This window comes from Lentimicrobium saccharophilum, from assembly GCF_001192835.1.
Lineage (GTDB): Bacteria > Bacteroidota > Bacteroidia > Bacteroidales > Lentimicrobiaceae > Lentimicrobium > Lentimicrobium saccharophilum.
Window position 1 is genome coordinate 2,322,784 of record NZ_DF968182.1, and the last position, 57,671, is coordinate 2,380,454.

32 protein-coding genes and 1 tRNA gene (2 of these 33 only partly in view) are annotated in these 57,671 nt (G+C 49.4%); 17 read left to right on the plus strand and 16 right to left on the minus strand.

What is annotated here, in order from left to right; all coding sequences use genetic code 11:
• From TBC1_RS09035 to TBC1_RS09065, 6 genes are all read left to right on the plus strand, one after another.
• Positions 1-186, plus strand: the 3' end of a protein-coding gene (locus TBC1_RS09035; protein ID WP_082189605.1) for an Mrp/NBP35 family ATP-binding protein. Its footprint begins 600 nt before the window's first position; 186 of the gene's 786 nt are visible here — the last part of the coding sequence; its start codon lies beyond the left edge, outside the window; the stop codon is at positions 184-186.
• A gap of 248 nt (positions 187-434) precedes the next feature.
• Entirely contained in the window at positions 435-1,070 is a 636-nt protein-coding gene (locus TBC1_RS09045) for a hypothetical protein (RefSeq protein WP_062041117.1), read from the plus strand.
• 37 nt (positions 1,071-1,107) lie between these two features.
• On the plus strand, positions 1,108-3,069 hold the full coding sequence (locus TBC1_RS09050; RefSeq protein ID WP_172668864.1) for a hypothetical protein: 1,962 nt from the start codon (positions 1,108-1,110) through the stop codon (positions 3,067-3,069).
• Between the two features lie 54 nt (positions 3,070-3,123).
• Positions 3,124-4,260, plus strand: a complete 1,137-nt coding sequence (locus tag TBC1_RS09055) for a hypothetical protein (RefSeq protein WP_062041123.1) — start codon at positions 3,124-3,126, stop codon at positions 4,258-4,260.
• 175 nt (positions 4,261-4,435) lie between these two features.
• Complete coding sequence (locus TBC1_RS09060; protein ID WP_236695648.1) at positions 4,436-5,101, plus strand: HAD family hydrolase; 666 nt, start codon at positions 4,436-4,438, stop codon at positions 5,099-5,101.
• An 11-nt stretch (positions 5,102-5,112) separates the two neighbouring features.
• Positions 5,113-5,646, plus strand: coding sequence for a DUF1697 domain-containing protein (locus TBC1_RS09065; RefSeq protein WP_062041126.1), 534 nt, complete (start codon positions 5,113-5,115; stop codon positions 5,644-5,646).
• 87 nt (positions 5,647-5,733) lie between these two features.
• On the opposite strand, the gene TBC1_RS09070 is transcribed toward TBC1_RS09065, so the two are convergent.
• From TBC1_RS09070 to TBC1_RS09095, 6 genes are all read right to left on the minus strand, one after another.
• Positions 5,734-6,411 carry a zinc metallopeptidase gene (locus tag TBC1_RS09070; protein ID WP_062042928.1) on the minus strand — a complete coding sequence of 226 codons (678 nt, stop codon included), beginning with the start codon at positions 6,409-6,411 and terminating at the stop codon, positions 5,734-5,736.
• Positions 6,412-6,664: 253 nt separating this feature from the next.
• A complete protein-coding gene (locus TBC1_RS09075; protein WP_062041129.1) occupies positions 6,665-7,198 on the minus strand; it encodes a gamma carbonic anhydrase family protein in 534 nt (177 codons plus the stop codon).
• Between the two features lie 126 nt (positions 7,199-7,324).
• The gene (gene nadB, locus TBC1_RS09080) at positions 7,325-8,896 is read right to left on the minus strand and encodes an L-aspartate oxidase (protein ID WP_062041132.1); all 1,572 of its coding nucleotides are present in this window, start codon (positions 8,894-8,896) and stop codon (positions 7,325-7,327) included.
• A 154-nt stretch (positions 8,897-9,050) separates the two neighbouring features.
• Positions 9,051-10,328, minus strand: a complete 1,278-nt coding sequence (gene odhB, locus TBC1_RS09085) for a 2-oxoglutarate dehydrogenase complex dihydrolipoyllysine-residue succinyltransferase (RefSeq protein WP_062041135.1) — start codon at positions 10,326-10,328, stop codon at positions 9,051-9,053.
• 11 nt (positions 10,329-10,339) lie between these two features.
• Positions 10,340-13,135, minus strand: coding sequence for a 2-oxoglutarate dehydrogenase E1 component (locus tag TBC1_RS09090; RefSeq protein WP_062041138.1), 2,796 nt, complete (start codon positions 13,133-13,135; stop codon positions 10,340-10,342).
• A gap of 157 nt (positions 13,136-13,292) precedes the next feature.
• Positions 13,293-13,460 carry a DUF362 domain-containing protein gene (locus TBC1_RS09095; RefSeq protein ID WP_062041141.1) on the minus strand — a complete coding sequence of 56 codons (168 nt, stop codon included), beginning with the start codon at positions 13,458-13,460 and terminating at the stop codon, positions 13,293-13,295.
• A 277-nt stretch (positions 13,461-13,737) separates the two neighbouring features.
• On the opposite strand from TBC1_RS09095, the gene TBC1_RS09100 reads away from it, so the two are divergent.
• Both TBC1_RS09100 and TBC1_RS09105 read left to right on the plus strand, forming a co-directional pair.
• On the plus strand, positions 13,738-15,588 hold the full coding sequence (locus TBC1_RS09100; protein WP_062041144.1) for a 2-oxoacid:acceptor oxidoreductase subunit alpha: 1,851 nt from the start codon (positions 13,738-13,740) through the stop codon (positions 15,586-15,588).
• Between the two features lie 2 nt (positions 15,589-15,590).
• Positions 15,591-16,634, plus strand: a complete 1,044-nt coding sequence (locus TBC1_RS09105; protein WP_062041147.1) for a 2-oxoacid:ferredoxin oxidoreductase subunit beta — start codon at positions 15,591-15,593, stop codon at positions 16,632-16,634.
• Between the two features lie 100 nt (positions 16,635-16,734).
• Here the strand turns inward: TBC1_RS09105 and TBC1_RS09110 are convergent, their stop codons facing one another.
• Positions 16,735-17,022, minus strand: coding sequence for a GNAT family N-acetyltransferase (locus TBC1_RS09110; protein WP_062041149.1), 288 nt, complete (start codon positions 17,020-17,022; stop codon positions 16,735-16,737).
• Positions 17,023-17,249: 227 nt separating this feature from the next.
• On the opposite strand from TBC1_RS09110, the gene TBC1_RS09115 reads away from it, so the two are divergent.
• Positions 17,250-17,762 (plus strand): hypothetical protein, encoded by a 513-nt coding sequence (locus TBC1_RS09115; protein ID WP_062041152.1) that lies wholly within the window; start codon positions 17,250-17,252, stop codon positions 17,760-17,762.
• Between the two features lie 92 nt (positions 17,763-17,854).
• Here TBC1_RS09115 and TBC1_RS09120 read toward each other — a convergent pair whose 3' ends face one another.
• The 3 genes from TBC1_RS09120 to TBC1_RS09130 form a co-directional block, all read right to left on the minus strand.
• Positions 17,855-18,628, minus strand: coding sequence for a TlpA family protein disulfide reductase (locus TBC1_RS09120; RefSeq protein WP_062041155.1), 774 nt, complete (start codon positions 18,626-18,628; stop codon positions 17,855-17,857).
• Between the two features lie 96 nt (positions 18,629-18,724).
• Positions 18,725-19,564, minus strand: coding sequence for a deoxyribose-phosphate aldolase (deoC, locus tag TBC1_RS09125; RefSeq protein ID WP_062041158.1), 840 nt, complete (start codon positions 19,562-19,564; stop codon positions 18,725-18,727).
• An 82-nt stretch (positions 19,565-19,646) separates the two neighbouring features.
• Positions 19,647-20,483 (minus strand): aldo/keto reductase, encoded by an 837-nt coding sequence (locus TBC1_RS09130; RefSeq protein ID WP_062041160.1) that lies wholly within the window; start codon positions 20,481-20,483, stop codon positions 19,647-19,649.
• A 394-nt stretch (positions 20,484-20,877) separates the two neighbouring features.
• On the opposite strand from TBC1_RS09130, the gene TBC1_RS09135 reads away from it, so the two are divergent.
• Complete coding sequence (locus TBC1_RS09135) at positions 20,878-44,061, plus strand: PKD domain-containing protein (protein ID WP_062041163.1); 23,184 nt, start codon at positions 20,878-20,880, stop codon at positions 44,059-44,061.
• Between the two features lie 40 nt (positions 44,062-44,101).
• Positions 44,102-45,214 (plus strand): PorP/SprF family type IX secretion system membrane protein, encoded by a 1,113-nt coding sequence (locus tag TBC1_RS09140; protein WP_062041165.1) that lies wholly within the window; start codon positions 44,102-44,104, stop codon positions 45,212-45,214.
• A 527-nt stretch (positions 45,215-45,741) separates the two neighbouring features.
• Here the strand turns inward: TBC1_RS09140 and TBC1_RS09145 are convergent.
• The gene (locus TBC1_RS09145; protein ID WP_062041168.1) at positions 45,742-47,046 is read right to left on the minus strand and encodes a sodium:proton antiporter; all 1,305 of its coding nucleotides are present in this window, start codon (positions 47,044-47,046) and stop codon (positions 45,742-45,744) included.
• Positions 47,047-47,222: 176 nt separating this feature from the next.
• Positions 47,223-48,101, minus strand: a complete 879-nt coding sequence (gene era / locus TBC1_RS09150) for a GTPase Era (protein WP_062041171.1) — start codon at positions 48,099-48,101, stop codon at positions 47,223-47,225.
• 82 nt (positions 48,102-48,183) lie between these two features.
• Between era and TBC1_RS09155 the strand changes: the two genes are divergently transcribed.
• From TBC1_RS09155 to TBC1_RS09165, 3 genes are all read left to right on the plus strand, one after another.
• Positions 48,184-48,258, plus strand: a tRNA-Met gene (locus tag TBC1_RS09155).
• 101 nt (positions 48,259-48,359) lie between these two features.
• Positions 48,360-49,664, plus strand: coding sequence for a ribosome biogenesis GTPase Der (gene der, locus TBC1_RS09160; protein WP_062041173.1), 1,305 nt, complete (start codon positions 48,360-48,362; stop codon positions 49,662-49,664).
• A 6-nt stretch (positions 49,665-49,670) separates the two neighbouring features.
• Positions 49,671-50,057 carry an RNA-binding S4 domain-containing protein gene (locus TBC1_RS09165; protein ID WP_062041175.1) on the plus strand — a complete coding sequence of 129 codons (387 nt, stop codon included), beginning with the start codon at positions 49,671-49,673 and terminating at the stop codon, positions 50,055-50,057.
• Positions 50,058-50,078: 21 nt separating this feature from the next.
• Here TBC1_RS09165 and TBC1_RS09170 read toward each other — a convergent pair whose 3' ends face one another.
• Complete coding sequence (locus TBC1_RS09170; RefSeq protein WP_062041178.1) at positions 50,079-51,266, minus strand: class I SAM-dependent rRNA methyltransferase; 1,188 nt, start codon at positions 51,264-51,266, stop codon at positions 50,079-50,081.
• Between the two features lie 98 nt (positions 51,267-51,364).
• Here TBC1_RS09170 and TBC1_RS09175 point away from each other — a divergent pair, with 98 nt between their 5' ends.
• The 3 genes from TBC1_RS09175 (at position 51,365) to TBC1_RS09185 (ending at position 55,778) form a co-directional block, all read left to right on the plus strand.
• Entirely contained in the window at positions 51,365-52,258 is an 894-nt protein-coding gene (locus TBC1_RS09175; RefSeq protein WP_062041181.1) for a carbohydrate kinase family protein, read from the plus strand.
• Positions 52,259-52,355: 97 nt separating this feature from the next.
• A complete protein-coding gene (locus tag TBC1_RS09180) occupies positions 52,356-54,782 on the plus strand; it encodes a glycoside hydrolase family 31 protein (protein ID WP_062041184.1) in 2,427 nt (808 codons plus the stop codon).
• 138 nt (positions 54,783-54,920) lie between these two features.
• Entirely contained in the window at positions 54,921-55,778 is an 858-nt protein-coding gene (locus TBC1_RS09185) for a Cbp1 family collagen-binding glycoprotein adhesin (RefSeq protein ID WP_062041187.1), read from the plus strand.
• A gap of 25 nt (positions 55,779-55,803) precedes the next feature.
• Here TBC1_RS09185 and TBC1_RS09190 read toward each other — a convergent pair whose 3' ends face one another.
• The 3 genes from TBC1_RS09190 to TBC1_RS09205 form a co-directional block, all read right to left on the minus strand.
• Complete coding sequence (locus tag TBC1_RS09190) at positions 55,804-56,688, minus strand: hypothetical protein (protein WP_062041190.1); 885 nt, start codon at positions 56,686-56,688, stop codon at positions 55,804-55,806.
• A gap of 54 nt (positions 56,689-56,742) precedes the next feature.
• A complete protein-coding gene (locus tag TBC1_RS09195) occupies positions 56,743-57,219 on the minus strand; it encodes a flavodoxin domain-containing protein (protein WP_062041193.1) in 477 nt (158 codons plus the stop codon).
• A 434-nt stretch (positions 57,220-57,653) separates the two neighbouring features.
• Positions 57,654-57,671 carry the 3' end of a hypothetical protein gene (locus tag TBC1_RS09205; RefSeq protein ID WP_062041199.1) on the minus strand. It continues 690 nt past the right edge of the window, so the window shows 18 of its 708 coding nt (coding positions 691-708); the start codon falls outside the window, past its right edge — the gene reads right to left on this strand; its stop codon occupies positions 57,654-57,656.

Consider the following 57,671-nt stretch of genomic DNA (forward strand, 5'->3'; position numbering starts at 1 on the left):
AAATACTTCATCTTCGGACAGGGAGGAGCCGCTTTACTGGCTTCAGAGCTTAAAACAACCCTGCTCGGGCAGATCCCCCTGGTGGCAGAAGTCGGGGAAGCGGCCGAGAAGGGACTCCCGGTCTACAACCTTCACGACCAAAGCGTTTCCAATGCCTTTGAAAAAGTCGTTGAAATGCTGATCTGATCATCTGAAACTGCATTTTAAAATACCATAAAATCCTGCCTTAATCAAGGCAGGATTTTTCTTTACCGTCCCATCCCCCCTAAGTATCACTATCCTCAGGGAACCTGGGGACATTAACGAATCCTTAACAATAAACTGAATAACCATCTGCAAATCTGCTTGTTTATCAATTATCCAAGTTGCATAAATCGTCCGGATACTACCGGTACAGGACATAAAATCTTCAACCGAACCCAATCAATCCTGATATGCAAGCATTCATTTCTTCCGGAAATCTCAGGTCAGGCTTTTTAGCGGCCATCATGCTGACAGCAGCCTTATTCGCTGCAACTTCCTGCAGCAAGGACAAAGACACAAATCAGGACGATACCCTCGGCACCACATCCTGGCCTTCCGAATGGGTACTGGTAACAGACCGGGATGCTGACAACTACCATTACATTTATTCGAACAATGCCATCATTCTCTACAAGGGCAGTGTTCCGAAATCATACAGTATCAAATCGCTGGCTGAAGAAAAAGACTGCTACTTTCAGTTCAGTCCGGTGGCCGGTGCAAGTAACAATGTATTCACCATCAGGTCCTATCAGAATCAGGATCACTGGTGGGGCATCTACAAAACCAATTCGCCTTTCGGTGCCGAGGAGTGGTATCTGGGTATTGACGAGGATGACGACTTTCCGGTAAATGACGAAAACCGCTTTATCCTTCATTTTATGCCCAAACAGGAGGACAAACTTACCATTGTGATTGAAAGTTATTCCAAAAGAGGGTTTTACCTTGAGTTTCTGGGACACACGTTCAGCGGAAACGGTCTTTCGTTCGTTCAATACGACAAGCCTGAAAAAGCAACGCATTTCAAAATGTTGAAGCCATTTGCATAAAACCATCAAGTACTTCACAAACTAAAAACAATCAGATATGCCAGGTCCAGCTATGCACCACATAATTGCCAATGCCCTCAAACAAAAGATACAGGCAGGCAACGGATTGGGAGGTAACGCCGATTATGCCAAATTGCAGGCGCTTCTATCCGACAGCAAAAATTTTCCTTACTTATTCCTGGGTTGTCAGGGCCCCGATTTCTTGTTCTTTAATACAAAGGACTGGAGTTCGCTGCCCATTGGAGAAGCGGTAAAAACGTACTACGAGATTTACGATTTCCTCGACAATTTCAAAGAGCAGCTTAAATCGCTGGTGCCACAACCTGTGATTGATGCCATTGAGGCGCTGGGCGCCGCGGCAGATGCAGTGGTTGAGAACTCGTCGACCCTGAGCGAACTTGAACAACTGTTTTCCGATATGCAGGCAGTGGTGGATGCACTTCTGGCCACCCTGATGGAAATGGTCAAAAAGTTTATAACCGATTTTAATGTGTATGATGTGCTGGGCCACCCCTACCGCGATGGGCAGACAAAGGGCGAATGGTGGTGGTTTGATGCCATGCATTACCGTAAAACCGGGCGCTTTGCCAAGGCTCTCCTGGAGAAAACCAGTCCTGATTCGCCATTGCACCTGTATGCCATCGGCTACCTGACCCATGTAAGCGGAGATACCGTTGGTCATCCCTATGTAAATATCAATGATGGCGGCGCTTACCGCACCCAATCTCAGCGCCATAAAACAGGAGAGAACTACCAGGATGTATTTAATCAATTCATACATAACGGCACCGACTGGAACCGTTCGCAATTACATGCTTTCTACAACTTCAATTTTAACGGAACCATAGCACCGATAGACGCAGAAGACCCTGTTCCGGATACCAATACTGTTTTACCCGGCGATCTTGCCGACCTGATTTCCAAAACCCTGAACGAAGTCTTTGGATCAGGTTCCGCCAACGACAACGAATACGGCAGGAAAATTTCGGCGGCCGATGTGGATGCCGCCTACAGATTGTGGTACAGGTGGCTGAAAAGTGCCACCGAAACGGGAACACTGCCCGAACCAGTACCCTATTCATTAACGGCAGAACTTGAAGAGGTTTGGGAAACCGCCATGGATAACTTAGGCGATATCGGCGATTTCCTGGAAGATGCGGCAGATATTGCAGGCGGTTTTAACATCCTGGCTATATTTATTATGCTTGCCGCTTTGATTATTGCTGCTGTAGCTGCCGCCGCCGCGCTGATTGATGCAGTACTGGGCGCACTGACAACGCTTACCACCGCCGGAATCCGCTATGCCGCCAGCCTGATTTATGAGCATTTATACAATGCCTTCCAAAACTTCAGGCTGGGTGTGTCGCTCAATGGACTTGCCTTCCCCATGCAAGAACACCTCGATGAGCCCAGGTTTGCCCAGTTTAAAAACACGGCCTTCAATGATCCTTTTGGCTTTAATGCCCTCGACCTGAAGAACACGCTTCCCAAACTGAAAGTGCTGCTTGATGGCGGAGGCCCGCTCGACCAATTGTTCCACCGCGAAAAACATCTGGCATATCCACCTTCAGGCCCAGCCGCCTCGGAACCCAACCATGCCATCGGAGCACCGGATTCTTATTTTGCACAAACCTCGCTGCACTATGCTTTTGGCCCCATACCGCTCGATCCAGACTTTATTGAGTTTCTGCGAACCCTGCAGGGCGACGAAACCAAACTCCGGAACTTTATAGTTGTGACCACACGCAAAAAGAAAAGACTGCCTCAATTAGGCAACAGCCTTACCCTTGCTGAAGAATTGTATAACGGGGTGCTGAAACATGCTGAGATTCCTGATTTCAATCTGGATGCCGACAGGGGCTATGGCTATACCTGCTGGACACAAAAAGATGCAAACGGCCAGAATTCACTGGAAGAACCCAAAGAACTTCTGCAGCATAACCAGCAAAAAAACGGGTTGCCCATTACGCCGGTGCAGCTTGACTTTATCGGGCAGTAACCGTAAGAAGCACCCACATGAATCAACATTAACATCCAACAAAATTGCAGCCATATGTCAAAAAATATTGAAGCGGCCAGAGAACTTCTCAATCGCTTAAAAAAAGAAAGGGACGGATACCCCAGGAAAGTCATTGGACGCATAACAAAATTATATACGGGCAATAATGACAACAAAAGGCCAAAGCCGGACACGTTTAAGGAAAGTTCCTTTATGTATATCCGCTCGTATAATAACGACACCGGCGTTCGCCCGTTTTCAGGTATTTCTTTCTGGAATTCGCCTGATATCAATATCAGCCCCATCAACAACCTGGGGGTTTATACCACAACATTGGAAGGGGGCATCTCATACAATATTGCCTGCAGGTTACACAACCGCGGCGACCTGATGATACCCTATCCAAAAGTGGAATTTTTCCTTGCTTCACCAACACTGGGGTTCAATACAACAGTGGCCCAATATCTTGGTGTAACGCAGTTGCCCGCATTGCTGCTCCCCGCAAGCAACATGGAAGCTAATTTCGTGTACAATGTTCCACCCGCCGAATCGGGTCATAAATGCTTGTTTGCCCGCGCATGGTCCTTTAGCCCGCTCGACAAACCTTTCGACCTGTTTGCGCTCGATCCTCGCACCGACAGGCATATAGCCCAAAAGAACCTCAATTTTGTTCCGCAGGCTACTCCATATATGTTTAATGTAGTGCATCAGCCAAATGCACTGGAAACCATTGTCTTCCGGCCACTTTCAAAAGATGCCGCACTTAACCTGCAGCATCCTGCTTTCAGGGATTGGAAGATCATGAATATTACCAGGCCCGAAATATTAAACAGAATAAAAGTGGAAATCGTGGGCAAACCTGCTACAAAGGTAACCCTTGAAAACGCGAATGGCACGCTGCAAATGAGATCATCAGGAAAGGGATTAAACCTTGACAGACAGGCCGCCATATTTAAAGAAACGGAAGCCATCATTCACAGCGTTAACGCAGGACGAAGCAGTTTTTCAGACCATAAAAAGGCGCTTGGCATATACAAGGACATGAACCGCAATGTGGCCATAACCTCCATGCAGATCGTCATACCCAAATTTGGACTAAAACCGGGATATGCAGCGGCATTTGATATTGTCAACATAAACCAGCTCAACGGACAAATAAAAGGAGGTATTACCATTGTTGCAATGGGGTGAAAACCATCAAAAGGCTCAGAACAGCAGCTACCCGGAATTGGCGGTTAAAGGAAAATCAGGCTTTTGTACTTTCAGATTTCGTGACCGGAAGATATAAAAGCTCCTAAAACAGCCCCTTTCGGGTAGCTGATTTCTTACCCGGAATGCAACATATCAACATTTAAGGCGTTCTCCAATGGGTTACCGGAAAACAATCATTCCTGAAACCTTATTGCTTGAAAATATCTATCCTATGCCTGCAAAAACAATTATTTTCGACTTCGGCGGCGTACTTGTCGACTGGAACCCCCGCTACCTTTACAAAAAAATCTTCTCCTCCGAAACCGAAATGGAATGGTTCCTTTCAAATGTCTGCACCCCTGAATGGAATCAGGCCATGGATGCCGGAAAACCCTTTGCCGTAGGTATTGCAGAACTGTGTGAGCAGTTTCCCGGAGGGGAAGCGCAGATCCATGCTTATTATGATCGCTGGCCCGAAATGCTGGGCGGTGAAATAACCTCCAGCGTCGGAATATTGTCTGAACTAAAAGCCAGCGGTTTCCGCATCTATGGCCTTACCAACTGGTCGGCCGAAACGATCCCATTAGCTTACAGCCGCTTCGGTTTTTTTCAGCAACTGGATGGCATCGTGGTCTCGGGCGAAGAAAAAGTGATCAAGCCCGATCCGGAAATATTCAGGATACTGTTAAAGCGCTATCACCTGAAACCGGAGGATTGTATCTTTATTGATGATAATCCTGAAAACATTACTGTTGCCAGTGAATTAAGTATAGATTCCATACACTTCACTGATCCTGAAATGCTTTTAAATGAATTAAGAAAAAGAGGCGTTTTATCCTGAAAGGATTGTGCATGAAGAGATACATTGCGCTGCTCCGCGGCATCAACGTCGGCGGAAAAAACCCGATACGCATGGCTGACCTGACAGCAGTGTTTGCCGAAGCCGGTTTCAGGGATGTAAAAACGTACATTCAAAGCGGTAACATTGTTTTTGAATCGCAACCTGAAAGTGAACCTGTGTTGTCTGAGATTATCAGCAATCGTATCAGCAGCCGGTTCGGGCTGACTGTTCCGGTGCTGGTATTTTCCAGGGGGCGGCTTCAGCAGATTTATAATCAGAATCCGTTTCTGACTGCCGACGGGTTTGATCACAAGCACCTCTGCATTACCCTGCTTTCCGGCATTCCGGAACTTTCCACAATTGCTCCGCTAAACGGAGAGGATTTTTATCCCGAGCGCTTCCACGTTATCGGGGACGCCGTTTATCTGTATTGCCCGCACGGATATGGAAAAACCAGGCTCACCAATACTTTCTGGGAAAAGAAAACGGGATTGACGGCCACATCCAGAAATCTGCAAACCATTCAAAAGCTCTGCACCTTATAAATAAATGGCTGAATAAAGCAAAGCCGGCACTGATTTTTATGCCGGCTATGCCAATGAATTCCTTTTCAGGGTATTGAACCCGGGGAATTAATCCCTGCGTCCCATGTAGATCATAATATAGTAGAGCAGGGTAGCCAGTGAGGCCAGTGCGGCTACAACGTAGGTATAGGCAGCAAGGCGCAATGCCTCCTGTGCCTTGGGAAGTGTAGCGGGTGAAGCAATCCCGCTGCCGTCGAGCCAGGCAATGGCACGGCGGCTGGCGTCAAGCTCCACCGGAAGGGTGATAAAGCTGAAGAGCGTGGTAAGCGCAAACAGCACGATACCGGCCAGAAGCAGCCCGGGAAAAGTATTTACCAGCAGGATGCCGGCCAACAGCACCCACTGCACCCAGTTGGAGGCAAAACTTACCACCGGCACCAGTTTTGAACGCATCATCAGCCAGGCGTAGGCGGTAGCATGCTGCACGGCATGGCCGCACTCGTGTGCCGCTACGGCTGCGGCTGAAATGCTGCGGCCATGGTACACATCCGGACTCAGATTGACCGTTTTGGTCATGGGATTGTAATGATCGGAGAGTTCGCCCTGTACAGAAACTACCTGCACATCGTCCACCCCGCTTTCGCGCAGCATTTTCTCCGCGATCTCCCGGCCGCTCAATCCGTAATTAACAGGGATTTTACTGTACTCCCTGAACCTGGATTTCAACCTGGCGCCAACAGCCCAACTGATAAGCATAAAGACGCCGAATATTAACAGGTAACCCATTTTTCTTTCTTTATTGGTTTGTTTTATCTGATCAAAAAGTCTGCCACATCCCCTGGTTGTCAGAATGGCAGGTTTTCTAACTCCTGAGTACAAGAACTCATATTATTCCGGGGATATCTGAACTAAAGCATGGAATTGATAATCCGCAGGCTGGCAGATCTGAAAGCGCCAGCCAGCCTCTCCGCACAGTTTTATGGCAAACCGCCTTTCCCGCACTCTTCTACCATCCTTTTTCAATGGTTTGGAATCACGCCTAACCAATGGGCTCTATTGAAGGATCGTGCCAGCTGGCATACATGGTATAGCTTTTGGATATCCGGTTCACCTGACCTTCGAGGAGTTTGGTGTCGATGGATTTGATTTTTTTCGCGGGGATACCTGCATATACACTGCCCGATTCCACAACGGTGCCCTGCGATACCACCGCACCGGCAGCGATAATGGAATTGCTTTCCACCACCACATCATCCATAACGATGGCGCCCATGCCTATCAACACATTGTCGTTGATGGTACAGCCATGAACAATGGCATTGTGGGCGATGGAAACATTGTTACCGATATTCACCGGCGACTTCTGGTAGGTGCAATGGATCACCGCGCCATCCTGAATATTGACATTATTTCCGATTTTGATGTAATGCACATCCCCGCGCACCACCGCGTTGAACCACACGCTGCAGTTGTCGCCCATTTCCACTTCGCCGACCACGGTAGCGTTTTCAGCAAAAAAGCAGTTTTTTCCGATTTTGGGGTGAATTCCTTTCACCGCTCTTATTAAAGCCATTTCAGTAATCTTTATGTTCAATAATTTCCCGGTTGATGATGTTCCGGCATTTGCCGGTAAACCACAGGTACAGGGCCAACCCTCGCGGATCGTTCAACTCAATTAACCCCCGGCCGGTCATTTTGTTTATGATCCGTATTGCCTCGGGTAATCGATGGAATGGTGCAACCCCCGGCTTTCCTTGCGGTCAATGGCCATTTGAATGATCAGCCCCGCTACCGTTATCATATTCCGCAGTTCGCAGATCTTTTCGGTGAGCACGGATTTTTCATAGAGGTCCTCCGTCTCTTCCTGAAGTATCTGTAAACGGTCAAGCGCGCGTTTCAGCCTGAGGTTGGAACGGACAATGCCCACGTAATTGGTCATGATTCCCTGCAACTCCTTCAGTGATTGGGTAATCAGGATCATCTCCTCGTTAAAGACAGTTCCCTTGGCATCCCAATCGGGGATCTCATTCAAAAATTTACTTGTTTTTGCAAGCCCGGCGGCATGCTGCGCTGCCCGGTGCGAGAATACCAGAGATTCCAGCAGTGAGTTGGACGCCAGGCGGTTGGCTCCGTGCAAGCCTGTAGAAGCGCATTCGCCCGATGCATAGAGGTGATGGATGTTGCTTCTTCCAAACTCATCCACCTTAATGCCTCCGCAGGTATAATGGGCCGCCGGCACCACCGGGATCATATCCCTGGTCATGTCAATACCGATGCTCAGGCACTTGGCATAAATCGCCGGGAAATGCCCCAGAATCTGCTGCATATCCAGGTGCCGGGCATCCAGGCAGACATAATCATCTCCACTGATTTTCAGTTCATTGTCAATAGCCCTGGCCACGATATCACGGGGAGCCAGCGACAATCTGGCATCGTATTTCTGCATAAACTCCTTCCCCTGCCGGGTTTTCAATACCGCACCGGAGCCCCGCAATGCTTCCGTGATCAGAAAAGAAGGCTTTTCGGCAGGATTAAAGAGGGAAGTGGGATGAAACTGAATAAACTCCATTTTATCCACTTCTCCTTTTGCCCTTCGAACCATGGCGATGCCATCGCCGGTTGCTACCGGCGGGTTGGTGGTGGTTGCATACACATTACCGGCCCCTCCGGTGGCAAGCATGGTTGTTTTTGCCAGAATGGTAATGATCTGATGGTTGGCCTTATTCAATGCGTAGGCTCCGTAGCAATCAATTTCCCTGGCATTTTTCTCCACCTCTTCGCCAAGGTGGTGCTGGGTAAGCAGGTCAATGGCAAAATGATTTTCCAGAATTTCGATGTTCCTGTTTTCCCTTACCCGCTGCAACAAAATATTTTCTATCTCCGCCCCGGTCTGATCCTTGTGGTGCAGCACCCTGAATTCCGAATGTCCGCCCTCTTTGGCCAGATCGTACTTGCCGGCAGGATTTTTATCAAAAGCGACCCCCCAGTCGATCAGCTCCTTTACCCTTTCGGTAGATTCGGTGATGGTAATCCGCACGATTTCAGGATCGCTCAGTTCGTCCCCGGCAATCATGGTATCACGGATGTGCTTTTCGTATGTATCCGGCGTGTACATTACGGCCGCAATACCGCCCTGGGCATAGCGTGTCGCACTTTCCACGGCTTCTCCTTTTGTCACTATGCAAACCTTGCCGAAAGGAGCTACCTTCAGGGCGTAACTGAGACCTGCAATGCCGGTTCCTATCACCAGAAAATCTACTTTTTTTCGCATGACGCCAAATTTTCAGGCATCAAAATTACTATTTAAACCAGTGAGAATGGGGAATATCTTCTTAAATTCATCACATACGCCGGGGCAATCCGGTACTGCTATCCACCTTGGGGGGGTAGAAGTAATTCAGAGCGTGACCATAAGCATAAAAAAATCAAATCTGCAACAGAGCCTGTACCGGTTCAGTGCCGTCGAAAAGCATTCTTTCGGGATTTTCAAGCATCTCTTTAATTTTCACAAGGAAACCAACCGACTCGCGTCCGTCGATTACCCGGTGGTCGTACGAAAGGGCCACATACATCATGGGGGCGATCACAACCTGTCCTTCCACGGCTATGGGACGCTCAACGATATTATGCATTCCAAGGATGGCACTCTGCGGAGGATTGAGAATGGGGGTTGACATCATGGAGCCGAAAACACCTCCGTTGGTGATGGTAAAGGTGCCGCCGCTCATCTCTTCCAGGGTGATTTTGTTGTCGCGGGCTTTAACGGCAAGCTCCTTGATCTTCTTCTCGATCTCCGCCAGGCTTAGACTTTCGGCATTGCGTATCACCGGCACCACCAGGCCTTTGGGCGCGCTCACAGCGATGCCGATATCGGCATAATCATGAAAGATCATCTCATCCCCGTCAATCATGGCATTTACCTGGGGATAATGCTTCAGTGCAATGGTGACAGCTTTGGTAAACAACGACATAAATCCCAGGGAAACGTCATGTTTCTTTTTAAAAGTTTCGTTGTATTTCTTCCTGAGATCCATGATACGGCTCATATTCACCTCGTTGAAAGTGGTAAGCATGGCGGTTTCGTTTTTCACGGAAACCAGCCGCTGGGCAAGCTTTTGCCTGAGGGTGCTCATTTTCTTCCGCTCGGTGCTGCGCGTGCCGCCCCAGGTGGTTTCCGCTGAAGAAGCAACAGCTTGCGGAGGTCCGGCGGAAGCCACCTCCTCCACATCGGCTTTACCGATCCGGATGCGGCCGATATAATCCAGAATATCTTTTTCCGAAACATTCCTCTCTTTCATAACTTTACGTGCCAGCGGAGAAATATGCAGGTGATGCTCTCCGGCGGAAGCGGGGGCATCTTCAGTCTTTACCTCAGGTTTTTCATCAGCCTTGTTGTCTGATCCCGGTTTGCCAGCGGGTTCCGGTTCTGATTTTGATGAGGGTACCGGAGCTGCAGCAGGTCTTGCAACGGAAGTGTCAATCTGTGCTACAACTGAACCTACTTTAATGGTTTCACCTGCCTGCACCAGAATTTTAATAATGCCCTCTTCTGATGCATTAATGGTCAGGGTAGCCTTATCCGAGTCAATTTCAGCTATTTCGGCGTCTCTTTCCACAAAATCGCCATCATTCACCAACCACGATGCCAGTTGAACTTCAGAGATAGATTCACCCGGGCTGGGCACTTTTACTTCAATCATCATTTCAGTATCTTTTATTCTGTTTTTGCTGTTTCAGAAACAAATGACCACTCATGCGGGGCGCAAACCATTTTACAGATCAGGTTTGCGTTGGGGCAGGTACATTCCCCGAACGATTTCTCAACAATTTTGCGTTGCCTGAGGGCATGCAGTCTGGGCGAACCCGTGGCAGGACTTCCGCTTTCGGGGCGCGCAACAAGCAGTATATCCGTTTCCTTGAAATTTCGCAGTATAAACGACCAGGCCCCCATATTGGCAGGCTCTTCCTGCGCCCATACATGCCTCTCGGCCCCGGGATACCGGGCAAGTACCTCTTTTACCTGTTCATTGGGGAAGGGATATAACTGTTCAATCCTTATAATCGCTTCATGAGTGCCACGTTTCGCGCGCTCATCAATCAGGTCGTAATACAGTTTTCCGCTGGTAAAAATCACCCTTTTTACCTTCGCGGGGTCTGCCGTTTCATCATCAATCACTTCGCGGAAGCCTCCCCTGCTCAGTTCTTTAAGGTCCGAAACACAGGCCGGATGCCGCAGCAGGCTTTTCGGGGTAAAAACTATCAGGGGTTTGCGGAATGGCCGCCTGATCTGCCGCCTCAGCAAATGGAAAAAGTTTGCCGGAGTAGTACAGTTTACAACCTGCATGTTGTTATCGGCGCAGAGTGAAAGGAACCGCTCTATTCTGCCGCTCGAGTGCTCAGGCCCCTGCCCTTCGTAACCATGCGGAAGGAAAAGCACCAGATCGCTCATCACCCGCCATTTATCTTCCGCGCTGCTCAGATACTGATCAATAATAATCTGCGCTCCGTTGAAAAAATCGCCGAACTGGGCTTCCCAGATGGTGAGGGTATAAGGGGAAGAGAGTGAATAACCGTACTCGAATCCCAGTACCCCGTATTCCGACAGGGGTGAGTTGTAAACTTCAAAAGAGGCCTGTGCCGGATCGATGTGGCTGAGCGGGGTATAGCGCTCTTCGCTGTCTTCGAGGGTCAGCACGGCATGGCGGTGTGAGAAGGTTCCGCGCTGAGAATCCTGACCGCTTAACCGCACCGGCACCCCTTCATTCAGTAATGAAGCATAACCCAGGAGCTCGCCCATTGCCCAGTCGAGTTTACCGCCCGGAGCCAGCATGGCTTTGCGGTCGTTCATCAGCTTTACCAGCTTGCGGTTGAAAGCCTTGCCTTCAGGCAGGGAGGTGATTCTCTCTCCAAGCTTCTGAAGCACTTCCATGTCGATCCCGGTAACCGGCGACCGGTTAAAATCTTCGCTGACTGCCACCCTGATATTGCCCCAGGTAGGCCCGAGGAAAGGGGTAACTTTAGACTTTTCGGCTTTGTTTGACTCGGCAAGGTGAGCTTCAAAAATATCGTTGACTTCTTTTTCAATGGCCAGGGCATCATCGGCCGTAATCAGCCCTTCGGCAATCAGTTTTTCGACGTAAAGCTGCCGTACGTCGGGATGTTTCTCGATGGCTTTATACAGCACCGGCTGGGTAAAACGGGGCTCATCCCCCTCGTTGTGTCCGTAGCGGCGGTACCCGAGCAGATCGATAAACACATCCTTGTCGAATTTTTCACGGAACTCCATGGCCAGTTCAATGGCATACACCACGGCTTCGGCATCATCGGCGTTCACATGGAAGATCGGCGACTGCACTATCTTGGCTACGTCAGTACAATAGATACTGCTGCGCCCTTCAAGGTAATTAGTGGTAAAGCCCACCTGATTGTTCACTACCAGGTGTACCGTCCCTCCGGTGCGGTATCCGGGAAGCTCCGACATCTGAATCATCTCATACACCACTCCCTGTCCTGCAATGGATGCGTCTCCATGGATGATAATTGGCACCACCTTATCCGTATCCCCTTTATAGACCTGATCGATCCTTGCCCTGGCAATGCCGGAAACCACCGGGCCGACGGTTTCGAGGTGCGAAGGGTTGGGAGCCAGTGTCAGATCTACGGTTTTTCCCGCGTGGGTAGGCCGCTGAAGCGTTGCCCCCAGATGATATTTGACATCTCCGAGCACGAACTCATCATCAAATTCCTTATTCGAAAATTCGTTGAAAATATCTTTGTAAGGCTTGCCCATGATATTGGCCAGCACATTCAGTCTGCCGCGGTGGGGCATGCCGATCAGAAACTCGTTGGCCCCCAGTGCGGCGCCCTTTTCGATGATGGCATCCAGCGCGGGGATCAGCGATTCGCCTCCTTCGAGGGAAAAACGCTTCTGCCCGGGAAAGCGTTTGTGCAGGAACTTTTCGAAAAATACGGCCTCGCTGAGTTTACGCAGAATGGTCATTTTCACCGCCTTGCCAAACCGGGGTTCATTCCGATGCGACTCCATCCGCTGCAACAGCCACCGGTAAACTTCCTCGTTGCGGATATAGGCAAACTCCACACCAACCGACTGACAATAGGTCTTTTCGAGGTGTGCGATGATCTTTGAAAGCGGTGCAGGGCCGATTCCTATTTCATTCCCGGCCTGGTATGTTTTGTTCAGATCCTCTTTTGAAAGTCCGAAATTTTCAGGAGCCAGGGCGGGACTATATTTCCGGCGCGTACGGACAGGATTGGTGAGGGTGAACAGGTGCCCGCGCTGCCGGTAACCGTTAATAAGATTGATTACTTTAAATTCGCCGGGGACAGTTAACTGATCCGAACCCATTTGGTAATTTTTCCTTGCAAACTCAAATCCTTCGAAAAACCGCTGCCAACCCTGATCCACCGAAGCAGGATCACTCAGATATTGATGGTATTGCTGTTCTATAAAATCGCCTTCCGCATTCGACAGGTAGGAAAATTTATCCATGATGACAAATCGTTGGTGCACACAGTGCAAAGTTATTGTTTCAGGCCTTTTTGTAAGCCCGGAGTTAAACAAATATACTTAAATAAAGTTTTCCGTCAAATAGCAATAAAAAAGCCTGCCACGAATGACAGGCCCATACAATTTTGCTGATTACTGCTTATGCAGGATGAATAGCTTCCACCGGACATACATCGGCGCATGATCCACAATCGGTGCAAACATCCGGGTCAATCTTATAGATATCGCCTTCCGAGATAGCATCAACGGGACATTCATCAATGCAGGTGCCGCAAGCGGTGCAGTCATCTGAAATTACGTAAGCCATGGCTGTATTTTTTAGTTAATGATTTTGGTGTGATCTTCCGGCTGCAAATATATACCTAAATCCGTCAAAATTAATTAACATCCCCTATTTTTAAAGCTTCTAAATAGGAATGAATTGGATGCGTATATTATAATATTGTATTTCAGCTTTTTACAACTTTTTTGTATTGAATCAAATCGCATAAGCCTAGATTAATAATTTTTCCTGCATGCTTTCTGTGCAAAGACCATAAATAATATAACTTTGCCGCCTGAAGCAAATCAACCTCCTTATAATCATGGTAAAAACTAAAAGTAATGTTATCCAGAGGGATGCTGTGGTCGTGAAGTTTGTTGGCGACTCAGGAGACGGAATGCAGCTTTCCGGGACTTTGTTTTCTGACACTGCAGCCCTTGAGGGACTTGACCTGGCCACATTTCCTGACTATCCTGCCGAAATCCGTGCGCCTCATAACACAATTGCCGGTGTATCGGGATTCCAGGTGCATGTGGGTACCAAAAAAATTGAAACGACGGGTGACCTGTGCGACGTGCTTGTCGCGATGAATCCCGCATCGCTTAAAGCCAACCTGAAATGGGCCAAGCCGGGCGCAACCATTATTGTGGATGAAAATGCCTTCGATGAGGCTGCACTTAAGAAATCAGGATATACTGAAAATCCGCTGGAAAACGGCAGCCTGTCAGGCTATAATCTTGTAAAAGCACCCATCACCCTGCTTACGCGTGAAGCGGTGAAGCACCTTTCGATAGATAATAAAAGTGCGGAGCGCAGTAAAAATATGTTTGCGCTGGGCATGATGTACCACCTGTTCGGATGGAGTTCAAAACACACTTATGATTTCTTTGATAAAAAATTTAAAAATAAACCGGATGTCATTGCAGCCAACAAGGCGGTGCTTGAAGCAGGTTTCAACTATGCTGAAACCATAGAGGCCCTGGCTTCCGTATTTCAGGTTTCCAAAGCAAAAATGGAACCCGGCCGCTACCGCAATATTACCGGCAATGTGGCAACGGCATGGGGTTTTCTGGCTGCTTCGGAACGTTCGGGCCGCCCGTTGTTCCTTGGCTCCTATCCCATTACCCCTGCAACCGAAATTCTGATTGAACTGGCCAAATACAAATCACTGGGCGCAAAGGTCTTTCAGGCTGAAGACGAAATCGCCGGCATCTGTTCAGCCATCGGCGCCAGTTACACCGGATCCCTTGCACTTACTACCACCTCCGGACCCGGACTTTCGCTGAAGAGCGAAGCCATCGGCCTTGCCGTTATGACGGAACTACCGCTTGTTATTGTAAACGTACAGCGTGGCGGACCCAGTACCGGATTGCCCACCAAATCGGAGCAGAGCGATCTCTACCAGGCACTTTTCGGACGCAACGGAGAATGCCCCGCCGTGGTCATAGCAGCATCCTCTTCGGCTAATTGCTTCTACTACGCTTACATGGCATCGAAAATCGCCATGGAACACATGACCCCTGTCATCCTGCTTACCGATGGTTATCTTGGCAACGGCTCACAACTCTTCCGTATCCCGAAGGTGGCTGAGTTGCCCGAAATCAAACCGCCTATTGCCAAACCCAACGACCCGGACTTCAAGCCTTACCGCCGCAATCCGGAAACCCTGGCCCGCCAATGGGCACTGCCCGGAACCGAAGGACTGCGCCACAGGGTAGGCGGACTTGAAAAAGAAGACATCTATGGCAATGTATCCACCGATCCGCTCAATCACCAGAAAATGGTTGACCTGCGCGAAGCCAAGGTGCAAAAAGTTGCTGAATTCATCCCTGAGCAGGGAATCACCGGAACAAAAGAGGGTGATGTGCTGGTGGTAAGCTGGGGCGGAACCTACGGACCGGTGTCGGAAGCCGTGGAAGTTCTGCAGAAGGAAGGCAAAAGCATCAGCCATGCCCACTTTAACTACATCATGCCACTGCCGAAGAATACTGCCAATGTATTGAACGGATTTAAGAAAGTGATCGTATGTGAACTCAATAGCGGTCAGTTCGTAAACTACCTTAAAATGACCCACCCGGGACACAACTATCTGAAATACAATAAAGTTCAGGGGTTGCCATTTACAGTTACCGAATTGGTCAATGTTTTTAACGCAACGATGGAGGAGAAATAATCATGAACAATCAACCTAACTTAACCGTAGAACGTTCTTCCGTAGAACTGACCAAAGAGGACTTTGTAAGCGACCAGATGGTTAAATGGTGCCCGGGCTGCGGTGCTCATGCCATCCTCTCTTCCGTTGCCAATGTTTTTCCTAAAATCGGATACCGTAAGGAAAACTTTATGTTCGTTTCAGGCATCGGATGTTCCTCACGGTTTCCCTATTATGTTAACACTTACGGCATCCATGGTATTCACGGCCGGGCGGCAGCCATCGCTTCAGGCGTGAAAATCTCAAATCCCCATCTCAGTGTCTGGGTAGCTACCGGCGACGGTGACTCCATGGCCATCGGAGGAAACCATTTTATTCACATTATCCGCAGAAACATTGATGTGAATATTATGCTTTTCAACAACCAGATTTACGGGCTGACCAAAGGTCAGTATTCGCCCACCACGCCTATGGGAAGCATCACCAAAACATCTCCCCAGGGAACCATTGAACATCCGTTTAACCCCGGCGAACTTGTGCTGGGCGCACAGGGAACTTTCTTTGCCAGGGTAATTGATGCCGTGCCCAGATTGATGACCGAGGTAATGTTTGAGGCCGCCAAACACGACGGAACTTCGGTTGTGGAAATCCTGCAGAATTGCATAATTTTTGCCGACAAAACCCATGATTCTGTCACAAATAAGGAACACCGCGACGACCGAACCATTGTCCTCCGCAACGGCGAACCCATGATCTTCGGAAAAAACAAAGACAAGGGCATCCGCCTGAACGGAACACGACTTGAAGTTGTAAACCTTGGCGAAAACGGCGTAACCGAGGAAGATCTGCTTGTGCATGACGCCTATCAGCAGGATCCCGGCATTCACCTGATGCTGGCCAAAATGTCATATCCCCACTTCCCCGTTGCACTCGGCGTGATCCGTTCGGCCATGTACCCCACCTACGATGATATGGTGGAAGAACAGATCGCCTATGCGAAAGCCAACCAGAAAATCAAAACTGTTGACGATCTGCTGAACAGCGGCGAAACCTGGGAAATCAAATAAACCGGCTTAACCCGGTTTTGAGAGGCCTGTTTCTTTCCCGAAGCAGGCCTTTTTCTGTTTTCCGTCAGGACATCTGCCCGTCTCAGCCGGGCTGACCGCTTTATTCATGCAGGATGACCCCGGCGTATTCAGGATGCTTCCTGAACATGGCCACCACAAAAGGGCAAACCGGCCTGATCTTCAGGTTGCGCTGTGATGCCATTGTTACAATAGCATCCAGCAATTTTTTACCCGTACCGGTGCCGCGCAACGATTCATCCACCCTCGTATGATCAATGATGATATGATCTTTCCCGCCCGAAATCCAGGTCATTTCGGCCAGCGACCCGTTATCCCCCTGGATAAAGGCACGCCCGCTGCCTTGTGAATCAAAAAGTTGTATTTCCATAACTTCATTTCAATTAGCTATATAACACCTGAAAACCACAAAAGGTTAAACAGAGCCAAAACGACCAAAGTTTATTTCCAAGCAGCGGGATTCTGCAAAACCGGGAATACCATTTAAGTAAAGGATTTTATGCCAATGGCTGACAATCCGGCCATATACAGAATCAAATATCCATTATTCAAACAAAATAACCTATATTTGTTTTTAATCTTTAACGATATATAGTTATGTTCGAGAATCTATCAATTGGACTGGACATTGCCACGGCATTGTCAGTAATTGCGGCAGCGGCTGCCTTTATCTGGAATTCGGCCCTGGCCAGAAGAAAATCAAAACTTGACCGGCGGAAGGAAATTATCAAATCCCATGTTTACCGCACCGTTGAAAAGATCATCAGGGACTCAAGCGACATTTTCAGGGAAACAAAGAAAATCGAATACCGGCTCAGGGACGGGGAAACCACCCAGAACCTGAATCAATGGAAGGACCTGATTCTTGAACTTACCGGTTCATTCAGGTGGCTGATCCCCCTCGATCAGGTGTATGGAGATGGAAGATTTGAGCTGATTTACAAAGAATACAGCGAGGAGCTGGATGAATTTATCCGCCGCTTTGCAAAGCTTGTGAGCCCTGAGAGCAATGAATCATGGGATTTCTATGATACCATGGATCAGCCCAACCGGATTACCCTGAAATATATCACCCGGCTTTATCAGGAAACGGAAAATTACCTGCAGTAAGGTTCAGCGGCTGATGAAAGCCTGACCGGCAGATGTTCAGGCGCCTGCGGATGCCCGGAAAGGTTGCCGGTGCTCCGGCCAACCGGTAAATGTCAGCGGACGATAAACTTAGTGAATGCAGCACGCCGGCCATCAGCCGTTAATATGGCCACATACATTCCTCCGGCAAGTTGCAGCGATTGTCCGGATGCGGTCGGGAATCCTTCAAATACCCGGCGTCCGTCCATTCCATATACCGCCAGCCGGTAAACTTTGTCCTTCAAGCCGGCTGGAACAATCTGAACAACTCGCTCATCCGGATAGAAAACCTGCAGGCGCTCCCTTGTTTCCGGCTGCAGCAATCCGGCATTCACGGTACAACTCATTGGAGAACCACCTGCCGCCAGCACTTCCGCATTGATGTTGACCGCTTCCGGAGGCCAGATATGATTGTTGAGTATGCTGCGGTCGGGCGCAATCAGGATAACGGTAGGGTACGACTGCACCTGATAGATATCTACCACGGCATTGCCGCCGCCCTGCAATCCGCTTACCGAAGGATAATAAGCGCCCCAGACGGAGTCAAACTGCCGCACAAGGTCATTGTCGCTGCCCCAGTTGATGCCAAGGTAAATGACATCACTATAGTTGCATCCAAAATACTCATAGGATGCACTGACCTCGGAAGCATAAGTCTGACAGGGCCCGCAATTGGTGGTGAAAAAGTCTATCACCACCAGCTTACCGTCATCCAGATAATCATACAGGTGGTGCTGATTCCCGTCAACATCCTTGACGGTAAAATCCGGGGCGGTTTCCACTGCCACCTGTGCGCTGAGCGAATGCGCCGCAATCAGGAATACAAAAAGGTGTAACAACAACCGCATAAAACAACCTGGTATAAAACGTTGAGGCCGTAAAAGTACTGCCTCATCCGATTATATGCAAGTAATTAAATATATTTAAACTGCACAGCATCAACCTTATTTACCACTCAGTTCATTGGCCAGGTTGTCAGCCAGGCGGCTGGCGCCAATCCGGAACAGTACGGGGTTCAGCCATTCGGGGCCAAGAATGGATTCCACAAGCCTAACATAAACCAGCGCCTGCTCAGGGGTTGAAATGCCGCCGGCGGGCTTGAATCCCGTGATTTTTCCGGTGCTCTCGTAGTAATCGCGTATGGCCTGCAGCATAACATAAGCCGCTTCGGGGGTGGCTGCCGGGTTGATCTTTCCCGTGGAAGTTTTAATAAAATCGCCCCCCGCTTTCATGGCAATCACGGATGCATCGTAGATCCTGGGAAGATCTGTCAGTTCCCCTGTTTCAAGAATGACCTTAAGATGAACATTCCCACAAACTTCTTTGATGGCGTTGATTTCATCAAATACTTCAATATACTCTCCCTCAAGTAGTTTTCCCCTGGAAATGACCATATCTATTTCATCGGCGCCTTCTTCCACCGCGTATTTTACTTCCGCAAGTTTCACATGAATGGGCGATTGCCCGGCAGGAAAAGCTCCGGCCACGCAGGCTGTATGAATACCGGTCCCTTCGAGCAGGGTATGCACCTGCCGTGCAAAAACCGGATAGACACATACTGCCGCAACATTGGGAAGTCCTTTTTCACTAAAACTCACGGCCTTCCTGCAGAGCGCCTCTACCTTCTGCTTTGTATCGGCTCCTTCAAGGGTAGTCAGGTCGAGGATACCGAGTGCAAAACGCATGGCATCATGTTTACTACCGAATTCCTTAAAAGGATCAGCAAGGATTCCGGCAATCTGACCGGCAACCACCTCCGGGGAAAAGTTATGGTGTTTGTTCATATCATTTAAGGTTAAGCGCAAAATTAAACGCTAATATAAGTTATTATCACTGAAGTGGACTCATGCCTTGCGAAGATCCGGGTTACAATGCCCCGGCAGGGTCCCAGCCGGTTACCAGGTTTTCATCCAGGCTGTTCAGCTCCTCCATATCATTTGCTGATATCTCAAAATCAAAAACATTGATGTTTTCAATGATCCGGGAAATTACGGATGATTTCGGGATAGCGGCAAAACCCTGCTGCAAAGCCCAACGGATCAGCAGCTGGGCAGTTGATTTTCCGTATTTTGAGGCAATTTTCTGCAAACGCGGATCTCCCAGCTTGACGCCTTTGGTCAGGGGACTGTATGCAACCGGTATAATGCCCGCATTGCGGCAGAGGTCAATGGTTTCAGCCCGGGTAGAGAATATATAAGGATGGAGTTCGATCTGATTGACAGCAGGCGGGACTTTGCAATAGCCCAGCAGTTCTTCAAGATGGTGCGCCATATAATTGCTGACCCCTATGGATTTACATTTTCCATCCTCAAGCAAGGTTTCAAGCGCCCGCCACGTGTCTTTACGCTTACCCTGAACCGGCCAGTGAATCAGGTACAGGTCAACATAATCAAGACCAAGCCGGGCGAGGCTGGCATGACAGGCTTTGATGGCATGGTCGTATCCATGATCCGAATTCCACAATTTGGTGGTGACAAATACCTGCTCCCTGGGGATCAGACTCGTAACCATGGCCTTGCCCACCACTTCCTCATTATGATAGATGGCTGCCGTATCAATATGCCGGTAACCGTTCTTCAGGGCATTGTCAACAGCTTTTTGGGTAAGGTGGTTATTGGGCATCTGGTATAACCCCAGCCCGACCACCGGCATGGCTGCTCCGGAATTTAAACGGAAAACATTGAGGGTTGACGGAAATTTCATAAGCGTCCTGTTTTGTAACGATGCCGGTTGAAATGGCAGTTTGCACTTACAAAAATAACTCATTTAAAGGCTGACTGAATGCAAAAATCAAGGTTTCCCGGCTTTTCCTCCGCAGAATTCCCGCAAATCCCGTTAAGCCGGATGCCGGATGCATAAGAATTATTCAAATCAAATGCGTTCCAGGTATATGTATCAGATTCGTTTACAAGCTATACGCCTGATTCAATGCCCATTAAAGTGCTCCTCCGTTTTGAGCAGGCTGAAATTTTTATTTTTTTCAGGTTTTTAAGTATTACTTCCTGACTTATTGATGATAAACAAATGATTTCTTCAGGTCAATCAGCGCCTGAGGATGAAAAGAGTTCTTTACAAGCCGGAATTAAAATACAAGAATATGAAGACCTTTTACAGAATTTTCGGGGGGAAACGCGTAAGAAGGGCGCTCGTGTTATTTGCGCTTGTTTCATCAATACAAGCGATTTCACAGCCATGCTCTGTTCCTACGGAAGCTTTCCTTACAGGTAATGCTACGATTTGTCAGGGTTCGACCACGGATATATTGATTAATATTTCCGGCGGTGTCGCACCCTGGCGTGTCATATACAGTATTAACGGCGCATTACAGCCCGAAATAACCGGCATTATAAGCAGTCCCTATATAGTTACAACCGGAACTGCAGGGGATTACAAGATTGAGCAGGTATTGGATGCTGACGACTGTACCGGTGCAATTACCGGCAGTCCGGTCACCATACAGGTAAATCCCTTCCCCACCTCAGCCGGTGCCATAACCGGAAACGCCGCTGTTTGCCAGTCCACCAACGGGGTATCATATTCAGTTCCGGCGATCAGCAATGCAACAGGATATATCTGGGCACTGCCTTCAGGAGCAACAATAGCTTCGGGAAACAACACCAATTCCATCTCAGTTAACTTCAGCAGCGCCGCTTCCTCGGGGAATATCTCGGTTTATGGCACCAACAGCTGCGGAAACGGAGCTTCATCCGGTTTGTTTGTAACTGTTTCTCCCTTACCCGGAGCAGCTGGTGTTATATCCGGTTCCGCTTCGGTCTGTCAGGGTCAATCAGGGCTTAATTATTCAGTGAGCCCGGTTTCCGGCGCCACCTCTTATGAGTGGGCACTTCCGGCAGGTGCAACCATTACATCAGGATCAAACTCCAACAGCATCACGGTTTCATATTCCACTTCGGCAAGCTCGGGCCCGGTAGCGGTAAGAGGCATCAACAGCTGCGGAAACGGCAGCTGGTCTCCTGATCTTCAGGTTACAGTCAATCAGCTGCCGGGCAATCCCGGTCCTGTAACCGGCTCTTCGGCGGTATGCCAGGGCCAGACAGGGGTTACCTACAGCGTTCCGGCCATTGCGCTTGCCAATGGTTATGAGTGGACCCTGCCAACAGGCGCCAGCATTATCAGCGGCGCAAACACCAATCAGATAACAGTCAACTTCAGCCCAGCGGCGGTTTCCGGCGATATTCTGGTCAGAGGGCTTAACGGTTGCGGAGCCGGCCAGTGGTCGGCTGCTTTTGCAGTTACGGTGAGCAATCTTCCACTTGCAGCGGGCAATATTACGGGGCCCGCGCTGGTTTGTTCCAATCAGACAAATCTTGTTTACAGTATTGCACCGGTAGCTTATGCAGCCGGGTATGAGTGGCAATATCCGGCCGGGTTCACAGTGAGCGGACCGTCAAACGGAAGCACCCTCACCCTGAATGCATCCGGCGCTACGGCCGGCATCGTCAGGGTACGGGCCGTTAATTCATGCGGCAGCGGCACCTGGTCGCCCGATCTCAGCCTGGCTGTCCATCCTTTGCCAACGGCAAATGCCGGACCTGACGCACAGATATGCGCCACCGCCAGCCATACCCTGTCAGGAAACGCAACAGATTACAGCAGTGTAAGCTGGAGCAGCAGTGGAAGCGGATCGTTCGTGAATCAGAATTCCCTGTCTGCAACTTATATTCCCAGTCCTGCAGATGCAGCGGCTGGCTCAGTCGTACTTACACTTACCGTAACATCGGCATCGCCCTGCATTGGCAGCACAACAGATCAGATGATCCTCACATTACTGTCCCTGCCGGTTGTGAATGCCGGACCTGATTTTTCATCCTGCGGCACTTCTGGTGCAACCCTTGGCGGCAGCATGGCCTCCAACTACGGATCTTTGCTTTGGACCACTTCAGGAAGCGGCACCTTCTCAAACCCGGCTGCGCTGCACCCGGTGTACAACCCCGACGCCAATGATGTGGCAACGGGATCAGTAACGCTTACATTGACAGCTTATGGAAATGCAGGATGCGCAGGCGAATCAGCCAGCGATCAGATGACCCTGTTTCTCAATCCATTACCAGTTGCAAATGCCGGCAATGCCGCATCCACCTGCGAAGGTGAATCATATACCGTCACCGATGCCACGGCTTCAAACTTCGGGACCCTTACCTGGTCAAGCAACGGCACCGGAACCTTTACCAACAACGGCACGCTGAATCCCACCTATACTCCCAGCCTTGCCGATGCCATCAACGGATCGGTAAATCTGACCCTTACCGCCACCCCATTGGCACCATGCCTTGGAAATGCCACTTCGGTAAAGACGCTCAGCATAACCCGCCTGGCTCTGGCCAATGCCGGACCTGACGGCAACTCCTGTGGCAATACTCCGTTTACCCTCAGCAGTGCTTCAGCCACCAATTATTCTTCACTGTTGTGGACCAGCAGCGGATCGGGTTCATTTGTAAATCCCGGCATCCTGAACGCCACTTATATTCCCGGAGCAGGAGACCTTGTGAGCGGATCGGTAACCCTTACCCTTACACTTACCGGAAACTCACCCTGTGCAACTCCGGTTTCAGATGATATGGTACTTTCCATTGGTGGCGAACCCACAGCTTATGCAGGACTTGACGGTCAAACCTGTGAAACCACTCCTTTTACAGTTACCACAGCAACGGCAACAAATTATTCTGCAATTAACTGGACGACCAGCGGAACCGGTATATTGTCAGATGCCGGATCATTAACACCGACATATACACCATCAAACGCCGATGCACTTGCAGGAATTGTAACTTTATCGCTGACCGCTACCGGGCAGGCTCCCTGTACATCGACAATCACCGACATCATGCAGATTGTCGTCACACCTGCCCCCCTTGCCGACGCAGGGGCCAACTTCTCGGTCTGCAGCAGTAGCAGTTTTACTGTAACCGGGGCAAGTGCACAATATTATTCTTCGATCAACTGGACATCATCGGGCACCGGTACGCTGGTAGATGCCAATCAGATAGACCCGACCTATACGCCAAGTGCTGCCGATATCGCCAACGGCGCGGTTACCCTGACCCTTTCCGCCATGGGCAATGCGCCCTGTGTTGCACCTGTTGTGGATGCCGTGCTTGTGACAATTAATCAGATCCCTTCTGTTTTTGCAGGAAATGATCTGGCCATCTGTGAAGGCCCGCATAATGTAACCGGAGCAGTAGCCACCGATTACAGCTCGCTGATGTGGACCAGCAGCGGAGATGGAGTCTTTATCAATCCCACTTCACTCACCCCGATTTACACACCCGGCCCCGGCGATCTTATCAACGGACTGGTAACACTTACGCTTTCAGCAACATCGCTGCCACCATGTGCGGATATCGTTTCTGATGATGTTATCCTGACAATTCGTCCGCTTCCGCTGGTTTTTGCCGGGCCCAACGCCAATGTATGTGAAGGCAGTACCTACGAACTGATCAATGCTACCGCAACAAATTACACTTCACTCACCTGGAGTACCAGCGGTTCGGGTAATTTCAACAACATCAACACCCTGAATCCGGTTTACACCCCAAGCCTTGCCGATATCGCCAACGGCGCCATTACCTTAACACTCACTGCCACAAATCCTCCTTGTCAGCCTCAGACCAGTGATATGACCCTGAATATCAGGCGCAATCCTGTTGCCAATGCAGGAACTGATGCTCCGATTTGTGAAGGAGAAAGTTACACCGTAAACAACGCAACAGCAACCAATTCGTCATCGGTTATGTGGACCAGCACCGGCAGCGGAACTTTGCTGAATCCCACCACCCTCACCCCAACGTATATACCTTCAGCCGCCGATATCATGATCGGTTCGATACAGCTTACCATGACCGCCTATGCGGTTGCTCCTTGTATCATCACCGATACGGATGTGATGGAGATTACCATTACCAACGCTCCTACAGCCTTTGCGGGAAATGATGCTACCATTTGCGCAAGCCAGTCGCACACCATTGTTGGCAGCACGGCCGGCAATTATTCTTCGCTCGCATGGTCAACATCGGGCGACGGCGTAATTCTGGCAGCTAATACGCTGTACCCGACCTATGTCCCCGGTATTATTGACGAATCACTTGGATTTGCCATACTCACACTTACAGCCTACGGTGTAAATCCCTGCACAGGCAACGCCACCGATCAGATGATGCTCACCGTAGTGAGTGAACCCGGGGTAGATGCCGGACCGGATATTCAGATCTGTATCGGCTCGAATGTTCCGCTTGCAGGAGCAAGCGCACAAAGCGTATCTTCCGTATACTGGACAACCTCTGGCAGCGGAAGTTTCTCAGATCCTACCCTGGTCAATCCGGTTTACACACCCAGTCCGCAGGATATTACCAACGGCAGTGTGATTCTGATGATTACCGGACAAGGCGTTGCGCCTTGCAGTTCCTCCACATTTGATATCATGAACCTGCAAATCAGCCAGCCTCCGGTGGTGAACGCCGGAAGTGACGGAGAAATCTGCGAAACCGGATCATACTATATTTTTGATGCTTCCGCAACCGATTACTCGGCCATCACCTGGACCACCATGGGCGATGGTGTTTTCTCAAATCACAACTCCATCAATCCGACCTATACCCCGGGTCCCGCCGATATTGCAGCCGGATCGGTACTGCTCTATCTGAATGCCACCAGTTTATTGCCTTGCAGCGGTTCTGTGAGCGATGCCATGCTGCTTACCATTCATCCCATGCCTACCATTAACGCAGGTGCAGATGCCGCTACCTGCGAAGGCGATACTTACCTTTTGTCAGGTGCCACGGCACTCGATTACAGCAGCTTGCAATGGACAACTTCGGGTTCAGGCTGGTTCTCAAACAATGCAGCCTTAAATCCCATTTACACCCCGAGTGCCACCGATATTATCAACGGAAGTGTAACACTGACCCTTACAGCCACCGGATTGCTGCCCTGCACAGGACAAGTTACTGATCAGATGATACTTACCATCCGCCGTCAGCCGGTTGTCAATGCCGGAGCCGACGAAACCATTTGCGTAGGAACTTTCACCATCACTACTGCCTCGGCATCCAATTACAGCACCCTGCAGTGGGTTTCCAGCGGAACATCAGGAACCTTGCTGAATGCAAATACCATAACTCCCACCTACATGCCGAGTCCGGCTGATATTGCCAACGGATCAGTGGTTCTTACACTTACAGCCAATCCCAATACTCCTTGCGCAGTCCCCGCTGTAGACCAGACGATTATTACCATTCGTCCACTGGTTGAAGTAAATGCCGGAGCCGATGTTACCATCTGCGAAACATCAACCTTTACGCCTAACACTGCTTCCGCAACCAATTATAGCGACATTCTCTGGACCTCATCCGGAACCGGTTCATTCATCAACGCCAACACACTCACTCCAACGTATACCCCAAGTCCTGCCGATATAGCTTTGGGCTGGGTTACCCTCACCATCAGCGGAACCAGTATTGCTCCGTGCAATCAAACCGTAAGCGACAACATGACGCTTACCATCCGCAGGCAGGCCGTAGTTGACGCCGGAATAAGCACAACCATCTGCGAAACCGCAACCTATCAGACCTCCCCCGCCTCGGCCATTAACCACACATCATTGTTGTGGTCAACCAGCGGAACCGGAGTTTTTGCCGACCCAACCATTTTGGTTACTACTTATACCCCAGGTGCAGCAGACATTGCCAACGGAAGTGTTCAGCTTACGCTCACAGCTACCAGCATGGCTCCGTGCGTCGCACCCATCAGCGACTTTATGGTGCTTACCATTCAGGAAGGGCCTCAGGCAGATGCCGGTATTGATGCCGCTATTTGCGAGAATGAATCCTACAATGTAACCACCGCAACTGCCGGCGGATACTCAGGTTTGGTGTGGACTACCAGCGGAAACGGAACTTTTGTTGACGGAACCACACTCAATCCGACTTACACTCCGGGCTCTGCAGACATTGCGGCAGGTAGCGCAATACTTACCTTAACCGCCAGTTCAACATCACCATGTACCGGACAGGCAACCGATTCATTTATACTCACTGTAAATGCAGCAGCAACAGCCAATGCCGGTGCCGATGCTTCAGTTTGTGAAGGCACAGGATTAGTGATCCTGGATGCAACAGCTGACAATTATTCCACCATCAACTGGTCAACTTCAGGAACAGGTTCCTTTAGTAACGGCAGCACGTTAAGCCCTACCTATTTCCCGAGCTCCGAGGATGTTACCAACGGAACGGTTGTTCTTACCCTTACCGCTGCAAGTGCAGTTCCTTGTACTTTGCCGGCTGCTGATACTAAAGTGGTAACCGTAGTTCCCATGCCCGAAGTAAATGCCGGACCTGATGATGTTTCCTGCGGAATGGCATTGTACAATATTACAGGCGCTACTGCTTCAGATTATGCTTCACTGTTGTGGACAACTTCCGGAAGTGGTGTTTTCACCAATGCTACTGCATTAAACCCGTCATATCAGCCCAGCGCTGCCGATGTTGCTGCAGGAAGCGTAACTCTTACCCTTGCAGCAATCAGTGCAACCCCATGTCCTTCAAACCCTTCCGATTCATTTATTCTTACTCTTGAAGAAGAAGCTGCTGCCAATGCAGGTGCTGACGCCTCGGTTTGCGAAGGTAATATCTACATCGTATTTGATGCAACAGCATCCAACTACTCAGCCATCAACTGGGTTCATAACGGATCGGGAGTGCTGACCGGTGGTAACACACTTACTCCTTCTTACACTCCGTCGGCTGCTGATGCTTTGGCCGGATCGGTTACCCTTCAGCTTACTGCCATCGGAAACGCACCCTGCGGTGATGTAACCGATACCAAAATCATTACTGTAAGCCCATTGCCATTGGTAAATGCCGGACCCGATGCCACCATTTGTTTTGGAAGCGGCTACACCCTGAGCCTGGCAACGGCACAGCATTACAGTTCAGTTTTGTGGTCAACTTCAGGAAGCGGAACCTTCAGCAACCCCGCTTTACTTAACCCTGTGTACACTCCCAGTGCAGCAGATCTGCTTGCCGGACAGGTGATTCTCACCGTTTCGGTTGATGCCACTGCACCTTGTACCGGTTCTGTAAGTGATTTCATGATTCTTATATTTGAAGAAGGTCCTTTGGCCAACGCCGGTGCTGACGCAACTATTTGCGAAGGATCTGTATTTACAGTTTCCACTGCATCAGCCAGCAATTATCTGTCTTTGATGTGGACAACTTCAGGAGACGGCTCATTTGCCCTGGCAAATACCCTTACCCCGACTTATACTCCGGGTACTGCCGATTTACTCACCGGATTTGTTACCCTTACCCTTAGTGCATATGGAAATCCTCCCTGCACTGAGCACAGCGATGAAATGCTGCTCACATTTGCTGAAGCAGTTACAGCCAACGCCGGTACTGATGTTACCATTTGCGAAGGAGAAACAGTTATAGTAGCCGATGCCAGCGCACAGCATTACAATAACGTTCTCTGGACAAGCAGTGGCAGTGGTGTTTTGAATAATGAAACTACCCTTACCCCGACTTATTACCCCAGCGCAGCCGATATTTCGGCAGGATCAGTTGTTCTTACACTTACCGCTTACGGACAGGCTCCCTGCGGTGGCAGCGCTGTCGACGGTAAATTGATTACCATTAATGCAGCTCCTCAGGTAAATGCAGGCCCCGATGCTACTTTGTGTCAGGGAAGTTCACATACCATCAGCGGAGCAACTGCTACGGGAACTTCATCACTCAACTGGACAAGCTCGGGCAGCGGAAGTTTCTCAGGAAATGGAACACTGACTCCCACCTATACTCCAAGCCTTGCCGACTTTACCCTGGGAAGTGTAACCCTTACCCTCACCGGAAATGCAGTAAGTCCCTGCAGCACACCGGCTACCGATGGGATGATTCTTACCCTTGTACCCGCAGCAACAGCCAATGCCGGTTCCGATGCCACCATCTGTGAAACCCAGTCATTCACTGTATCTACTGCCTCAGCCAGTAATTACAGCAGCATTGCATGGACCAGCAGCGGATCGGGAACCCTGAGCGGAGCAACCACCCTCACCCCGACTTACACCCCGGGCGCAGCTGATATCACTACCGGTTCGGTTGTGCTTACGCTGACCGCCATTTCAGGAGCCCCTTGCAGCAACCCGGTAAGCGATCAGATGATCATCACCATCGATCAGGAGCCTGAAGCTTATGCAGGAGCCGATGCCACCATTTGTGAAGGCCAGCAGCACACCATTACCGGAGCTACCGCCACTACAGGCCTGGTATTCAACTGGATGTCAAGCGGAACCGGAACATTCCTGAATCAAAACACACTTACACCAACCTACATTCCCAGTGCAGCCGATGTAGCTGCAGGAAGCGTTACCATAGGCCTGTCGGTGCAGGGAACCGGAGCATGCAATATGCTGGTTACCGATGACATGCTTTTAACCATTAACCGGATGGCTACTGTTAATGCAGGCCCCGATGCTACCATTTGCGAAGGTTTTACCTATACATTGTCAGGTGCTTCTGCCGCCAATTATGCTTCAGTAACCTGGACCACCTCAGGTAGCGGCTCTTTTACCAATCCGGCAATTGTAAATGCAACCTACAACCCGAGTGCAGCTGATATCGCCAATGGTTCGGTAGTTCTTACCATTCAGGCAACAGCCGCCGGAGTATGCGCAGGATCGGTAAGCGATCTTATGACACTTACATTCAATACATTACCGGTTGTAAATGCCGGACCCGATGTTACTTCATGCGATGCAGCTGTTACACTGAGCGGAGCAACAGCTTCCAATTACAGCAGTCTGTTGTGGACAAGTTCCGGAACCGGTACTTTGTCGAATTCAACCACCTTGTCGCCCACCTATGTTCCCAGTGCAGCAGACCTTGCCGCAGGCTTTGCTGATCTTACCTTAACAGCACAGGCCACAGCACCTTGCACAGGAAGTACATCAGATGTTGTAAGGATCAACCTGAATCAGGGCCCGGTGGTAAATGCCGGCAACGATGGTTCAATCTGTGCAGGAAACACCTTTGCCATCAATGGAGCTTCGGCAGTCCATACCTCGCTGATTACCTGGTCAACATCCGGAAGTGGTACATTCAGTAATCCAAACATTATCAATCCGGTGTATACCCCGGGTGCCAGCGACATAGCCAGTGGTTCTGTTGTGCTTACCCTTACCGGAATTCCTGTATCACCTTGTTCAGCCCCCGCAACAGATCAGTTGCTGCTCACCATCACCCCGGTGGCTACTGCTTTTGCAGGAACCGATGATGTAACCTGTTCATCCTCCTATCTGGTTACGGGTGCTACAGCAAGCAATTACAGTTCGTTTACATGGACAAGCAGCGGAACCGGATCATTTATTAACCAGACCACCCTTACACCGACCTATTTACCAAGTGCCGCCGATGTTGCCAACGGCTCTGTTGTTCTTACCCTCGAGGTGATGAGCAACGCACCTTGTTCCCAGCTGGTAACCGACAGCAAACTGCTCACACTTATGAATGAGCCTTTAGCCAATGCCGGCGTTGATGCTTCGGTTTGTGCAGGTTCAACCTACATGGTAACTACAGCCACAGCATCCGGCTACAGTTCACTAAACTGGAGCACTTCAGGATCGGGAAGTTTCTCGGGACAAAACACGATTAACCCTGTTTACACCCCAAGTGCTGCCGACATCGCCAATGGCTCAGTAACACTTACCCTCACTGCCACAGCAGCATCTCCCTGCAGCAATACCGCATCAGATCAGATGGTGCTTACCATTCAAAGAGCAGCCACAGCCAATGCAGGCAGCGATGCAGCCATCTGCGAAGGCAATACCCATACCCTGAGCGGTTCGGTTTCAAACAGCACCCTGTTCAGTTGGAGCAGCAGCGGAACCGGTACATTTGCCAATGGTTCCACGCTTACCCCAATTTACACTCCGGGAGCAGCCGACATCACAGCCGGCAGCGTTACCATAACCCTCACAGCGTTTGCAACAGCACCCTGCAGCACGCCCGCCACCGATATCATGGTACTGACCTTTACCCCTCAGCCGCAGATATTTGCCGGTGCCGATGCAGTAAGTTGCGGCTCAGATTACACCATAAGCGATGCCACTGCATCCAACTACAATACACTCTCATGGTCAACTTCAGGAACAGGAACCTTTATCAACCCCGGTTCAATCAATCCTACCTATGTTGCCAGTCTTGCTGATATTTCATCAGGCAGTGTAACCCTTACGCTTACTGCAACAGGAAACTCACCTTGTATCAATAATGTTTCCAATGCACTTGTGCTTTCCTTTGCCCCCATACCTACTGTCTCGGCAGGAAGCGACGATGCAGTCTGCGGCAACAGCAGCTATACGCTTACAGGGGCATCCGCAGCAAATTATTCAACCATTACATGGAGTACCAGCGGAAGCGGAACCTTCTCCAATACTACCCTGGTAAATCCTGAGTATTATCCCAGTGCAGCCGATATTGCTGCCGGTTCGGTGGTTCTTACCGTTACGGCTACCAGCCTTGCTCCATGCAACACCACTGCATCCGACAACATGGCACTGACATTCAACCTGACTCCTCAGGCCAATGCCGGCCCCGACGCCAACAGTTGCGGAACAGCCTCATTCCAGGTAACCGGAGCCACAGCCTCAAACTATGCTACCATTTACTGGACCCACAATGGTACAGGAACCATCTCAGGAGCCAATACCATTTCTCCGGTTTACACTCCATCGCAGGGCGATGTTACCACCGGACAGGTAACTCTTACACTGCATGCAACAGCCATTGCTCCTTGCACTGGTGAAGTAACTTCAGCCATGAACCTCAATCTGCAGGCTGGTCCATTGGCCAATGCAGGTGCTGATGTTTCCGTTTGCGAGGGACAGAGCTATACACTTTCAGGAGCTACCGCAAGCGGATTTGCTACCTTACTTTGGAGTACAGGCGGATCGGGCACTTTCAGCAATACAGCTGCGCTGAATCCGGTGTATTATCCAAGTGCAGGAGATATTGCCAATGGATCAGTAACCCTGACAATGACCCTGCAGGGAGCGCCTCCATGCAACACCGTAGCTGCCGATTTTATGGTTCTTACCATTCAAGGCCTCCCGTTTGCTGATGCCGGCGCTGATGATGTTGCCTGCGGAAGTTCCTATCAGCTGATCAACGCCTCTGCTGCGAATTATTCTTCAGTAAACTGGACCAGCAGCGGTACAGGTTTCTTCTCAAACAGCGCATTGGTTAACCCGGTGTATACCCCGAGTGCAGGCGATATTGCGACCGGTTCGGTTACACTTACCCTTACTGCCACCGGAGTCAGCCCCTGCATCAATCAGACAGCCAGCCAGATGGAACTCACCATCGGAGCAACGGTTACCGCCAGCGCCGGAGTTGACGGCAGCACCTGCGGTACCACTCCTTTTACAGTAAGTACTTCTTCGGCAAGCAATTATTCAGGCATCAACTGGACAACTTCAGGCTCAGGAACTTTTGCCAACCAGAACAGCCTGAATCCGACCTATACCCCAAGTGCAGGCGACGTAGCCTTAGGTGCGGTTACCCTTACCATGCACGTACAGGGCAACTCTCCCTGCTTTACCAACCTTCAGGACAATATGCTGCTTACCATTCTGAATACCGCCACAGCATATGCGGGCCCTGACGCACAGGTATGCAACGGAAGCAGTTACACTGTGACCGGAGCCACGGCCACCAACTATGCAGCCGTAAGCTGGAGCACCACCGGTACCGGAACCATTGTAAGCGGCAACACCCTCAATCCGACTTATATTCCCAGCGCTCAGGATTATCTGAACGGGAATGTGATACTGACATTAACCGCTGTTTCAACCGCACCTTGTTCCGGCAATATCAGCGATGAGATGGTATTAACGTTTGCCGATGGCCCGCTGGCCAATGCCGGCCCGGATGCGGAAATATGCTTCGGCTCAAGTTATAATGTTACCGGCGCAACAGCCTCAGGCTACACCACGCTCAACTGGACTTCCTCCGGAACAGGAACACTGGTGAATGCAACATCACTCACACCCACTTATATTCCTTCAAATGCAGACCGGGTAGCAGGTTCAGTAAATCTGACACTGACCCTTCAGGGCGCTGCACCTTGCTTCGGCTCGCATACCGATGCCATGACACTGACCATCAGCTCCTTACCCACAGGTTTACCGGTAATCAGCGGACCGCAGGATGTATGTGCCGGCCAGACAGGAGTTGCTTATTCAGTAATTCCTGTACAATACGCTACTTCTTACAGCTGGATTCTTCCTTCGGGAGCCACCATTGTTGCCGGAGCCAACACTTCCAACATTGTGGTTGATTTCTCGATGTCGGCAGTATCCGGTAACATTTATGTAACCGCTTCAAGTGCATGCGGAAGCGGCCCTGTTTCAGCTGCTTATGCTGTAACTGTCAGTCCTCTGCCCGGAAATCCAGGTATAATTATGGGACCTGCTACCATTTGCCAGAATACTTCAGGAGTTATTTACTCAATCAATACTGTAAGCGGCGCAACAGCCTACCAGTGGACAGTTCCCACAGGAGCAACTATAGTTGCAGGAACCGGTACCAACACCATTACTATTGATTACTCAACAACTGCCATTTCAGGCGATATCACTGTGACCCCACAGAATTCGTGCGGAAACGGCAATACTTCAACCCTGGCGATAACCGTTAATCCTATGCCTGTTGCTCCGGTAATCACGGCCAACGGACCCATTGAATTCTGCGAAGGAGGAAGTGTTGAACTTACTGCAACTGCAGGTTATGCTTCTTATCTCTGGTCGAACGGCATGACCACCCAAAGCATTACTGTAACTGCTTATGGCATTTATTCAGTGGTAGCCACTGATGCAGCTGGTTGCGCAAGCCTTCCTTCAAATGAAATAACCGTAAATGTTCACATGCTGTTTGTTCCCGATGTAACCGCCAGCGGACCCACCGACCTTTGTCAGGGCGAAAGCGTGATCCTCTCTGCACCTGCAGGATATGCATCCTATCTCTGGAATAACGGACAAACCTCACAAAGTATCACTGTTACGACGGCCGGAGTATATAATGTTACCGTAACCGATGCCTTTGGCTGTACCAGCCTGCCTTCGGCAGATATTAACGTTACAGTGAATCCTTTACCTTCAACCCCGGTAATTACACCCGACGGACCACTCAACTTCTGCGCAGGAGGCAATGTAACCCTTTCGGCACCGGCCGGATATGCATCCTACCTTTGGTCAAACGGTGAAACTACCCAGAGCATTCTGGTTACTTCAAGCGGAGTATTCTCGGTAACAGTAAGTGATCTTTCCGGATGCACCAGCTTGCCATCGGCATCGGTAACCGTTAATGTGAATCCTTACCCTGCAACGCCGGCCATTGTTGCCAATGGCCCGACTACATTCTGCAACGGGGGCAGTGTGGAGCTTACCGCAACCCCGGGATATGCTTCATATCTCTGGTCAAACGGCGCCACCACCCAAAGCATAACTGTAACAGAAACCGGATCATATACCGTAATTGTAACCGACAACATCGGTTGTTCAAGTCAGCCATCGGCACCGGTAAGTGTAACAGTACTGCAGCCACCCACACCAACCATCGTAGCCAACGGACCATTGATGTTCTGCAGCGGCGGCAGCGTTGTGCTCACAGCTCCGGCCGGATATGCAGCGTATCTGTGGTCTAACGGAGAAACTACCCAAAGTATTACCGTCACTGTTTCCGGAAGTTATACGGTTCAGGTAACCGATGCCAACGGATGTCTCAGTGATCCTTCAAATATTATTGATGTTACTGTTTATTCGCCTGCAACACCTCCGGTGATCGTAGCGCTCGGCCCCACAACCATCTGCGATGGTGAATCGGTAACCCTCTCAGCTCCTGCCGGATATTCGGCCTATTTCTGGAACAACGGACAATCCACGCAGAATATCCTGGTAAGCACCGCCGGAAATTATTTTGTCACGGTAACTGACGCGAATGGTTGCACATCGGCACCTTCCAATACAATAACAGTAACGGTAATTCCTCAACCTGATGCGGATGCCGGATCGAATGCAAGCATTTGTGCAGGATCGGATTACACCATCACCGGAGCCTCAGCCAGTAATTATTCCACCCTCTTATGGACAAGTTCCGGATCAGGCTACTTTGTGAACAACGGGAACCTCGATGCAACCTATGTGCCTTCGGCCGGCGATATTTCAACCGGTAGCGTAATGCTTACGCTTTCAGCCGTCGGATTCGGACCCTGCACCATGGCAGCAGAAAGTTCCATGCTACTGAGCATATCCAATGCGCCCACAGCTTACGCCGGGACTGACTTCAACATCTGCGAAGGCGGCAACATCAATATTTCTCTTGCCACTGCCAGTTATTATCAGTCTTTAAGTTGGTCAACCACCGGTTCGGGCCTGTTCCTGAACGGTAATACGCTTACACCAACCTATATCCCCAGCGCACTTGATATCAGCAGCGGACTGGTTTCCCTTACATTAACCGCCTGGCCAATGGCTCCATGTGCCAATCCGGCAACGGATGCCATTTTGGTAACAATAAACCGTGCACCCCAGGTGTTTGCAGGCAACAACACAAGTCTTTGCCCGCCTGACCAATACACCACCCTTGATGCCACGGCAAGCAATCACACCCACCTGCTCTGGACAACCAATGGTACCGGAACGTTTACCGATCCTACTTCATTGGTGACCGTATACAGCCCGAGTGCTGCCGACATCAGCAACGGATCGGTAACCCTGACACTCACCGGCTACGCAAACAGCCCGTGTTCAAATGTAAGTGACGATATCGTTCTTGTTCTCGTGCCCTCCCCTGTAGCAGATGCCGGACCTGACCGCCTGATCTGTGAAGGTGAAAACGTTATTGTCAACGGAACTGCAACAGGATACCAGTCTGTCTTCTGGACAACTTCTGGCAGTGGTACCATTGTCAACGGAAATACATTAACACCAACCTACATTCCGAGTGTTGCCGACATCAACAACGGGTGGGTGACACTTACCCTTACAGCAAATCCGTTGGCTCCGTGCGCAGTACAGGCCATTGATGCCATGCAGCTGAACATCACCCGGACTCCTACGGTATTTGCAGGCAGCGACATCAGTTTATGCCCGGCAGACCCTTATACCACAAGCACTGCAACAGCTTCAAACTATAGCTACATTGAGTGGACAACCACCGGCACGGGCACTTTCTCGGGCCCCAACAACCTGGTAACCGTTTACACCCCGTCAGCAGCAGATATTACCAATGGTACTGTTACCCTGACTTTGACCGGATATGCAAACAGCCCGTGTTCACCGGCAAGCAGCAATATTGTGCTTTTACTTTCAAATCCTCCGGCAGCCGATGCCGGCCCTGATCACCTGATCTGCGAAGGCAGCATGGTAAGTATTACCGGAGCATCTGCTTCCAACTACCAATCACTGAACTGGGCTACTTCCGGAACCGGAACATTTATCAACGGCAATTCACTCACCCCAACCTACCTCCCGAGCATTGCCGATATCACAAACGGCACAGTAATCCTGAGCCTGACAGCAACCCCGGTTTCTCCATGTGCAACCACCGCCAGTGATGCGACCACCGTCACCATTTCGCGCAATCCTCAGATCTTTGCCGGTGACGATACCACCCTTTGTCCGGCAGGCCCGTACACCACCGCTTCTGCCACAGCTGCTTTTGCAGCCATGCTTGAGTGGAGCAGTAACGGAACCGGATCCTTCAGCGATGAATATGCACTGGTAACAATTTACAATCCGTCAGCACAGGATATCGCCAACGGAACCGTAACCCTTACCCTTACAGGTTATGCCAACGCTCCATGCGGCAATGTCAGCGACGATATAATCCTGAATCTCTCCATGCCTGCAGCAGTCAATGCAGGTGCAGACGTGACCATTTGCGAAGGAATGCAGCATACCATTTCCGGAGCTTCCGCTTCAAACTATCAGTCAATCAGCTGGATAAGCAGTGGAACCGGAGTGATTATGAACGGCAATACACTGAACCCCACTTACATCCCCAGCATGGCAGATATTACCAACGGGGGAGTGATTCTCAGTCTGATTGCCACACCGCTGGCCCCATGCACCGGAAATGTGACCGATGCCATGCAGTTGACCATTGTACGCACGCCTCAGGTATTTGCCGGAAACGATGCGGCCATCTGTCCTCCCGGATCCTATACCATCAGCGATGCAACGGCCTCGAATTATCTGGCGTTGCAGTGGACCAGCAGCGGCACAGGAAGTTTTTCGAACAATGCCACCCTGGTTACCATTTACAATCCATCACCGGAAGATATCGCCGCAGGCACGGTGACCCTGACGCTGACAGCTTTTGCCGGCTCCCCCTGTGCCAATGCTTCTGATGACATTGTTCTCTACTTTGTACCTGAAGCTATGGTCAACGCCGGCGCCGATGCAGTGATCTGCGAGGGTTCCCAGTTTATGGTTACCGGAGCTTCAGCCGCCAACTATTCAAATCTTACCTGGAGCACCAGCGGAACCGGAGTTTTCGTGAACAACGGAACCGTAACACCTACCTACATCCCGAGCGGAGCTGATATCAGCAACGGTATGGTGATACTCACACTTACCGCTGATCCCGTTGCCCCCTGTTCCATTCAGGCTGCCGATGCCCTCATTCTTACGATTAACGCTGCTGCCCAGGCCAATGCAGGTCCAAACGGACAGGCATGCTATGGTGACAACTTCTATCTTGCAGGAGCCTCAGCAGCAAATTATTCCGATATTCTCTGGACCAGCTCGGGTACGGGAAGCTTTACCAATCCTACCGAGGTAAATGCAACCTACATCCCTTCGGCTGACGACCTTGCCGCAGGAAATGTTACCCTGACGCTGACAGCCTTTGGCAACAGCCCCTGCGGGGATCAGTCTGACTTTATGGTACTTTCCATCACCCCCGGCGCTACCGTTGATGCAGGTGATGACCTGAATATCTGCTTTGGCCCCGCACCTGTTTCCGGAGCAACCGCCACGAATTATTCAAGTCTGCAATGGACGGTTTCATTCGGATCCGGCATGCTGGTGAACGCCGGCAACATCATGCCAACCTATATTCCAGGTGCCGCTGACCTGACAAACGGATATGTGATCCTCACACTTACCGTCAATCCGCTGGCTCCCTGTACCGATCCGATCGCCGATAACAAGACCCTTACCATCAGTGAAACACCGCTGGTCGATGCAGGACTTGATGAAACCATCTGCGAAGGTTCGACCTATACCATCAACGATGCCTCAGCATCAAACTACGCAATGCTGATGTGGAGTTCATCGGGAACCGGTACCTGGGTAAACGTCAATACCCTGAATCCTACCTATACGCCGAGCGCAGCCGATATTGCTGCCGGTTCGGTAGTGCTGACACTTTCCGCTACCAATGGCGCCTGTCCCCAGATATCGGATTACAAGCAACTGAACATTCAAAGGGAGGTTATGGTTAACGCAGGTATGGATGATGCTATTTGTGAAGGATCATCCTATATGCTGACGACTGCCTCGGCTGCAGGATACAGCAATCTGCTGTGGTCAACATCAGGTTCGGGAACCTTTAGCAATGCCAATGCTCTAAATTCGGAATATATCCCAAGCCCGGCCGATATCGCTGCCGGCAGCGTAGTGCTGACTTTAACCGGTATTTCATCCATGCCATGTTCAGGAAGCGATTCCGATGATATGACATTGTTTATCAGATACGCTCCGGTAGCCGATGCAGGCACCGACGGGCAGATCTGCCAGGGAGAACAGTACATCATTGCCGATGCGATCGCCTACGATTATGCTACGGTTATCTGGACCACAAGCGGTACCGGAACTTTCATCAACGGATCATCGCTCACGGCAACCTATATCCCCAGCCCGGCCGATATTTCCGCTGGCAGTGTCACCCTGACGCTGGTTGCTTCCAATCCACCATGTGCCGATGCTACCGACAGCCAGTCTCTAACCATTGTTCCGTTGGCACAGGTAAACGCCGGACCGGATGCAACAATCTGCAAGCTTTGCAGCCACACGGTTTCCGGAGCATCTGTCTCCAATGCCTTAAACTTTAGCTGGTCGTCCACCGGGACCGGGACCTTTGTAAATGGCAATACCCTTACCCCGACCTATCAACCAGACGCCGGAGACATTTCCAACGGCTCGGTCACACTGATTCTGACGGCTGAGAGCGCCTCAGGTTGCGGCAGCTACAGCGATGAAATGGTCATCTATATCAACCAGACTCCGGATCTCGAATTTACCTGGAGCCCGGTTTGTGCCGGCCAGCCAACCGATTTCGTGGTTGATCCGACGGTTACTGACATCAATGCTATTGCTGTATGGCACTGGAATTTCGGTGACGGATTTTATTCCAATGAAATGAATCCGACGCACACCTTCCCGGCCCCGGGCGTTTATAATGTAACACTCACAGCAACAGATACTTCAGGATATTCATCCTTACTCACTCATATCGTTGAGATCAACAGCACGCCCATCGCCTTCTTCAGCTTCGATACCCCCAACTGCATGGGAGAATCAACACAATTCCACAACCTGTCATCGACTGAAAATGGCTATATTACACGCTGGGTATGGAATTTCGGCGACGGATCTGCAACGGATACCATATACTTCCCCAATGATCCAAATGTTGAGCACACCTATGCCAATCCGGGCATCTTTGAAGTGACGCTCAATGTGCTGAACTCCTATGGCTGTGAAAACACCTGGTCAACACAGGTAACGGTTACACCCAATCCGGTTGCCAATTTCTACTATACTACCGTTTGCGAAGACCTTCTGGTGAATTTCCAGGATGCCTCCTTCCCCAACGGGGCAGGCAATGTAGTGAGCTGGGCATGGAATTTTGACGATCCCGCTTCCGGAATCTTCAACACATCCGACCTTGAAGATCCGCAGCACCTCTTCAGTGCACCCGGCACCTATAATGTGACCCTTACAGTTACCAATTTCAACAACTGTACAGGTACCATCACCAAGGAAATCACCGTGGGAGAACTGCCTCCGGTGGAATTCACCTGGGAAACCTCATGTGCTGAATCCCTTACCAGCTTCTTTGCCGACGCTACTGTAATAAATGTAAATGCAATTGCAGAGTACTTGTGGGAATTCGGTGACGGAGGTCAGTCGAACCTGCAGGATCCGCAGCATATGTATGCCGCTGCCGGAGAATACACTGTTGTATTGACTGTAACCGATACAGCAGGATGCAGCAATTCAGTAAGCCATCTGGTTTCTGTCAGCGCGTTACCGGTTGCCTTCTTCAGCTTCAGCGAGCCCAGCTGCTATGAGACCACAACTATTTTCAATGATCTGTCATACGCTTCAAGCGGATATATAACAGAATGGGAATGGATTTTCGGAGATGGCAACAGCGAAACTGTGACATTCCCCGGCAATCCGAACGTTGAACACCAATATGCCAATGCAGGTGTTTACAATGTCACCCTGAACATCACCACATCTGAAGGTTGCGAAAACACCGTTACCCGCCAGGTAGTGGTTGCTCCCAATCCGGTAGCCAACTTTGATGCTGCCACGGCTTGTCTCGGCGAACCGGTTGTATTTACCGACCTTTCGCAGACCAACGGCGGCGGAAACATCATCAACTGGGCCTGGGATTTCGGCGACCCGACTTCAGGGGTAAACAACACTTCAACGCTGCAAAATCCATCGCACACGTATGCACAACCCGGCACATATACAGTCAGCCTGATTGTGACAACAACCAACACCTGTGCCGACACAACTACTATGGACATTACCATAGCACCGGCTCCGGTTGTTGACTTCGTATTTACCAATGCCTGTTCAAACGATACCATTCAGTTTACCAGTTCGACCTTTGTAAATCCCGCTACCACCCTCACCTGGTTCTGGGAGTTCGGCGACGGCACCACTTCGGTGGAAGCTGATCCTCAGCATATCTATGCTACTCATGGTATTTTCACCGTCAGCCTGACCATTACCGATGACCAGGGTTGTACTGCAACAGTTATTCATCCGGTAAGTGTGGTTCCCGGCCCGCAGGCAATGTTTGGATTCAATGCACCGGCCTGTTCAGGCTCTGAGGTGCAGTTCAACGACCTGTCCGTAACCAATGGCAGCGTGATCACCTCATGGTTCTGGGACTTCGGCGACGGCAATACACAACTGGTCACCGCGCCGGGCAACCCGAATGTAAGTCATGTTTATGCCAATGCCGGTGTATATACCGTAACACTGACCATTACAAACCTGCAGGGTTGCGATGCTTCTGCAAGCATGAATGTGGTGATTGTACCCGGCCCTGTCGCTGAATTCACTTTCGACGAAGGTTGCCAGGGAACGCAGGTGGCATTTACCGACCTTACAGCTACCAATGGCGGAACAACCCTGGTGCAGTGGCTCTGGAACTTCGGCGATCCTGCTTCAGGCATAGCCAACACCTCCAATCTGCAGCATCCGGTACATATCTTCAATGCCGCCGGGACCTACACGGTAACCCTTGAGGCAACAAGTGCCAGCGGATGTATCAGCAGTGTACAGCACGATGTGGTCATCACACCTCCGCCGGCTGTGGCCTTTATCATCTCCTCCGGAACCTGCGTCAGCGAACCGGTAACATTCGAGCCTGATACCGCGATTATGGACCTTTCCTCCATTGCATCTTTCGAATGGAACTTCGGTGACGGAACTCCTGTTTCAAATGTCACTTATCCGGTTCATGTTTACAACGTTGCCGGTAGTTTCCAGGTAACGCTTACCGTATTCAACAACGACGGCTGCTCCAACAGCATCACACAAACCGTGAACATCGGCGCCATCCCTGTAGCCGCCTTCAGCTTTGTAAGCGGCTGTACAGGAAACACAACCAGTTTCAGTGACCTGTCATATGCTGTAACCGGTGAACAAATCATAAGCTGGTTCTGGAATTTCAACGATCCGAATGCAATGCCCGGTACAGATACTTCTACCATGCAGCATCCTGATTATCGCTACTCAGCTCAGGGATTGTATGATGTGACGCTTACTGTTACTTCGGAAAGCGGTTGTCAGGGCAGCATCACCATGCCGGTTCAGATATTCCCGGCTCCGGTGGCAGCTTTCAATTACACTACCAATGCCTGTTCGAACGGCTCGGTTTACTTCCAGGATGCTTCTTCAAGTTATATGGGAGCCATCACCAACTGGGACTGGACCTTTGCGCCCGGATACACTTCAACGCTTCAGCACCCGCATCACAACTTCTATCATACAGACAGCTGCTACAATGTGCAACTGGTTGTAACTGATATGCGCGGCTGCGTGGATACCCTGGTTCAGGAAGTATGCATTCCTGCCGGCCTCCAGGTTGAGATTGAGCATTCAGTAACCTGTCACGGCGACACCACCCTGTTTAATCCGGTTCTGATTGCGCCGGCCGGTGATTCACTCGTGGAATTCCAATGGAACTTCGATGATGCAGCTTCAGGCATTCACAATACCTCAACCCTGAGCAACCCGGCCCATTTCTTCCAGAACACCGGTTCTTATCTGGTTTCGCTGATTGCCACCGACATCAACAACTGCCAGACAACCGTCTACAAGCGGGTGGATGTGCTTGAACTCCCGGTTGCCGCATTCAGTTACTCCGCCGGTTCCTGCGACAGCACCCTTTACTTCAGTGACCTGTCGAACGGCAATGGTGCTGACATCGCCGAATGGATCTGGAGCTATGGCGACGGTACATCCGACACCCTTACCTCAGGCCCGGCAGATACCAGCCATTTCTATCACACTTCGGGCATCTTTACGGTGAGCCTTACCACCATTTCGGAACATGGCTGCATATCGGTATTTACACAGGATGTTGAACGCATGCCATGCATCAGCGCGGTATTTGCATCAGTCGACACCCTGAGCTGCGAGCGGCACGCCCTTACATTCGAGGATTACTCGGTTTGCGGCAATCCGATCGACAGGTGGGAGTGGATTTTCGGCGACGGTGACACCCTGGTTTACAATGAGCCACGTCCTTCAGTAACCCATACCTATCAACTGAGCGGCAGCTATCATGTCAGCCTGATTGTGTCGACCACCGTTTCGGGCAAATCGGTCAGCGATACCACAACCATCACTGTTAACGTGCTTACATCTCCTGTTGCAGAATTCTTTGCTCCGGATGTTTGCCTGAACAGCAACACCATCTATACGGATCAGTCGGAATGGACCGATTCAAAGATTGATCAGTGGTTCTGGGATTTCGGCGACCCCAATTCGGTTTACGACACCACATCTGCACGCAATCCGGCATACAGGTATGACAGGCCGGGCGTTTACAATACCCTGCTGACGGTCACCAATGTACTTGGCTGTACCGATACCATCAGTCATCCGCTGACCGTGCACAATCTGCCGGAAGCCAACTTCAGTTACACTCTGGCTTGTCAGAACAACCACACCTTGTTCACCGACCTTACCGAAACCGGTGATACCCTGATCGGACAATGGTGGTGGAGATTCAGCGATTCGCTCAATATGCTTGGTCTTGCCGGTGTTCAGAACCCGCACTTCGTATTTGAAAATACCGGAACCTATAATGTTGAACTGATTGTGGTTGACAACTTTGGTTGTCGCGATACCGCATCCAGCGCCCTGGTTGTCAATCCCAAACCCACCAGTGCCTTCTCATTGACCGAGAATTATGAAAATACACAGGGCAGGGTTCTCTTCACCAACGGCTCCATTGGCGCAACAGCTTATGAGTGGGATTTCAGTACCGGTATTCAATCATTCGAAATCGAACCCGTGGTTGATTTCCCCGGTGACGGAACCTACGAAGTTACCCTGGTATCGATCAACGAGTTTGGTTGCCCTGACACCCTGAAGGTTGATTACAGCCTGATGTTCAAAGGACTGTGGGTGCCCAACGCCTTCTCACCCAACAACCCGAATGCATCCGTAAGGCTCTTCAAACCGGTAGGTATCAACCTGAGCAGTTATACCATTGAGGTTTATGACACCTGGGGCAACCTTCTCTGGACTTCGAGTGAACTGGATGCCAATGGCGCTCCGGCCGAAGGATGGAACGGCGTGTTCAACGGAACCCTGCTGCCTCAGGATACCTACATGTGGAAAGCCACCGCCATCTTTAAGGACGGGACCATCTGGAGAGGCAACGATGTGGGTGAGCGCAACAATATACCCGAAAAAACCTATGGCACCGTAACGCTGATCAGGTAAACCGAATGCTGATTAACTGACACAAGAAAAATACACAGTCATGAAAAAGACAAGCCTATATCTGCTGATCATTTTATCCCTGATGGTTCTTAAAACCTCCGTGGCACAGGACCCCCTTTTCTCACAGTTCTATAACAACCCGGTTTATTATAATCCGGCTGCCGTAGGGCTTAATCCGGGATTGCGGGCAAGGTTTAACATACGCGAGCAATGGCCTCAGCTTCCGGGAGACCTGCGCTCCTATACCTTCAGTATGGATATCGCAGAACGCAACATTCCCGGCTCCGGCGGACTCGGTCTGGTGGTGATGAGCGACAATGCAGGAACCGGATACCTGAAAACGTCAACCGTAGGGCTTTCTACTTCGGTGAGGGTTCCTTTGCAGGAAAATATGGTTACTCAGGTAGGAATTATGACCTCCTTTGTGCAGAAAAGGCTGAACTGGGATAACCTGGTATTTACCGACCAGCTGAATCCCGTCTATGGAAATATCTATGAATCGAGTTTCCAGGCTCCTGAAAACGGAAATATCTTTTATCCCGATTTCTCCGCCGGCGGTATATTCAGATTTACTGAAAGCAGCAATGTCTTCAGCGCCATTCAGGGAACCTTCGGACTGGCTGTTCATCATTTGTTCAGGCCCAATGAATCATTCCTCGGGCTTACCTCTCCCCTGCCACGTAAACTGGCCATAACCGGTGACATTATCCTGGAGATCGACGGGGGAGGCGACAAACTCTATTTCCAGCGTCAGGAGTCAAGCAAAGGAACATTCAAATTTAATCCCGGGTTCATTTATGAATCGCAGGCCGATTTTAAAACCTATGCCGTTGGGGTGAATATCCTTAAATCATCCATCTACACAGGAGTATGGTTCCGCAACCGCACAACGGAACTTACAAAATCGAATGACCTGATATTTATGCTGGGCTTGAACGCACCGCTTTCCGGCAATACCCGCATGAAAATAAATTACACGTATGACTTCGTACTCACTGAAATCAGAACAGTGACGGGTTGCTCCCACGAAGTATCCATTATCCTTGAGCTGGACGATTTCAACATTTTTAACCGCGGACGCAGCAGCGGAGGATTTGGATTCTCGAACAGGAATTACCGCTCAAAACAAGAACTTGAATGCTGTCCGTTCTGACAAAGATAAAGCGATCCCCCCGACCATTCATTCTATAAATGGTTTTCGCACGAAGAGGCTCCGAAAGGGGTCTCTTTTTTATTGGAATGGTCATCTGCCAATGATTTAAAGATTAAGTGTTTGTAATCCGTACCATGCGGGTTTCACTGAAAAAATACCTAATTGGTATTAACCTGTATAACCATAAGTTAAAGCCAACAGGGCTTTCTGTTGCTTATTTCAGGTATGCAAATACTGCCGGGAAGAACATTGATTTAAGCATAAAGGCTGGATAAGAGAAGGAAGGGGTAGTAATTTCTAATTTCTAATTTTCAAATTCCAAATTCCAAATTTACATTTTGCAAGCATCAGTACCCTTGGATTCCGGATTACAGATGAATTGATTTTCAGTCTTTTCAGCAGCAATTAATATTACATAAATATTGGTCCCTGATTTACTGCTTCAGGACAAACAGATTATTCAACGGATAAACGGATAAAAAAAAGGCCCCGTCCGGAGCCTTTATTTTTACTTTTTTTACAAAAGATTACAGGAAAAGCAGTTGATTAAGAATATACACAGGCAGCAGCACTACCAGTGAGAACTTGATCATATAACCAAAGAATCCGGGCATGTCTATCTTGTTTTCTTCAGCAATGGCTTTGACCATAAAGTTGGGACCGTTACCGATGTAGGTCATGGAACCAAAGAATACGGCACCCACCGAAATGGCTTTAAGCAGATAGTCCGGAATTCCGGCTACAAGACCTGATGCAGACGGATCGGTAAGACCGAGTGCAAGGTTGTAAAATGATACAGCCGTGGGAGCGTTATCGAGGAATGAACTGAGGGCTCCTGTGGCATAATAGAATTGCGCCACGGTTTCAACACCCAGGGATTTTGCGTTGGCTTCGAGCCATAGCAGGGCCGGAACCATAGTGATAAATATACCCAGAAAGAGATAAGCCACCTCAATGATGGGACCATAGGTAAACTTATTGGCCTGCCTCAGTTTCGAAGAGGTGAAATAAAGTGAAAGTCCGGCCATTAAAAGTATTGCAGCTTCGCGGATAAACGCCAGGTAATGGTTGTGCTCTATGGCAGGGATGTATTGCTTGTTGAGGAAGGCTACCGAAAGCACAACACCGGCAAGAAAGAAAAAGTTAAATCGTCCCCGGAGCTTTATCGGCTGAATATTGGTTTTATCAAAAATAATGTTGGCAGGCGGTTCCTTACGGTAGAAATACTTATCGGTAAAGTAATAGATCAAGAGCAGTAATCCGTTGGTAAACAGCCACTCGGGAACGAGCTGGAGAAACCAGGTAAAAGGAGCTCCCCTCAGGTAGAGCAGAAACAAAGGCGGATCTCCGAGAGGAGTGAGTAACCCACCTGCATTGGCAACAATGGCTATAAAGAACAAAATGGTGTGCACCTTGTACCACCTTTCGGAATTGGTATTGATCACCGGGCGGATCAGCAGCATTGCAGCACCTGTGGTTCCCATAAAGGAGGCAAGTACCGCACCAATAGCCATAAACAGCGTGTTGGTGGATGGTTTTGCTTCAATATCCCCGCTCAGGTTAATCCCTCCGGTAATGATAAACAATCCTCCCAGGAGAATAATAAATGGCAGGTAATCAAAAATCAACTGATGTTCGAGGTTGTGCAGAAATCCAGTGGCAATCAGGTAAATGGCTGTCGGGATTCCCAAAACCAGGGAAACAATCAGCTTGTTTCTGTTGCTCTCCCACCAGTGGTGAAACATCAGGGGGCCCACCGCAATCATCATCAGCATCACAAAGAACGGAATAGAAGCATACAAGGGTATACTTTCATGTAAACCATGTTCCATAAGATTATTTTTGGAGGTTAAAAGTGCGCTAAAGTAAGAAAATCAACTAAAAATAGCCAAAAGTATATTTATTTATTTATATATTTATTTACATGTTTATATTATTGTATGTCAATATTTTACACTATCCCAACAAAAAACCGCTCTTTTATTATGAGCAAGCGTTCATAAAATCATTACAATTCATACCCGAAACGCTTCAGTTGCTGCGGATCATCGCGCCAGTCTTTACTCACCTTAACCCTGAGCTCCAAATAGACCTTTCCTTCAATAAAAGCTTCTATATCTTTCCGGGCGGCCATACCCAGACCTTTTATGGATTTTCCGTGATGCCCCAGAATAATTGCTTTCTGCGATTCCCTGGCCACGTATATGGTAGCAGTAATGTGGGTAATATTTTCCTTCTCCTTGTATTCATCAACGGCAACTTCCACAGAATAAGGGATCTCCTGTTTGTAATACAGCAATATTTTCTCTCGGATGATCTCCGAAACGAAAAAACGCATGGAACGGTCTGTCAGTTCGTCTTTGGGATAATAGGCCGGTGACTCGGGAAGTTTCTCAAGCAGTGTATCGAACACGCGGTCAAGATTAAAGCGGTGCAGGGCAGATACCGGAATTACGACAGCCCCCGGGAACTGCGCTTCAAGCTTTGTCAGCAGGGCAACCACTTCTTCCTGGGTGCAAAGGTCAATTTTATTGAGCACAGCGATAACAGGCCTGTTCAGCGAGTTGAGCCGGGCAAGGAATGTATCTTCAAATGCGGCATCATCTTTTTCGGTAACCAGCAGGAAAATATCGGCATCCTCTATGGCTGCATCTACAAATTTCATCATCGACTCATGAAGTTTGTAGTGAGGTTTTACCATTCCCGGGGTATCGGAATACACAATCTGAAAGTCATCGCCGTTCACGATACCCATTATCCTGTGACGGGTAGTCTGGGCTTTTGAGGTAATAATGGAGAGCTTCTCCCCGACAAGGGCATTCATAAGGGTGGATTTCCCTACATTGGGATGCCCGATAATATTGACAAAACCCGACTTATGGTTCATCTGGAAAAAAATTAAGAATAAATTTGCACAGCAAAGAAACAAAATATATCTTTGCAGTCCGGTTTAAAGACCGGAATTATAGTGCGGGATGGAGCAGAGGTAGCTCGTTGGGCTCATAACCCAAAGGTCGTAGGTTCGAATCCTGCTCCCGCTACCAAAATCAAACAAAAGCCTTGTAATCAAGGCTTTTGTTGTTTTACAACATCACCTGAACCGGGTGCACTCTGATAAGCCCCGGAATAAAAAATCACCCCTATTATGTCAAACATTATAGCAATTGTTGGCCGGCCCAATGTAGGAAAATCGACCTTCTTCAACCGCCTTACCGGCGAAAGGGCAGCCATCGTTGACCCTACGAGCGGCGTTACCCGCGACCGGCATTATGGTACTTCAGACTGGAATGGCATAGAGTTTTCCGTTATTGACACGGGAGGCGTGGTCATAGGAAGCGAAGATGTATTTGAGGATGCCATCCGCAAACAGGTAGAACTGGCCATGGAAGAAGCCGATGTAATCCTCTTTATGGTGGATGCCAAAGAAGGCATGTCGCCCCTCGACGAAGATGTGGCTGATATGATCCGGCGCTCCCCCAAAAAGGTTTTCCTGGTTGCCAACAAGGTGGATAACAGCAACCGATCTGCTGATGCCATAGAATTCTATTCACTGGGATTCGAAAAAATTTATGAAATATCTGCCATCAATGGTTCGGGAACCGGCGAACTGCTCGACGATGTTGTAAGGGAGTTTGAAAATACGGTGATGGAAGATATTCCCGACCTTCCGAAAATCGCCTTTGTTGGAAGGCCCAACGTTGGCAAATCATCCATGATCAACGCGCTGCTGGGCGATGAACGGAATATAGTTACCCCTGTTGCCGGCACTACCCGCGATTCGATTTATACCCGTTACAACAGTTTTGGTTTTGACTTTCTGCTGGTTGATACAGCGGGGCTCCGGAAAAAAGGGAAAGTAACGGAAAATATCGAGTTTTACTCCGTGATGCGCTCCATCCGGGCCATTGAGAACAGCGATGTTTGTGTGCTGATGCTTGACGCCACCCAGGGAATTGAAAGTCAGGATATTAATATTTTCAGCCTGATACAGAAAAACCACAAGGGCGTGGTAATCGTTGTGAACAAATGGGACCTGGTGGAAAAAGAAACCAATACCCACAAGGATTACGAAGAACTGATCCGAAGCCGGATCGCGCCATTCACCGATGTACCCATTATTTTCACCTCAGTCATTAACAAACAGCGCATCCACAAGACCCTGGAAACAGCCAACAAGGTGAACAAATCGCGCAGCCAGAACATACCCACCCGGCAACTGATGGATATCATGCTTCCGATTGTCACCGAAACCCCGCCTCCGGCTGTAAAAGGAAAATTTGTAAAAGTCAAATACATCACACAACTTAAGCTGGCATACCCGGCATTTGTATTTTTCTGCAACATGCCGCAATATGTAGCGGATCCCTACAAAAGATTTGTTGAAAACCGTATGCGTGAACAGTTTGATTTCCATGGTGTCCCCATCGAAATCTTTTACCGGCAAAAGTAAAGCGCGATGGCTGACGATCTGCGAATCGACAAATGGTTGTGGGCCGTACGTATCTACAAGACCCGCACCATGGCCGGGGAGGCCTGCCGGGCCGGAAAGATTAAAATTGACGGAATTGCCGTCAAGCCCTCACGGATTATCAAACCGGAAGATATCATTACGGTGAGCCTTGGCCCGCTCACCCGCACCGTCAGGGTTAAAGCACTAATTCACAACCGTGTTTCCGCAAAACTGGTCCCTGACTCACTCGAAGACCTCACCCCTGCCGAAGAATATGAACGGATTAAGTTTATGCAGGAATTGAATGCCGAACGCCGCGACCGCGGGACAGGCAGGCCCACCAAAAAAGAGCGGCGGCTGATAGACAGGCTGAAGGGCCCCGAAAAGCCCTGATATCTGCCTTTTGCGCTTCCTTTACTCTACCCTGAGCACCAGCCCCTTCAGATATTCCCCCTCGGGATGAAAAATGCTTACGGGATGATCGGCTGAATGACCCAGGTGATGAATAATCCGGACATCCCGGCCGGCTTCCATGCCAGCAGACATCGCCATGGAAATAAACATTTCGCGGTTCATCGCCTGTGAACATGAAAATGTAAAGAGGAAGCCGCCCGGTTTTATTTTTTTCATCGCAGCTGCATTGATATAGCGGTAACCCTGAAGTGCTTTATGACGATCGGCATGCCGCTTGGCAAAAGCAGGAGGATCAAGGATGACAAGGTCAAAATCTTCAGGCATTCTTGTCAGATAGGCTTTGGCATCGTCCACCACACTTTCATGCCTTTCAGTCTCCAGGCCGTTCAAACGGAGGTTGACCTCCAGCGTATCCATCGCTTTGCGCGAACTGTCGAGTGAAGTAACATGAGCGGCCCCGGCTGCCAAAGCATAGACTGAAAAACCTCCGGTATAGCAAAAGGCATTGAGCACTTTCCTGCCATTGGCAAAACGGCCCAGCATAGCCCTGTTATCCCGCTGATCAAGAAAGAAACCGGTTTTCTGGCCGTTTACGAAATCAATCTGAAAGCGGTGGCCATTCTCAAGAATTTCGGCCACACTTTCTTCCCCGTAAAGAAACCCGTCTCCCTCCGAATGTGCACCGGATTTTCCAAGAGCTTCAGCGCTTTTATCGTAGATGGCCTTCAGTCCGGAGCCATACAACCGTTTCAGCGCTTCCGCCAGATGCATCCTGCTCAGATACATCCCGGTACTGTGAGCCTGGATTACGGCCACCCCGTTGTAATAATCAATGATCAGCCCGGGCAGGCCATCCCCTTCGCTGAAAACCAGGCGATAGGCATTGCTCCGCAAATCGCCGGCAAAACCAACATCCTTGCGCAATTGCAAACAGGCGGACAGTTTCCTGTACCAGAAATCATCACAGGGGCGGGTTTCGCCAAAGTGAAACAGCTTCACGGCAATGGAACCGCTGCAGGCATGGCCATAGCCAAGCGTATTCCCCTGATAATCGCATACTTCGACCATATCCCCGTCTACAGGTTTACCTTCAGCCCTTGAAATGGCGCCCGAAAACACCCATGGATGAAACCTGCGCACGGCTTCATCACGGCCTTTGCTGAGTATGATCTTCGCTGCAGCTTCCATATCGTGTGATTTTTGGCAAATTTACAGCTTAAAGATCAAATGACGTAAATTTGTAGAGCAGCCCTTTACAGGACAACAACTTGCAAACAAGCCAGTCCATGCAGAAAATTTTTATCGCCGGAGGCGTTTCCATCGACAGTATCATTTATCTTCCCGAATTCCCGGCTCCAAAGCCGCAAACCATTCACCATTGCAGATTTGCCGAGACCGTTGGCTCCACAGGAAGCGGGAAAGCCCTTAACCTCTGCAGACTTGGATTTGATGTAACGCTGCATGCCATGATCGGCAATGACCCATATGGTGAAAAGGCCCGGAAAATGCTCACCCATCCTGATCTCACTTTTCTTTACGATAATGATGTTTCCGGCACAGAACGGCACACAAATATCATGAACGCCGCAGGAGAACGCATCTCGGTTTTTACAAATAACGTGAGTGAAAATCCCGGCATTGACTATGCAAAGTTCAATCGCCTGATAAAGGAATCAGACCATGTGGTGATTAACCTGGGCAGCTACACGAAAAAACTGCTTCCGGTTGCAAAAACTGAAGGAAAACCGGTCTGGACAGATCTGCATGACTACGACGGCCTGAATCCCTGGTACGATGATTATGTAAGTTTCAGCGATTATATTGTGCTTAGTTCCGACAATATGCCGGGTTACCGTGATTTTATGCAAAAAATGATCGCAACGGGGAAGAAACTGGTGGTAACGACGCATGGCCGTAAAGGCTCTACCGGACTTACAGAGAATAATGAGTGGATTGAAGTCAGGGCGCTTGACTTATGTAAAATGGCCGACAGCAACGGGGCCGGGGATGCGTACTTCAGCGGATTGCTCTATGGTTTTTCGAAAGGATGTGACATCAGAAAATGCATGGAACTGGGCAGTATAGCCGGTGCCTTGTGCATTGGTTCAGACCTGTTGTACCACCCCTCGCTCTCGCCCGGATTGATTGAAAACCTTCATCAAACCCATTATGAAAAATAAACGGCAATAAAATCAGGGCCATCATTCTCTTCAAAAGGACTAATTGCCCTGATTTTTAATAAATTTACATGATTTTTAACCTGAAATATTCAGAAAAATGAAATTATTTTTCCGGATTACCTGTTTTCCTGTTTTCCTGATAATGATGCTGGTTTCCCCTGAGCATATGCAGGCTCAGGCATCTTCACGACAATTCAAAGAGATCAGGATTGTTGAAGATAAGATAGAAATAAAGGTGAATGACGGGATATATCTGATCGCGCCCCTGAACGATTGCATTTTTCACACCACCTTTTATCCTGAAGGGAAGACCCTGAAAAACTTTTCATTTGCTTCCAGCCTGAAACCCAAGAAGGTAGAATTTACCCTTACCGAAGCCGGAAACAATCTGAGCATTGTATCAAAAGGCATTCAGGTGAAAATTACGAAAACGCCGTTTTCGATCTCCTATCATTACAATGACCGTCTGCTCATCTCCGAGAGCAAGGGTTATACATCCACCGATTCAACGTATATGATTAGCCTGGGGATCGAAAAAGAAGAGATTCTTTATGGCGGCGGCGCAAGGGTGCTGGGGATGAACCGTCGCGGCAACCGGCTTATGCTCTACAACAGGGCACATTATGGTTACGAAACGCGGTCGGAGCTTATGAATTACACCCTTCCCCTGTTTATTTCCTCAAAACAGTATGCCGTGCTCTTCGATAATGCAGGTGCAGGTTTCCTGGATCTCGACAGCAGGCAGACCAATGAAGTAATTTATGAAACCGTTTCCGGCATGCCGAATTACTATGTGATCGCCGGAGCAGACTGGTATGACCTTATCAAACAGTATACCCTGCTCACCGGTCGTCAGCCATTGCCGCCACGCTGGGCTTTCGGAAATTTCAGCAGCCGTTTTGGGTATCATTCACAGGCCGAAACCGAAGCCACCGTCAAGAAGTTTTTCAAAGAAGGGATTCCGCTCGATGCCGTAATCATTGATATTTACTGGTTCGGGAAAGACATTCAGGGCCATATGGGTAATCTTGACTGGTACCGCGACAGTTTCCCCAACCCTGAACGGATGATGAAGCAGTTCAGCAAAAAAGGCGTAAAAACCATTCTGGTTACAGAGCCTTTTATACTGACCACTTCCACGCGATGGCAGGAAGCGGTGGACAATAAGGTGCTCGGCACTGATTCCGAAGGGAATCCCTATACCTACGATTTCTACTTCGGTAATACCGGACTGATTGATATATTTAAACCGGAGGCCAGGGAATGGTTCTGGAATATTTACAAAAACCTGACACTGCAAGGTGTCGGTGGCTGGTGGGGCGACCTCGGGGAACCGGAGGTACATCCCGCCGGTTTGCAGCATGTGAACGGATCGGCCGATGAAGTCCACAATGCCTATGGTCATGAATGGGCCGGATTGATTTTTGAAGGTTACCGCCGCGATTTCCCTGATACCCGTCCTTTCATCCTGATGCGCGCCGGTTATGCCGGCTCTCAGCGCTATGGTATGATTCCATGGACCGGTGACGTCAACCGTACCTGGGGGGGCCTGGTTCCCCAGCCTGAAATATCGCTGCAAATGGGTATGCAGGGTCTGGCATATATGCATTCCGACCTCGGCGGATTTGCCGGAGGCGACACCATTGACAATGAGCTCTACACGCGCTGGCTCCAATATGGGGTATTTCAGCCGGTCTACCGGCCCCATGCCCAGGAACATATCCCGGCTGAACCCGTTTTTCAGCAGGAAACCACCAAAGCCAGGGCAAAAAAGGCCATTGAACTCAGGTATAAGCTCCTGCCATATATCTATAATATGGCTTTCGATAATAACCAGACCGGGAAACCGCTGATGATTCCCCTCTTCTTTAATGAACCCGGGAACAACCAGCTTCTTACATACGATTCCGCCTATATGTGGGGTGACGCATTCCTTGTTTCACCGGTTAAAAGTCCGGGAATCAGCCAACAGCGGGTCTACCTGCCTGCCGGCTCCTCCTGGACCGATTTCTATTCGGGAGAGGTTTATCAGGGGGGAAAATACATTTATGCCGCGCTGAACCCTGAAAATATCCCGGTTTATATAAAAGGAGGATCATTTATACCCATGATGCCGGAAGCTAAGTCAACTGCAAGCTATTCCCTCAACCGGTTCGAATTGCATTATTTTGCCGATACCACCATAAAAACAAGCCGGTACTGCCTTTATAACGATGACGGCAAGACACCTTACGCCTATGAGAAAGGCAACTGCGAAATCATGGAGTTTACCGCCTCAGAGAGTGACCTCTCCCTGAACATCCGCTTCGGCAAAATCAGATCTGAAGGTGCATTTGAGAAATCAACCCACAACATTTTGCTGATCGTTCACAACATTACGGAGAAACCGGCCGGTATCAGGATCAATGATTCATACCTGTCTCCCTCGAAATGGGATTGGGATGGAAACACCGGCAAGCTCAGGATAGAAACAGGGAATCCCGGAAAATCAATGCTGATTGAAATTATCCGCCGGCTCTACTGAGATCACCGGGGTTGCCAGCCGGATGGCATAACCCTTAAGAACAAATATTTAACGACCGCATTCTAATTGAATAAGGTTTTACTCACAATGAATATTTAACATACCTTTGTATAATCAATTTAAAAACCCTTAGCAAACATGAAAAAGCTGATTCTGATTGCATTGCTGATGCCCGTGTTGTTTGGCTGCAACAACAGGAAAAAGGAATATGATGCCCTGAGGGTGCGCTACGACAGCCTGCTCTCCATAGGATTCACCAAGGATACTGCCATTCTCAGTTACCTCGAATCCTTCAATGCCATTCAGGCCAATCTCGATTCAATCAAGATGGCAGAGATGATTATCACGCAAACCGCTACAGCCGAAGGTGAAGTTCAGCCCGATGCAAAAGAGCAGATCAACCGCGACATCAATTTGATTTATGAGATGTTGCAACAGAATAAGAAAACCATCGCCGACCTCCGCTCGAAACTGAAAAAATCAAATGCCAGGGTTACCGCCCTTGAGGAAATGATCGACCGCATGACCCGCCAGATTGAGGAAAAAGATGTGGAAATCGCCCAACTCAGGGATAAACTGGAGCAGATGAACATACAAATAGAGATTCTGAGCTCCAATGTTGAAAGCCTCACCGCTGAAGGTCAGGCCAAAGCCCAGGTTATCAGTGAGCAAACCGAGGAACTGAATACGGCATATTATGTGATCGGCACCAAAAAAGAGCTACGCGATCAGAATATTATTACCCTGGAAGGCGGTTTTGCAGGAATCGGAAGGAATAAAAAGATGAAAGAAGATTTTAACCAGGATTATTTTACCCGTGTGGACATAACACAACTGAAGTCAATCCCTGTATTGCGTAAAAAAGCCGATATCATCACGACCCACCCTGCTCAGTCGTACAAAATTTATGGCGAGAAAACTGTCGACAGCATTGTGATCACAAATCCGAAAGCTTTCTGGTCCGCTTCAAAGTACCTGGTAATCGTAATTGACTAAAGCCTTTGATTTAAAGCAGCTTATTTCAGGGCCGGGCAGATTCCCCGGCCCTTGCTTTTATACTTTTCAGGCTGATCCATGCTCCCGCTACTGAAAGCACGGCTGTCAAGGGAATAAAGTATATTGCCGGCCGGGTGTCCACCCCGGTCATCCCCATGCCGATGATCTTGGCAGTGAGTGCTGTCATCATCATGGTAAGGAAAACCAGGTAAACCGGCGCCCAGAGAAATCCGGCGGGCCGGCGTCTTACAAACAGCAGCCCGGCCACAAAAGAAGCAGGCAATAAAACGGCCAGATCAAAACCCTGAACGATCATGGTGGTATAATGATCAAGTCCGGCCGGATACAGACTGCCATCAAGCAGCGGGGGAACGATGACGCCCAGCCACATCAGACCTACCATAACAGCATTGGCGATCAGAAACCAGCCGGCAAATGCGGGTCTTTTGTCTCCATACCACGCGGCATAGTCGCTCTTCATCAGCCGCTGCATCTGAAGGTAAAATGCAAAGAAACTGCACGTTACCAGTATCACGTAAAGCATAAAGAACTGATTGTACATACCCATGGCCAGATAGAAGAAGTATGTTACCATAAAATATCCTGTCAAACCGGTCTGCAGAATGTGTAACCATAAGTCTTTCTTTTTCGTGGTTAACCAAAGCAATATCAGCAAAAGAGGGACTCCTGTAAAAAGCGTGACAAAATCCTGCGCAATGCCCTGTATTGCAACATCTGCTGACATATGATGATACAAGCCGCTACCGGCGATGGTAACCTGCTCACCGCGAATGCTTGTATAATTGTAAGGGCCATTGCCATTATCGATAAAAATTCCTCCGGCCGATACAACGATAGCCAGCAGGGCGGTTGCCAGTAATAGAATATTGATGATTTTTGAGGATTTCATGTCGCATGCTCTAATTGAAGCCAAACAATTATTCGCTTTAATACACAGGAATTTTCATGCCGCCATTTCCCTGAGCAATTCCTGCACCTTTTCCCTGTCGATTTTTGAAACAGTACCTTCAACCCCTGAGACCTTTCTGACAATCAGCTTCTCAAAAAAATTCATCCGGTCGAAGTTGAATTCACCACCCGTTATTTTGCAACTCTTCGCATGATTTCGCAGCAATTCGGGATAAGCCCGGTTAAACTGATCCTGAGCCTGCTGTTCATCCATACAGCTCAGAAACAATCCAAGGGGTTTTTCAAGAAGCAGATCCTGGTATTTATTGCAGAACTCTTTCACCTTATTCTGAATGTTACCCGCATGTATGGAACCCCCGATGATCACCCGGTCGAAGGTGTCAAGGTCTATGTTCGTATTTGTTTTCAGATTAAGAAGGACACAATTTTCAATGCCCAGCGCCTGTTGAATCATTCCGGCAACCTTCTCGGTTGTTCCGTGGTGAGAACGATAAATGACTGCTGTTTTCATGGTCAAAAAATTAATTTGAAGATATTTTAAATTCAGATTAAGCCTTCAATTATTAATCACGGGGTCGGGTTGCTGATTAAACCCAAATGCATAAAAACGAGGTAACTCTGCGATGCCTCTGAAACAGGTACCTCAACTTCCGGCGAAAAGAATCCAGGGTCAGCGCATGACAGATCAAAACCTTGCTGCAAAGTAAAGATGAATCCGGGGTTTGTAAAAAGTAAAACCACTGAACAGTAAAGAATAATAAGTGAAAAGGAAAAAACAGGGGTTAAACCGGTCCCATGCACTTTAATGCAGGAGTTCAGCCTGCCGCATTGATAATTTTACTTCAGGCAGTAGAGCTGGAAAACTTTTCCGGTAAAAACCCGCAATCCTTTCTGATCCTTGTCTTTTGAATTTTTGCCAAAAACAGCAGGCTTTAAATCCGGAAATTACTTCATGACAGTCAG

What these genes read in the sequence shown, in the direction of transcription:
- TBC1_RS09060 (WP_236695648.1), top strand. Translation starts at nt 4,436, where the DNA reads ATGGGTTACCGGAAAACAATCATTCCTGAAACCTTATTGCTTGAAAAT.
- TBC1_RS09185 (WP_062041187.1), top strand. Translation starts at nt 54,921, where the DNA reads ATGAAAAAGCTGATTCTGATTGCATTGCTGATGCCCGTGTTGTTTGGC.
- era (WP_062041171.1), bottom strand. Translation starts at nt 48,101, where the DNA reads ATGAACCATAAGTCGGGTTTTGTCAATATTATCGGGCATCCCAATGTA.
- der (WP_062041173.1), top strand. Translation starts at nt 48,360, where the DNA reads ATGTCAAACATTATAGCAATTGTTGGCCGGCCCAATGTAGGAAAATCG.
- TBC1_RS09055 (WP_062041123.1), top strand. Translation starts at nt 3,124, where the DNA reads ATGTCAAAAAATATTGAAGCGGCCAGAGAACTTCTCAATCGCTTAAAA.
- TBC1_RS09115 (WP_062041152.1), top strand. Translation starts at nt 17,250, where the DNA reads ATGTTCGAGAATCTATCAATTGGACTGGACATTGCCACGGCATTGTCA.
- odhB (WP_062041135.1), bottom strand. Translation starts at nt 10,328, where the DNA reads ATGATGATTGAAGTAAAAGTGCCCAGCCCGGGTGAATCTATCTCTGAA.
- TBC1_RS09045 (WP_062041117.1), top strand. Translation starts at nt 435, where the DNA reads ATGCAAGCATTCATTTCTTCCGGAAATCTCAGGTCAGGCTTTTTAGCG.
- TBC1_RS09105 (WP_062041147.1), top strand. Translation starts at nt 15,591, where the DNA reads ATGAACAATCAACCTAACTTAACCGTAGAACGTTCTTCCGTAGAACTG.
- TBC1_RS09135 (WP_062041163.1), top strand. Translation starts at nt 20,878, where the DNA reads ATGAAGACCTTTTACAGAATTTTCGGGGGGAAACGCGTAAGAAGGGCG.
- TBC1_RS09170 (WP_062041178.1), bottom strand. Translation starts at nt 51,266, where the DNA reads ATGGAAGCTGCAGCGAAGATCATACTCAGCAAAGGCCGTGATGAAGCC.
- deoC (WP_062041158.1), bottom strand. Translation starts at nt 19,564, where the DNA reads ATGAACAAACACCATAACTTTTCCCCGGAGGTGGTTGCCGGTCAGATT.
- nadB (WP_062041132.1), bottom strand. Translation starts at nt 8,896, where the DNA reads ATGCGAAAAAAAGTAGATTTTCTGGTGATAGGAACCGGCATTGCAGGT.
- TBC1_RS09130 (WP_062041160.1), bottom strand. Translation starts at nt 20,483, where the DNA reads ATGAAATTTCCGTCAACCCTCAATGTTTTCCGTTTAAATTCCGGAGCA.
- TBC1_RS09190 (WP_062041190.1), bottom strand. Translation starts at nt 56,688, where the DNA reads ATGAAATCCTCAAAAATCATCAATATTCTATTACTGGCAACCGCCCTG.
- TBC1_RS09165 (WP_062041175.1), top strand. Translation starts at nt 49,671, where the DNA reads ATGGCTGACGATCTGCGAATCGACAAATGGTTGTGGGCCGTACGTATC.
- TBC1_RS09065 (WP_062041126.1), top strand. Translation starts at nt 5,113, where the DNA reads ATGAAGAGATACATTGCGCTGCTCCGCGGCATCAACGTCGGCGGAAAA.
- TBC1_RS09195 (WP_062041193.1), bottom strand. Translation starts at nt 57,219, where the DNA reads ATGAAAACAGCAGTCATTTATCGTTCTCACCACGGAACAACCGAGAAG.
- TBC1_RS09120 (WP_062041155.1), bottom strand. Translation starts at nt 18,628, where the DNA reads ATGCGGTTGTTGTTACACCTTTTTGTATTCCTGATTGCGGCGCATTCG.
- TBC1_RS09075 (WP_062041129.1), bottom strand. Translation starts at nt 7,198, where the DNA reads ATGGCTTTAATAAGAGCGGTGAAAGGAATTCACCCCAAAATCGGAAAA.
- TBC1_RS09070 (WP_062042928.1), bottom strand. Translation starts at nt 6,411, where the DNA reads ATGGGTTACCTGTTAATATTCGGCGTCTTTATGCTTATCAGTTGGGCT.
- TBC1_RS09145 (WP_062041168.1), bottom strand. Translation starts at nt 47,046, where the DNA reads ATGGAACATGGTTTACATGAAAGTATACCCTTGTATGCTTCTATTCCG.
- TBC1_RS09050 (WP_172668864.1), top strand. Translation starts at nt 1,108, where the DNA reads ATGCCAGGTCCAGCTATGCACCACATAATTGCCAATGCCCTCAAACAA.
- TBC1_RS09090 (WP_062041138.1), bottom strand. Translation starts at nt 13,135, where the DNA reads ATGGATAAATTTTCCTACCTGTCGAATGCGGAAGGCGATTTTATAGAA.
- TBC1_RS09180 (WP_062041184.1), top strand. Translation starts at nt 52,356, where the DNA reads ATGAAATTATTTTTCCGGATTACCTGTTTTCCTGTTTTCCTGATAATG.
- TBC1_RS09100 (WP_062041144.1), top strand. Translation starts at nt 13,738, where the DNA reads ATGGTAAAAACTAAAAGTAATGTTATCCAGAGGGATGCTGTGGTCGTG.
- TBC1_RS09110 (WP_062041149.1), bottom strand. Translation starts at nt 17,022, where the DNA reads ATGGAAATACAACTTTTTGATTCACAAGGCAGCGGGCGTGCCTTTATC.
- TBC1_RS09095 (WP_062041141.1), bottom strand. Translation starts at nt 13,460, where the DNA reads ATGGCTTACGTAATTTCAGATGACTGCACCGCTTGCGGCACCTGCATT.
- TBC1_RS09140 (WP_062041165.1), top strand. Translation starts at nt 44,102, where the DNA reads ATGAAAAAGACAAGCCTATATCTGCTGATCATTTTATCCCTGATGGTT.
- TBC1_RS09175 (WP_062041181.1), top strand. Translation starts at nt 51,365, where the DNA reads ATGCAGAAAATTTTTATCGCCGGAGGCGTTTCCATCGACAGTATCATT.